The sequence below is a fragment of the Deinococcus depolymerans genome (assembly GCF_039522025.1).
Taxonomy (GTDB): Bacteria; Deinococcota; Deinococci; order Deinococcales; family Deinococcaceae; genus Deinococcus; species Deinococcus depolymerans.
Genome location: NZ_BAAADB010000029.1, coordinates 280,342 through 337,035 on the forward strand (window position 1 = coordinate 280,342; position 56,694 = coordinate 337,035).

Here is a 56,694-nt window from a genome sequence, read left to right on the forward strand (position 1 = left end):
CGGCGTGGGCCGCCACACCGCCAGCCTGACGCTGCTCTTCGACCTGCGCCGGCCCGCCATGCCGGTCGAGGGCAACCTGGACCGCCTCGCGCGGCGACTGGAATGGGTGCCCGGCGGCTGGACGGCCGCCCGCGTGGAACGCTGGTTCGACGCGGTCACGCCCCGCACCTGGGCCGCGCGCGCCGCCCTGCACGTCGCCGGGGTGCGGCACGGGCGGGAGGTCTGCACGGCCCGGCATCCCCGCTGCGACACCTGCGTCCTCTCGGACCTGTGCCCGTCGGCGGCGCTGCTCGGCCCCCGCTGACCGGGCGTCACGGCCCGCTATGCTCGGGACATGACCGCCCCTCACGATCTCTCTCACGAACTCTCGGTCGCCGCCGCCCTGGCCCGCGACGCCGGGGCGCTGCTGCTCGCGCACCTGCGCGCCGGATTCACCGTGGAACACAAGACGGGCGCCGACGATCCCGTCACCATCGCCGACCGCGAGGCCTCCACGCTGATCATGACGGCCCTGGCCGCCGCGTTCCCTGACGACGGCCTGCTCAGCGAGGAGGAAACCGACGACCGCGCCCGCCTGAACCACGACCGCGTGTGGATCGTGGACCCCATCGACGGCACCAAGGAGTACTCGACGGGCCTGCCCGACTACTGCGTCAGCATCGGCCTCGCCGTGGGCAGCGAGCCCGTTCTGGGCGTCGTGTACGCCCCGGAAACCGACGAGCTGTTCACGGGCGTGGTCGGACAGGGCGCGTTCCTGAACGGCCAGCCCACCCCGCCCCCCGGCAGCGGCCCGGACTGGCGGGTGGCCGTCTCGGACACTGAACACAGCCGCGAACTGCACGCCGTTCCCCTGAGCGGCATGAAACCCAGCGGCAGCATCGCCCTGAAACTCGCGCGGATCGCCGCCGGGCACGCCGACGTGACCTTCACCATGTCCCCCCGCAGCGAGTGGGACATCGCCGCCGGACACGCCCTGCTGCGCGCCGCCGGCGGCGACCTGACCCGCCGCGACGGCCGCGCCATCCACTACAACCAGCCGCGTCCGCACGTCGAGCAGGGCCTGATCGGCGGGCAACCCCGGGCGACCGCGTGGCTCAAGGACCAGCTCAGCGCCCTGCACCTGCCCACCGCGCACCTGGGCCTGCAGGCGCACGAGCCCGCCTGGACTGCCCTGGCACCCGCCGACCGCGCCGCACTCCAGGGACACCCGGGCGTGAACGTCCGCCACGCGGACGGCCAGCTGCTGGCCCTGCTGGTCGTGAACCCCGAGACCCGGCAGGTGCAGCGCGCCGAGGGCGACGCCTTCCACCTCGACCGCCTCACGCGGGACGTGACGCGCGCCCTGGGCACCGTCACCCTGGGCACCGTCCAGCCCTGACCGCATGACCGACCATCCCGCACACGTCACCCTCAAACCCCTGCTGGACTTCACGCCCGCCGAGTGGCGCACCCTGCACTCCTTCTTCCGCAGCCGCGAACTGGCCGACTGGAACGACGCCAAACCCATCCGCATGCCCGAATGGCTGTTCCGGCGCGTCATGCAGGACGAGGAACGCACCGGGGAACGCCACGGCTTCGGCGTCATGGACGAACAGGGCCGCCTGATCGGCAGCGCCGAACTGTACGACCTGCGCCCCCCACCCCCCCTGACCGCCACCGTCGCCACCCTCGGCGTGATGATCGGCCTGCCCGAACTGTGGGGACGCGGGTACGGCCGGCAGGCCGTGCAGGCACTGCTGCGCTGGGCCTTTCAGGAACGCGAGTTCCCGCTCAGCCGCATCCGCCTGACCACCTTCGGACACAACCGCCGCGCCCAGCGCGCCTTCCTGGGCGTCGGGTTCCGCGAGGTGGGCCGCAGCGAACGTCAGGGCCGCACGGACGTACACATGGAACTCACCCGGGGCGAATGGCAGGCCCGGCAGGACACCCCGCCCCACCCCACCCCGCCCGACCCGGGCGGGGAATAATGACGGGCATGCGCGTCCTGCTTCCCGACCTGCCCGAGTTCCGCGCCCTGAGCCACCACGACGAGGGGGGCGTGCCCGGCGTGACCTTCGACCACTACACCCGCACGCACGTCCCGGACGGCCCGGCCGACGGCATGGTCCTGTGGATGACCGGCCCGCAGATCCGCGCCCGCCTGCTCGCCACGCCCGGCCTGAAGTGGGTGCTGACCCTGACCGCCGGCATCGACCACGTACAGGGCGCCCTGCCGCCCGGCGTGGCACTGTTCAACGCCAGCCGCCTGCACGACCGCGCCGTGGCGGTCCACGCCCTGAGCGGCATGCTCGCCGCGGCGCGCGGCCTGCACCGCTTCCGGGACGCGCAGGGCCGCCGCCACTGGGACGCCCCGGCCCTGCCCGGCGATTCCGCCCTGACCACCCTGGACGGCGCGAACGTCGTCCTGTGGGGCTACGGACACATCGGCCGGAACCTCGAGGAACTTCTCGCCCCGCACGGCGCGCACGTGCGCGGCATCCGCAGCGCCACCCCCACGGACGAACGTGACGAACTGCTGCGTGCCGCCGACTGGGTGGTCCTGCTGCTGCCCAGCACCCCCGACACGCGCGGCGTCGTGAACGCCGACACCCTGGCCCTCCTGAAACCCGGCGCGTGGCTCGTGAACGTCGGACGCGGCAACCTGATCGTCACGGACGACCTCGTCACGGCCCTGCGCGACGGGTCGCTGGGCGGCGCGGTCCTGGACGTCACCGACCCGGAACCCCTCCCCGAGGGACACCCCCTGTGGACGCAGCCGAACGTGATCCTCACGCCCCACATCGCCAGCACCACCACCGACCTCGTCACGCGCGGCGCTCACCTCACCCGCGACTTCCTGATCGACCTGCAACAGGGCCACGAACCCGACGGACGCGTCACTGCCGGACGCACGTACTGACACGGACTCCGATTGAATGGGCTTCAAAGCCCGTTCAATCCGAGCGAAGCGAGTTGGAGCTGGGCGGGTTCCGGGCGTGGAGTTGGCAGATCAGTGGTGTTCCGATCTGTGAACGAAACAAACGGCAGTCCGTATGACACTGCTGCCCACGCCGGTCGCGGGAGGCACGCCCGTGCAGCGCGGCCCGGACCGACATGTGCGGCACCCGATCGACACGGCGCTGCGCCTGCTCTCGGGCGGCTGGTCGGTCGCACGGGGCGGCTCGGTGAGCGTCGTGGGCCCCTGCTGCTCGCGCACCTTCACCCCAGCCAGCGCAGGTGCCGCGTGACGTTCTGCACGTGGTCGCCCCAGTGGGCGTCGTGGGAGAAGCGCAGCCACGCCAGCGCGTCGGCCTCGTCCGTGTCGGCCAGCGCGAGGGCGGTGCCCAGGGCAAGGGCGAGGTCCGTCAGGTCGTCCAGCGCGTCGCCGATCTCGGCGGGAAGGTCGCAGTGGCCCAGGGCGCGCCCGGTGGCCGGGTCGTAGAAGCCGGGTTCCGGCCACGCCCTGGCAATGTGGGCGCGCAGGTCGCAGTACGCCTCGCGCGGTGGGGTGTCGGCGTCCGGCACGCCGAAGGGCAGCGCCTGCACCTCCCGCCGCAACCCATCCAGCAGGTCGGCCAGCGCGCCGGGCGTGAGGCCCTCCCGGTCCAGCAGGGCTGCCTGAACCCGGCGCACGTGCGCCAGCATCAGGACAGCAGCACCGCCGGGCGTTTCTTCGGCGGGGCTTTCGGTGCGGGCAGGGTGGGGACGTGGTCCTCGATCAGGCCGCCGCCCAGCAGGCGCGGTCCGGCGTACAGCACGGCGCTCTGGCCGGGGGCGACCGCGAACTGCGGGTCCTGGAAGGCCAGTTCGAAGCCGCTCTCGTCGGCGCGGATCACGCGGGCCTTGACGGGCGCGGTGCGGTAACGGACCTGCACTTCCAGTTCGTCGGGCAGGTCGGTCAGGTCGATCAGGTAGTTGGCACTCTGCGCCTTCAGGCCGGTCCACAGGCAGTCGTCGTAATCGCCGACCCAGACGGTGTTCGTGTCGGGCGCGAGGTGCACGACGTGCCGCACGCGGTGCGACTGGTACAGGCCCAGGCCCTTCTTCTGGCCCAGCGTGTAGAACTGCGTGCCCAGGTGTTCCCCGACGACCTCGCCGCTGCTGATCTCGCGGATGAAGCCCTGGCTCTGCGGGATGTGCTCGGCCACGAAGTCCTGCACCTTGCCGGGCACGAAGCAGATGTTCTGACTCTCGGGTTTCTGCGCCGTCAGCAGGCCGCGTTCCTCGGCGATCTGACGCACCTGCGGTTTCTCCAGCTCGCCCACCGGGAAGAGGATGTACGGCAGCGCGTCACGCGGCGTGCCCCACAGGAAGTACGTCTGGTCCTTGCGGGGATCGTCGCCCCGATGGAATTCCACCTCGCCCCGCGCGTTCTCCACGCGCTTCACGTAATGCCCGGTCGCGACGTAGCGGCAGCCGAGCATCTTCGCCTTCTTCACCAGTTCGTCGAACTTCACCTTGGTGTTGCAGTTCACGCAGGGGTTCGGTGTGCGCCCCTTGCTGTACTCGTCGATGAACGGTCCGACGATGTGCCGCTGGAACTGCTCGCGGTAGTCCAGCAGGTAGAACGGCACGCCCACCTGCTCGGCCACGCGCCGCGCCTCGTACGCCGCGTCGGGCGAGCAGCACGAGTCGAAGGTGTCCGTGCGCTTGTCGTCCGGCCAGAAGCGCATCATCGCGCCGACCACCTGATACCCCTGGTCCTTCAGCAGCGCCGCTGTGACGCTACTGTCCACGCCGCCGGACATGGCGCACAGCACCCGTTCCCCCGCAGCGGCGGCAGGGGCAGGGACGGTCGCGGAAGCAGGGGTCGGGGCACTCATACAGCCGCGCAGCTTAACAGACCCCCACCGGGGCGGCGGTGACGCGCGCGGCAATTGAGGGACGAGCAAGGCGACCGTCCGGCTACGCTGTGGGCATGCGACCTGCCCTCCCGCGCGTGCTGTTTCCACTCCTGCTGGCCTCGTCAGCACTGGCGGTGGACGTCATGTACGGCAACCCCCGCTTCGATTACTGGGTCAACGTCCCAGGGGACCTGGGAGCGCTGCGCCCGCCGGACAACGGGAACGGGCAGTCATGGGTCAGCGGGGACGGACTGGTGCGGGTGGCGGCCTGGGGCAGCTACGGGCCGGGGGTGTTCGACGCCCCCAGCGTCTCCGCGTGGGCCGCGTACACCGAGCGGCAGGAGGTCGCCTCGGGCAGTCGGGTCACGTACCGGCGGCTGCTGCCCGGCGCGTTCGTTCTGAGCGGGTATCAGCGGGACGGGCGGATCTTCTACCAGCGGGTGCTCGTGCGGGACGGGACCGAGGCGGCGGTGCGGGTCATGTACCCGGAGGCGCGGCGGGGCGTGTGGGACGCGCGAACCGCGCGGATCGCCGCGTCACTGCGCTGGGGGCTCTAGCGGTTCTGCTCGGGCTGCCAGCCGGGCGGGCGGGTCAGGTAGTGCAGGCGGTCGCGCCAGCTGCGGGCCTGGCGGACGTCGCGCCACAGGGCGGCGAACTCGTGGAAGGCGACCTGCACGGGCCGGTGCGTGTGGATGTTGTGCACGAGGCCGTAGCGGACGGGTTCCGTCTCGGGCTGGAAGGTGCGGTGCAGGCGGTCCCAGACGATCAGGATGCCCCCGTAGTTGCGGTCCAGGTACAGGTCGTTGCTGCCGTGGTGCGCGCGGTGGTGGCTGGGCGTGTTCAGCACGTACTCGATGGGGGCGGGCAGGCGGCCCACCCGTTCGGTGTGCACGAAGAACTGGTACAGGAGGTTCCACGACTGCGCGAGCAGCACCATCCACGGCGCGAAGCCCAGCAGGGGCAGGATCAGCCAGAACGGCAGGGCGGTCATGGGCACCCAGGTCTGCCGCAGCGCGGTGGAGAGGTTGTAGTGCTGACTGGAGTGATGCACGACGTGACTGGCCCAGAACAGCCGGACCTCATGGCTGACGCGGTGGTACCAGTAGTACGCGTAGTCGTCCGCGAGGAACAGCAGCACCCACGCCCACCACGCGTCCTGCGGCAGGCGCAGGGGCGTGAGGCTGTACAGCGCGGCGTAGATCGTCACGACCACGCCCTTCCAGAAGAGGTTGATGAGGACGTTCCCGACGCCCATGCTCAGGCTGGTGAGGGTGTCGCGCGTTCCGTACCCGGAGTGCTCGTGCGGCCCGTCGTGGTCGTGGCTGAGGTGACGGTACGCGGCCCACTCGATCAGCATGGACAGCAGAAAGACGGGAATCGCGGCGCGGATCAGGTCAACCACGGCGCGCCTCCCACAGGTGCAGGCTGTCCAGGCTGGTGCTGCGCGCCACCTGCCCCGCTGCGTCCGGTCCCAGGGGCAGCGCGGCGTGCAGCGCGCGGTAATGCTCGCGCGAGCGGTCCCGGCGATGGGCGTCGCTGAAGTAGATCGCCCCGGCGCGGGCGTACACCTCGGCGAACGCGCCCAGCAGCAGCGGGGCCAGCGCGTTCCCGCTGCCGTGCGCGGCGAGCGTCTGGAACGTCCAGTCGAACGCGGCGAAGGTGTGCGGCAGGCCCGGGTCGGCCGACTCGGCGGGCGGCGTCCCGAGGTGCGCCCGCAGCGCCTGCGGGTCGCGGGCGGCGGTCTGCGCGACCCAGTGGGGCAGCAGCGCGGCGCGCAGGTCCAGCAGGTCCGGCACCATGCGGCCCAGCTCGCCGTGCCGGGACAGGTGCGCCAGGACGCGCAGGCCGCCCTCGTGCGGGTGCAGGACGCGGGTGGGTTTCCCCTGCCGGATCTCCAGCAGGCCGTCGCGTGCCAGGCGTTGCAGCGCCTCGCGCAGGGTGGGCCGCGTGACGCCCAGGCTGGCCGCGAGTTCCCGTTCGGCGGGCAGGGTGCTGCCGGGCGGGTACGTGCCGTCCAGCAGGCGGGCGAGCAGGGTGTCCTCGGCGTGCAGCGCGGGCCGCAGCGGGGCGGGGGTGGGGCCGGTCATGGAAACCTCCTCGGCAGGGCTCAGTGGTCAGTGGTCTGACCAGTCTGGGCTGACCACCGCCCGCCCGTCAAGCCCGCCCCGCCCGCTACACTCCCCGGCATGAGTCTGAGCCCCGAGCAATTCCGGACCGCCGCGCAACAGTACGGCACCCCCCTGTACGTGTACGACGCCGCCGAACTCGACGCCGCCCTGGCCCGCGTCCGCGCCGCGTTCGGGGACGCCCGCGCGTACTACGCCATGAAAGCCAACCCCAACCTGACCCTCCTGCGCCACCTGCACGCCCGGGGCGTCGGCTTCGAATGCGTCAGCGCCGGGGAACTCGCCCGCGCCGCCCACATCGGTGCGGCGGGCGACCGCATCCTCGTGAACGGGCCCGCCAAGACGCCCGGCGAGTACGCCACCGGCGCCGAACTCGGCGCGACGTTCATCCTCGACCGCGAAGAGGAGGTGACGCTGCTGCCGCCCGCCTCCCGCGCCCTGGTGCGCGTGAACCCCGCCCTGAACGTCAGCACCCACGACCACCTCGCCACCGGCGCCGCCGGCAGCAAGTTCGGCGTCACCCTGGAGCAGGCCCCGCGCGTGCTGGACGCCCTGCGCGCCGCCGGGCACACCGCCCTGGGCCTGCACGTGCACATCGGCAGCGCCATCCGCGACGCGCACGACTTCACCGCCGCCTTCCACCGCCTCGGCGACCTGCGCGCCCACACCGGCCCGCTCGACGTCCTCGACGCCGGGGGCGGCTGGGGCCTGGGCGCCGACCTGCACGGCATCGCCCGCGAAGCCCGCGCCGCCGCCGCCACCTTCGGCGCGCACCTCTGGGTCGAACCCGGCCGGTACCTCGTCGCGCAGGCCGGCACCCTCCTGACCCGCGTGGTCGGCACCAAACGCACCGGCCGGAACTTCGTCCTCGTGGACGCGGGCATGACCGAACTCCTGCGCCCCATGCTGTACGGCGCCACCCACCCCGTCACGCCCCTCTGGGACCGCGGCGGGACCGACACCTGGGACCTCGCCGGCCCCGCCTGCGAGAGCGGCGACCTCCTCGCGCGCGACCTCACCCTGCCCGACCCGCAGCCCGGCGACCTCCTCGCCATCCACGAAGCCGGCGCGTACGGCGCCGCCATGAGCAGCAACTACCTCACCCGCCCCCGCCCCGCCGAGGTCCTGCACGACGCAGGCACCTGGACCGTCATCCGCCAGCGCGAAACCCCGCAGGACATCTGGCGCATGGAAGAGAATGTGTAAAAATCCGCGTTCTCATGGGCGTTTTTCATTCTGTGGAGGGCGCCGGCGCGCTAGCTTGACCGGGTGATCGCCAAGGACCTCGAACCGCAAACCCACACTGACCCCCTGCGCCGCGCCGGGTACGAGGCCGAACGCCAGATGGCCCACTACCTCAAACGCGCCTTCGCGGAGGAACTGGACATCATTGTCCTGAACAACCTGCGCGTTGAACGGAACGGTGAAATCGCTCAGGTCGATCACCTGCTCCTGCACCGGCACGGGATGATCGTCGTCGAGAGCAAATCCGTCACGGCAGAGATCAGCGTGAACGAACGAGGAGAGTGGGCGCGGCACTGGAAGGGGCAGACTCGGGGCGTGCGTTCCCCCGTTCTTCAGGCCCGGTTGCAGGGAGACTTGCTGCACACCCTGCTGAAAGACCACGCCGAGCAGTTACTGGGCAAATTCATGCTGGGCAAGGTCCAGAAAGGATTCGGGAGCATGCATGTCGACGTGATCGTCGCCATCTCGGACAGTGGTGTCATCAGGGGCGGCGCGCATGTCCCCTCCGAGGTGCTCAAGGCCGATCAGGTGCCAGACCGCGTCCGTGAATTGACCCGTTACTACCGCAAGGCGAACAGTGTGTTCTCCCTGAACTTCAAGGATTCCGGGTACGAGGCAACGACCGCTGAACTGGCGGGCATTGCGGCCTTCCTGCGTGGTCGCCATGTTCCGGCCCCGGGCGACGCTGCGCCTGCCTTACCTGAAGCGGCCCAGGTCACAGGGCCGCGATCCAGTGCAGGGCCCTCGCGCCCGGAACGCCCCAGCGCCGCCCCGGTCCGCACGTCGCAGGAGCGGCAGGCGCAGGCGCGGCCCCGGCCGGACGTGGCGTGCCGTGCGTGTGCGTCCGTGAACGTGACGGTGCAGTTCGGGAAGTACGGGTACTACCTGAAGTGCGGCGACTGCGGTGGGAACACGCCCGCCAAGCCGGTGTGCGGGGCGTGCGGGCAGCCGGGGAAGGTCAGCAAGCGCGGCCTGGAGTTCACCGCGACCTGCGCGGGCGGGCACACCTGGGCGTACTGGACGAACCCGGCCTGAACGCGGGAAGGAGGCGGGGGCTGGCCGCGCCCCGCCTCCCACTAATACGGACTCCGATTGAACGGCTGTATAAGCCATTCAACCGGAGTCCGTATTAGAAGCTGTCGCTGCCGCCCACGCGCACGGCCTGGTAGTAGGCGTACGCGGCGCTGTAGCAGGCGGGTTGTTTGTACCAGCTCTTGGCATTGCAGATGGCTTTCATGTTGGTGTAGAAGGCCTCGTCGGTGGTTTTGCGGTTGGCGTCGGTGCGTTCGTAGACTTTCAGGTTGCGGTACCCGAAGTCGTGGACGTTGCAGGCGGGCCGGAAGTCCTCGCGGTAGCCGAGGCCCAGGCCGTCGGGGGCGCTGCAGCCGTCGCGGGTCCAGTCCAGGCCCGGGTAGGGGAGACTGGTGCCGTTGTACGCGGCGTACTGGGTGTTGTAGTTGCCCACGGTGCCCCAGCCGGTGCGTTTCACGTAGGCGAGGCGGTCGCTGGTCAGGTCCAGACCGCCGATGGTGGGCGCGGCGGGCAGGGTCAGGATCCGGGGCGTCTCGCCGTACGCCTCGCGCAGCGCGGCGATCAGGCCGGGGTCGCCGGCGTAGCGGGCCAGGATGGCCTGACTGCCTGCGTCCTGCAGTTCGGGGCGGGCGGCGTAGTCGCCCGTCAGGTCACTGGCGGTGGGGGCGGCCGTCTGGGAGCAGGCGGCCAGGACGACGGGCAGCGCAAGGGTGAGGGCGGCGGCGGTTCGGCGCATGGGGTTCCTCCGGGAGTGGGGGCGTCGGGTTGTGGGGCGCCTCTCACTGTACCTGCTGATGTCAGGGCAGTGCCAGCCCACGGGCCGCTATCATGAGCGGCAATGACGGTTCCTCCTGTGTCTTCCCCCGCTGTGCCTGATACGACCCGCGCCCGCATTCAGCAGGAGGCGGCGCGGCTGTTCGTGCAGAGCGGGTACCACGGGGTCAGCATGCGCGAGGTGGCCGAGGCGGTCGGCGTGACCAAGCCGGCCCTGTACCACCATTACGCCGACAAGGAGGCGCTGTTCCTGGCGATGCTGGAGGGCACGCTGGCGGGACTGGCGCGGCTGGTGGCGGCCGCGAACGCGCAGGTGGGCATTCGCCTGCAACTGGATACGCTGGTGTACGAGCTGCTGGCCAGCGCGCCCGAGCAGCGGGTCGGGTTGCAGCTGGCGGGCGAGCTGCGGCACGTGAGTCCCGAGCGGCGCGGCGCGTTCGAGCGCGAGTACCGCCGGGTGTGGATCGGGGGTCTGTCGGAGCTGTTCGAGTCGGCCGCGGCCCGCGGTGAGCTGCGCGGCGACGTGCCCCCGGCGATGCTCGCGCGGGCGTTCTTGGCGCTCACGTACCCGCTGGTGACGGGCGCGCCGTCCAGTGATCCGCAGGGAACCGGACGGGCGCTGCTGGCTGTCTTCCTGGACGGCGCGACGCCCCGGCCCGGTTCCGACCCGATGAGGTAACCCCCTGTTGCATGAAGATTCCTGAGCGTCCTGCCACGCAGCGGCGCGGGCGTCCATTCAGGATGAACGTCGGTCGCACGGCACGGGCGCGGTGGCAGGAGGGTGGGGCGGTGTCGTGGGCGCGCGTGTCGGCGCCCGTTTTCTGCATTCAGGGAGTGATACGGACTCCGATTGAATGGGCTGCAAAGTCCATTCAATCAGAGTCCGTATGACCCGCCCTCCTCCGCTCCGCCCCTGCCTACCTGGTGGGGGCGTTTTCCGTGGCGCCGCTGGTCGGCGGGGCGGCCGTCCGGCCGGGCCAGTTGGCGAGGGCCGCGCCGCCCAGGATCACGCCGGCGGCCGCCCACACGGTCAGGGGCAGGCGTTCGTGCAGCAGCGCGGTACTGAGGATCAGGGCGATCACGGGCGCCAGGGTGTTCCACACGCTGGTGCGGGCCGCGCCGAGCACCTGCGCGCCGCGCGCCCACGCGAGGTACGCCACGACGTTCGCGCCCAGGCCGCTGAGCGCCACGCCCGCCCAGGCCAGCGGCGGCGTGCCGCTGAGCTGAACGTGCGGCGCGGCGTACAGCAGGTACGGCAGGCTGCCCAGCGTGAGGCTGAACGCCACGAACGGCAGCGCCCCCACCTGCGCGGACAGCGTGCGGTTGAACAGCGTGTACAGCGCCCAGGCGGTCGCGGCGGCCAGCAGCCACCCCATGCCGACGAGCGTGACGGGCGCACCGGGTTGCCGCGTGAGCAGCAGCAGGGTCAGCAGGCCCGTGAAGGCCAGCCCCACCCCGGCCGCCTGCCGGCGTGTGACCGCCTGGCCCAGCAGCAGGCCCAGCGGCAGGACCAGCACCGGCACCATGCCGTTCACGACCCCGGCCACGCCCGCCGGGGACAGGCGGATGCCGGTCAGGAACAATGTCTGGAACACACTGTTGCCCAGCAGGCCAACGCCGGCCACGGTCAGCCAGGTGCGCCGCGACCAGCGGGGCCACCCGCCGCTGCGCACGGCCAGCGTCACGAGGACCGTGCCGGCCAGCGCGAACCGTCCGGCGTTGATGCTCTCGGGATTCAGGTGTGACAGCAGCGCCTTGAGCAGAACGACGTTCCCGCCCCACAGGATCACCGTGACGATCACGCCGGCCAGCGCCAGGGTCGCGGCGCGTGAATCGGTGGAGGCAGGAGCAGGCACGCCCGCGAAGATACGCCATGCCCCCCGGTGGGTGGCCGAGTGACCGGGACGCCGTGCGTGCGTGGCGCGCATCCGGTAGGATGACCCGGCCTGAAGGAGATCAGAAACTGTGCCCGTCACCCGCCTGGAAATCTGCACCGAACACCTCACCATCGATCAGCGCGAGGACCTGCTGGACGCCGTCTGGACGGCGCTGCGCATCAGTCCCGGCATGGTCACTGCCGACGGGAACGTGGAACTGGTCCTCTCGCAGTGCGGTCCGGCCACCGCGCCGGATGACGCGCCGCTGGTCCGCGTGAACGACATCGAGTACCGCAACGTCACGCCCGAACGCCTCGTGACCCTCATGAAACGCTGGTCCCGCTGACCTGAACTGCCCGTTCAGGGTGCGCGCCCGGTCCGGCCGGTCAGGGCTTCGAGCGCGGCCTGCAGGGTCGTGTCGCGGCCCTCGCCGGTCAGGGCCTGCAGGTCCGTGGGGGCCAGCAGGTCCGGCTGCACCCGCTCGGGCAGGGGCGTGCCGTCCGGCCAGTAGGCGCGCAGCATGGTCACGGACAGCACCCCGCCGTCCGGGAGCGGCTGGAAGGTCACGCCGCTGTTGCCCACGCCGCGGGTCGCCTCGCCCACCGCGAGCGCCCCGGCCCGCTGCGCGTAGTACGTGAAGACCTCCGAGCAGGACGCGGTGTTCGGGCCGACCAGCACCGCGGCTGGCCCGGACCACACCGCCGCTTCCTGGGGGTGCGGGTCGAGCGGCCGGGCGGGGCGGCCGCCCGCCCCGGCGTACACGGCGCCGCCCGTCCGGGAACGGGCGCGGTACTCGACGGGTGCGAACACGCTGGCCGCCGCGACGCACTGCGTGAGGCTGCCACCCCCGTTGAAGCGCAGGTCCACCACGAGTGCGCGCGCGCCGGCCTGCGCGGCCTGCTGCACGCGTGCCAGGAACTGCTCGGCCGTGTCGGCCGGCAGGAACGACGCGACCGTGACCACGGCCGTCCGGCTGTCCGGGCCGGCCCAGGTCAGCGTCGGTTCGTCCCGCGCGGTCAGCGGTTCGCTGCTCAGCGTCAGCGGGTGTGGGGGCTGACCGGCGCGGCGCACCTCGACCTCGAACGGTTGACCGGCGCGTTCCAGGCGGGTGAACTCGGTCGGGCCGACCGGGGCGTTGTCCCCGTCGCGTCTGCCGGCCGGCTGGCCGTTCACGCTGGGCAGCAGGTCCAGGGGGCGCAGCCCGGCGCGCGCCGCCGGGCTGCCCGGCATGACCGACGCGACCAGCAGGCCCCCCTCGACCCGCACCACCCGCGCGCCCGTCCGCAGAACCGCGCGGTTCTCCTGCACCTCGCGCAGGCGCAGCGCACCCTCCGGATCGCGGACGTTCGTGTGTGCGTCCCCGACCTCCCGGAACAGGCTGGTCAGGACCTCGCGGGCAGTGTCGAAGGAGCAGGTGTCCGCTGCCGGCGCGCAGCGTTCCTCCAGGGTCCGCCCGTACTGTTCACTCAGGGTGCGCAGGTCGGCTGTGGACCACCCGTAGTAGTCCCGCAGGACCGAACTGGTCGCCGCGCGGTACAGGTCCGTGGCGGGGCTGGCCGACGCGCACGGAACGGTCAGCAGGGTCAGCAGCGCCGCGCGGCGCAGGCCGGAAAGAGACAGGAGGGGCACCCGTCCAGTAAAGCACCGGCCGCCCCGCGCAACGCGGCGCCGGGCACCTTGCGCCGCCGCGCCGCATTGAGCGTTCAGGTGTACCCCCACCCGGGGACCGCGGGGCATCCCCCGCCGGGCAGCCTCCCGCGGACCGGTGGGTTACAGGCGGGCGCTGGCCTTCATGTCGGTCAGGGTCAGGGTGTCACCGAACAGGCTGCGGCCCTCGGTGAAACGCAGCCCGAAGTACCCGTGCCCGCCCCGGGCGGCCGCGTCGAGCGCCGCGCCGCTCAGGGTGAACGCCACGCCCTGCCCGCGGTTCAGGGTCAGCGTGCCGATACTCTGTGCCTTCTCGCCGTCCGCGTCGCAGACGAACATGTGCGGGGCGACCACGGACGCCGCGTACTCCCGGCAGGTGGCCGGCAGGTTGCCCAGGTCCGGGCGGACGAACAGCTCGAGTTTCGAGAGCGTCCCGCCGGCGCCCGACAGGTACGTGGCGTTCCCGCGCACCGTCACCTGCTGCAGCACGGACGGCACGCGGTTGTCCTTCAGGGCGTCCTGGTCGAGGTACACGACCTTGCCGCCCAGGGCGCTGCTGTCCGGCAGTTCCTGACGGCTGTCCTGAATGTCCACGCTGGGCGTGGGAATCAGGCCGCACCCGGCCAGGAGGAAGGCGGCGGTCAGGGTCAGGGCAACGGAACGCATCATCTGACCGAGCGTAGCAGCCGCCGGGGCGGGCAGTTGCCCCGGCGGCCTCCTGCCGGGAGCGCGGGCCCTCTGGTACGCTGCGTCGGTGAAGAAGTTCCCGACCGTCACCCTTCAACCCCAGGCGGTGCGCCGCATCGCGGGCCGCTACCCCTTCGGGCACAGCGGCGACATCGCCCGCGCCGACGATGGCATCCAGCCGGGCGAGGTCGTGAATGTCCGCGCCGAGGGCAGCACCCGCCTGATCGCGCGCGGGTACTTCAACCCGCAGGGTGCCACGCCGCTGAGGTTGCTCACCTGGCAGGACGAGGACATCGACCTGAAGTTCTACCGCGCCCGTATCCGGGCCGCCCTGGCCCGCCGTGAGGGCCGCATTCACAACACCGACGCCATGCGTGTCCTGCACGCGGAAGCCGACGGGATGCCCGGCGTGATCGCCGACCAGTTCGGGTCGGTGCTGAGCGTGCAGCTGCGCAACGCCGGCGTGGAACGCCACCGTGACCTGATCGTGAAGGCCCTGAAGGACGAGACGCGCGCCGAGAGCGCCTACGAGCGCAGCGACACCGGCGAACGCCGCAGGGAGGGCCTGGACCTCGTGACCGGCACCCTCTGGGGCGACGTGCCGGAACGCGTGGAGTTCTCCGAGGACAACCTGAGGCTGCACTTCGCGCCCATGGACGCGCAGAAGACCGGGTTCTTCCTCGACCAGCGCGACAACCGCCGTCTGATGGCGTCGCTCGTCCGGCCCGGGGCGGGTTTCCTGGACGTGTACTCGTACACCGGCGGGTTCAGCCTGCACGCCGCGAAGGCCGGCGCGAAAGCCACCGCCATCGACAAGGACAACGTCGCCCTGGCCGCCCTGGAACAGGCTGCGCGGGGCAACGGCCTCCAGGTCGGCGTGCGCTGGGGCGACGCCCTGGAAGCCCTCGCCGCGCTGGAGAAGGACAGGCGGACCTTCTCGGCCATCGTGCTCGACCCGCCCACCCTCGCCAAGCGGCGCGACGACGTGCCGCGCGCCAAACGCATCTTCACCGAGGGTGCCGCCCGCGCCTTGCGGATGCTGGAAAGCGGCGGGCACCTGATGATCAGCACCTGCGCGCATTACATCCGCGTGGACGACCTGCTCGACGCTGCCCGCGTCGCCGCCGCCGAGGCGAACACCGACGCCGAGGTGCAGGGCGTCACCTACCAGCCGGCCGATCACCCGCACCTGCTGAGCGTGCCCGAGAGCCTGTACCTCAAGAGCGTCCTGCTGCGTAAAGCCTGATACGGACTCCGATTGAAGGGGCTGCAAAGACCATTCAATCCGAGCGGATGCGACTCGTAGAGCTGCTCCGCAGAGGAGGAGAGAAACGGATTCCGGACGTGGAGTTGGCAGATCGGTGGTGTTCCGATCTGTCAACGAAATAAACGGAATCCGTATGATACGGACTCGGATTGAAGGGGCTACAAGGACCCTTCAATCCGAGCGGACTCGCAGAGCTGCGAAGCAGAGCGAGTGGGAGCACAGGCGGGCTGCCGGGCGTGGTGCTGGCAGCGTTCGGTGATGTTCCGGGTTGTCGGCGAAACAGACGGCAGTCCGTATGAAGGAACGGGCAGGGCAGAAGGTGGCCGCGCGTACCCTGGCACGCGCGGTCGGCGGGCAGCATCGGGTATGGCTGCCCGCCGATTCCTGCTCCTGGCCGCCGCGCTGACCGGCGTGGCCCTCGCCCACTACGCCGCGCCGCTGCCCCTGAGTGCCGTCGCGCCCGCGAAGGCCCAGTTCGGGTTGCCGTTCGCGGGGCCGCCCGGCCCGGACACCTGGATGCTGGGGCAGGGCTACGGGAACACGACCGGCGCGTACCGGCAGCGGCGCAGCACGTACGGGAACCTGCAGGGCATCCACGCGGGCCTGGATTTCAGCGCGCCGTGCGGCACGCCGGTGCGGGCCATCGGGGACGGCGTGGTGGCCGAGGTGGACGGCCCGCACGGCAGCCCGCCGCACAACGTGGTCGTGGATCACGCGGGGAACCTGTCCAGTCTGTACGGGCACCTGCGGGTGCGGTCCAGCGTGCGGGTGGGGCAGCGGGTCACGCGCGGGCAGGTGATCGGTGAGAGCGGGGACTCGCAGGGCACCTGCGTGAGTGCCCCGCACCTGCACCTGGAGTTGCGGGACCGCTCGCACCAGCGCTTCCTGAACCCGCTGCCGTTCATCGCGGCGGACTGGAATTCGCTGGCGCTGGCCGGGAGTTTCGGGCGTGGGTACGAGTACGACCTGGAACGTCCCCGGCGCTGGCAGACGCCGGACTCGCAGCCCGACGCGCGGCGGGGCGGCCCGCTGCTGAACGAGTACCGCCGGCCCTGGCCCCCCGCGGCCGGAGGGGCGAGGTGAGGCGCGCCGCCCTGGCCCTCGCGGCCCTGCTGTCCGGTGCGGTGGAGGCCGCCACGCTGCTGTCCCGCGCGGTCCTGAGTGGCGAGTGCTGCCCCGGCGTGGTCTGGACGCCCGACTCGCGCGCCCTGCTGTTCCTGGATGGCCCCCCGGCACGCGGCTCGACCGGCATCTATCAGGTGGCCGCGACCGGCGGGGAGGTCACGCGGCGGTTTTCCGGCGTGGCGTTCTTCTCCCCGGCCCTGCGGTGGGCGGTGCGGCCCGGCGCGGGCGAGGCGACCACCCTGGAACGCCTGTCCGACGGGCGGCGGTTCACGCTGCCCACCTACGGCGCGGACGTCACCTGGACGCGCGGCGAGACGCGGCTGGCCTACGCGCGGAGCGACACGACCGGCAACTTCGACCGCCGCGTCACGCGGGTGTTCGTGGCCGACGTGTTCGGTGCGCCCCGGCTGGTGGCGACCCTGCCCGGCGGCAGCCTCCACGGCTGGCTGGACGACACGACCCTGCTCCTGAGCGGCAAGCCCAGCGCCGGGGCGCGGGACCGGGAGCTGTTCACCCTGGACACCCGCACGGGCGCGCGGCGGGTACTGCGCCGGGCGCTGGGCTTCCGCTCCGTGACGGTCAGCCCCGGCGGGCGGCAGGTCGCGTACACGGTCGCCTTCGACAGCGCCGCCCGCAACGGGTTGTGGGTGCAGGGCACCGCCGGCGGCAGCCCGCGCGAACTGAGCGTGTTCGGCTCGTACCGCTGGCGGGACGCCACGCGCCTGCTGCTGCTCCCGCTGGGTACGGGGGGCGGCCCGCATGAACTGCGGCAGTACGACGTGACCGCGAACGCCTGGAAGACCCTGGGCGACCTGGGCGATCAGGTGCGCCTGTCGGACTGGTCGGTCAGCCCCGACGGGCGCCTGCTGAACTACCTGGGGGCGCGCGACGGCAACGTGCGCGTCCTGACGCTGCCCTGAGGTTGACGGTGCTGGCGTTGCCGTAATGACCGCTGAAGGTGAGGGTGATAGCAGAATGCCGCCCTGACCTGCTAGACTGTCTCGTTTCCGAAGCGGAGGCGGCGCCTTACGCGTTCAACGTAACCCCCGGCGGCCCGGTCTACGTCTGACTCCTGCCGTTCAGGCCGCACTTTTCAGGGAGAATCCACCTTGCAGAACAATCTGATCGTGAAGGGCGCGAAGGCACACAACCTCAAGGACATCACGGTGGAACTGCCACGCGACCAGTTCGTGGTGATCACCGGCGTGTCCGGCAGCGGCAAGAGCACCCTGGCCTTCGACACCATCTACGCCGAGGGCCAGCGCCGCTACGTCGAGAGCCTCTCCGCGTACGCCCGCCAGTTCCTGGGCCTGATGGAGAAACCGGACGTCGAGAGCATCACCGGCCTGTCCCCGGCCATCTCCATCGACCAGAAGACCACCAGCCACAACCCCCGCTCCACGGTCGGGACCGTCACCGAGATCCACGACTACCTGCGCCTGCTCTACGCCCGCGTGGGCACCCCGTACTGCCCGGTGTGCGGCCGGAAGATCGAGAAGCAGAGCCCCAGCGAGATCACCGACCGCCTGCTGGCGGGCTTCCCCGACAAGCGCGCCATCCTGCTGGCCCCCGTCGTGCGCGGCCGCAAGGGCGAGTACCGCAAGCTGTTCGCCGACCTGCGCCGCGAGGGCTTCGCGCGCGTCCGCGTGGACGGCACGCTGTACGAACTGGAGGAAGCCGAGAAGCTGAAGCTCGAGAAGTTCGAGAAGCACGACGTGGACGTCGTCATCGACCGCGTGACCCTGCGCGAGGGCGACCGCAGCCGCATCGCCGAGAGCGTCGAACTGGGCCTGCGCCGCGGCGAGAGCCTGCTGCGCGTCCTCATGCCGGATGCCGGTGAGGACGGCGGCGCGCACGAGGAACTGTACTCCGAGAAGTTCGCCTGCCCCGAGCACGGCAGCGTCCTCGAGGAACTCGAACCCCGCTCGTTCTCCTTCAACTCGCCGTACGGCGCCTGCGGGGACTGCGCGGGCCTGGGCAGCAAGCAGGAGTTCAGCCCGGACCAGATCATCGACGACAAACTCTCCATCGCCGAGGGCGCGATCCTCCCCTGGAGCAAGAAGGGCACGGGCGGCGGCATCTACTACTGGGACAAGTTGCAGGCGCTGGCCGAGCACCTGGAGTTCAGCGTGAAGACCCCCTGGCGTGACCTGCCCAAAGCCGCGCAGGACGCCATCCTGAAGGGGCCGGGCGCGCCGTTCGAGGTCGTGTACCGCCGCGCGGGCAAGGAAACCATGCGCTTCATGACCGAGTTCGAGGGCGTCATCCCGAACCTGGAACGCCGCTACGCCGACACGGAAAGCGACTTCATGCGCGAGAAGCTCGAGGAACTCATGGAACTCCGGCCGTGCCCCACCTGCGGCGGCACGCGCTACAAACCCGAGATCCTCGCGGTGCGCGTGGGCGGCCTGAACATCAGTCAGGCGAGCGGCATGAGCGTGCTGGACGCCGACACCTTCTTCCACGCACTCCAGAACGGGACCCTCGACCACGCGGCGATCGACCCGTTCCTGAAGGGCCACACGGGCGGCACGGCGAAAGCGCACGGCCCCCGCCACTACGAGTACGTCCTGAACGACTTCGGGTCGGCGGTCGCCGCGCCTATCCTGAAGGCCATCCGCACCCGCCTGAAGTTCCTGGTGGACGTGGGCCTGGACTACCTGAGCCTGGACCGCACCGCGAACACCCTGTCGGGCGGGGAGGCGCAGCGCATCCGGCTGGCCACGCAGGTCGGCAGTGGCCTGACCGGCGTGCTGTACGTCCTGGACGAGCCGTCTATCGGCCTGCACCCCAAGGACAACCACCGCCTGATCGGCACGCTCAAGCACCTGCGCGACCTGGGCAACACCCTGATCGTCGTCGAGCACGACGAGGACACCATGATGGACGCCGACTACCTCGTGGACATGGGTCCCGGTGCGGGCGTCCACGGCGGGCAGGTCGTCGCCGTCGGCACGCCGGAACAGGTGAAGAAGGACAGGAACAGCCTCACCGGCAAGTACCTGCGCGGCGAACTGAAGATCGAGGTGCCCTCCCACCGCCGCCGGGGTAACGGGAAGCAGCTGAAGGTCATCGGGGCGCGCGAACACAACCTCCAGAACGTGTCCATCGAGATCCCGCTGGGCACCATGACGGTCGTCACCGGCCCCAGTGGCAGCGGCAAGAGCACCCTGATCCACGACATCCTGCACGCCACCCTGGCCCGCGAACTGAACGGCGCCAAGACCACCCCCGGCAAGTACGACCGGATCGAGGGCATGGAACACCTGGACAAGGTCATCGAGATCGACCAGAGCCCCATCGGGCGCACGCCCCGCTCCAACCCCGCCACGTACACCGGCGTGTTCACCGAGATCCGCGACCTGTTCACCCGCACGCCCGAGGCGAGGCGGCGCGGGTATCAGGCCGGGCGTTTCTCCTTCAACGTGAAGGGCGGCCGCTGCGAGCACTGCAAGGGCGACGGCGTCATGAAGATCGAGATGAACTTCCTGCCCGACATCTACGTGCCGTGCGAGGTCTGCAAGGGCGCGCGCTACAACCGCGAGACGCTGGAAGTCAAATACAACGGCAAGACCATCGCCGACGTGCTGGACCTGACCGTCGAGGACGCCCAGCGCTTCTTCGAGGCGATTCCCGCCATCGAACGCAAGATGACCCTGCTGTGCGACGTCGGCCTGGGCTACATGAAGATCGGGCAGCCCAGCACCACCCTGTCCGGCGGGGAGGCGCAGCGCATCAAACTCGCCACCGAACTGAGCAAACGCGCCACCGGCAAGACCATCTACATCCTCGACGAACCCACCACGGGGTTGCACTTCGAGGACGTCCGCAAACTCATGGAAGTCCTGCAACGCCTCGTGGAGGGCGGCAACACCCTGGTCATCATCGAGCACAGCCTGGACGTCATGAAGACCGCCGACCACATCATCGACCTGGGCCCCGAGGGCGGCGTGCGCGGCGGCACGGTCGTCGGCACCGGCACCCCCGAGGAGATGGCCGCGCACCCGAGCAGCCACACCGGCGAGTACCTGCGCCGCGTGCCCGGCATCGTGGCGGCCCAGCCCAGGACCGCCCAGCCCAGGACCGCCGCGGCAGACGAGCCCGTGCAAACGCCGAAGAAGCCCGCGCGCACCCCGAAGAAGGCGGGCGCCGGGCAGCCGGAACCTGTCGGCGCGGCCCCCGCCCGCCAGAGTCGTGCTAAGAAAGGAGGCGCATGACCCAGCCGCCCGACGCCCCCCTGCCCGCCCCGGCCCGCGCCTCCCGCACCCGGCCCGGCGAGGCGCCACCCCCGCCCACCCCAGCCGCGCGCCCCGGCATGGCCCTGCTGAGAGTGGTGGCGGGCGCCGCCTGCCTGCTGATCCTGGCGTACTTCCAGTGGACGCCGGGCGAGTGGCCGGTGCGGGTCCTGACCTGGGTGCTGCTGACGCTGCTCGCCGACGAGTTCGGCGGCTGGTTCGGGTACGCCGGGCTGCTGCTGGGCGGCCTGGGATACCTCAGTCCGGTGCCGCCACCGGCGGAGTGGCTGATCATCCTGCCGCTGCTGGGCGGCACGCTGATGGGCACCCTGCTGCTCAAGCACTCCGGCGGGCTGTTCGTGCTGCCCTTCGCGGGCCTGCTGTTCGCGGGGGTCCTGATCGGCGTGGGCCGAGTCGCCACGAAAATCGATCCGCAGATGACCCTGCCCGGCAACCCGGAATTCCTGCGAAACGCCCTCATCGGGATGCTGCTCGCGCTGGGCGTCAGCGCCGTGCGGCAACTCACGGGCCTGATCCTGCGCGCCCGCCGCCACTCGCAGCGTGCCGGGGCCACGCCCGCCTGACCGTTCCCGCCGCTCCAGGCACGCCGCTCCCCTGACCCGGAGCGGCGTGCCTGTCGTCTGGCGCCCAGGCGACCCCGTCACCGGACCGTCATGACCGGAGGTCCCTCATGGCCGCGCGTTACACTTCGGGGCAGATGAACAGCAACTCCAACCGCACCATTCTCGTGATCGGCACGCTGATCGCCGTGGCCCTGATCGCCCTCGCCCTGGTCGCCGTGCGCGGCAAACCCGCCGCCGGAGCCGGCCTGAACGGGAACTTCAACCTGACTGGCCAGCCCTTTGCCGGCAAGGCCGACGCGCCGGTCAGCGTGGTCGTCGTCGAGGACTTCAAGTGCCCCGTGTGCAAGACCTTCGAGGACACCATCGCCCCCGAACTGAAGACCAAATACATCGACACCGGCAAGGCCAAACTGTACTCGCTGGTGTGGCCGTTCCTGGCCGAGAACGCCCGCCTGCCCACCGACGACAGCAAGCTCGCCGCGCAGGCCGCCAAGTGCGTGTACGACCAGGGCGGCAACGACGCCTTCGGCAGTTTCAAGAGCATCCTGTTCCGCGCGCAGGGTGACGAGAGCACCGTCTGGGCCACCAAGACCCGCCTCAAGGACCTCGCCGGGAACGTCGAGGGCCTCGACCAGGGCAGGTTCGCCACCTGCCTGGACACCGACGCCACCGCCGCCCGCGTGGACGCCGACGAGAAACAGGTCACGGACGCCCGCGTGAACCACACGCCCACCGTGTTCGTGAACGGCAAGGAAGTCCTGAACGGCAGCGGCCAGAGCAGCTACCTGCTCGCCGACGTCAGCGCCGCCATCGACGCTGCCAGCAAGTAAGCCATGAGCCGCGACAACCGCCTGTACGCCGCGTGGGTGATCGCCCTGATCGCCACGCTGGGCAGCCTGTACTTCAGCAACGTCCTGGGTTTCAAGCCCTGCGTGCTGTGCTGGTACCAGCGCATCTGCATGTACCCGCTGGCCGTCATCCTGGGCATCGGCGCGCTGCGTGGCGACCTGAACGCCCGCGTGTACGCCCTGCCGCTCGCCGCCGTCGGCGTGGTCATCGCCCTGATCCAGAACCTCGAGGACTGGGGCGTGATTCCCGTCCTGAAAGCCTGCACCGCGGACGCCACCACCGTCGCCTGCGACGTCCCCTGGCCCGTGTGGGGCAGCGGCGCCCTCGCCGGACTGAACACCGTCATCACCATCCCGGTCCTGAGCATGACCGCGTTCACGCTCATCATCGGCCTGCTGAGCTGGGGCCGGAACCGCACGCTCTGATACGGATTCCGATTGAATGGCTTACAGAGCCGTTCAGTCCGGTCGGCTCCGAGCCGGAGCCCGCAGGATTCCGGGCGTGGGGTTGGCAGTCCCTTTCCGGGGTGTCGACGACGGCCGTCCGTCCGACGAAGGTGCGCGGGCAGCGGGGCGCGGCGTGTTCACCCCACGCTCCCGCTGCCCGCCGCTACACCGGGCGGCCCGCCATCATGAACGACGCGGTCATCCCGCCGTCGACCGGCACGATCGCGCCTGTCATGAACGCGGCCTCCTCGCTGCCGAGGAAGTACACGACCTGCGCGACCTCGCGCGGGGTGCCCAGCCGGCGCAGGGCGTGCAGGTCCTCGTAATCCCGGCGGGTCTGCCCGGGGTCGGTACTGTCCTCGATGCTCTGCAGGACCGCCTCGGTGCTGATTGCGCCCGGTGCCACCGCGTTCACGCGCAGGCCGTGCGGCGCGAGGTCCAGCGCCATCGCGCGGGTCAGGTTCACCAGCCCGCCCTTGCTCGCGTTGTACGCGGCGTTTCCCTGCTCGGCGAACAGGCCCTGCACGCTCGCCACGTTCACGACCGCCGCGCCGCGCGGCAGCAGGTCCACCAGCGCCCGCGTCAGCAGCAGCGGGGCGGTCAGGTTCACGTTCAGCGTCCGCGCCCAGCCGCGCTCGCTCACGTCCAGCACGCTCCCGTGCGCACCCTGGTACGCGGCGTTGTTCACCAGTACCTGCACGCCGCCCATCTCCCGCGCGGCCCGCACGATCCGTTCCCGACCGGCTGCGGTGCTCACGTCCGCCTTGACTCGCTGCTGCCCCCGCAGCACCGGAGGGGGGTTCAGGTCGGCACTCAGGACCCGCCACCCCCGTTCCGCGTACAGTTCCGCGATCGCCCGCCCGATCCCGCGGGCCGCGCCCGTCACCACCACACCACTCGTGTCCGTCATGCTCCCAGTGTCACGGACGCCCGCCCGGATGACACGGAGGCATAAGGCACGCTCAAGTGGGGTGTGCGAAGTGGACAGTGGAAGGGGTCAAAGAGGGAAGGCCCGCCGACCGCGTCGCGGTCGGCGGGCCTCTCAGACGGACTCCGATTGAATGGGCTGTAAGGCCCGTTCAATCCGAGCGGATGCGCCTCGGAGAGCTGCTCCGCAGAGAAGGAGAGAAGCGGGTTCCGGACGTGGAGCCGACAGACCGGTGGGGTTCCGATCTGTCAGCGGAACAGACGGCAGTCCGTGTCAGGTGGAGGTGAGGGGGGCGTGGCGGAGGTCGGCAGCCGACCCACTCCCGGCCCACGGCCCCCTCATTTCCGGCTGGCTTCGATCAGGGCGGGGACGATCTCGTTCACGTCGCCGACGATGCCGTAGTCCGCGACCTTGAAGATCGGGGCTTCGGCGTCCTTGTTGATGGCGATGATGTTCTTGCTCTTGCCCATGCCGCTCAGGTGCTGCACGGCGCCGCTGACGCCGAGCGCGATGTACGCCTTGGGCTGCACGGTCTTGCCGGTCTGCCCGACCTGTTCGGCGTAGGGGCGCCAGCCGGCGTCCACGACGGCGCGCGTGGCCCCGACGCCCGCGCCGATGCTGTCGGCGAGCCCCTCGACGTACTTCGCGAAGTTCTCGGGGCTGCCGACGCCGCGGCCACCGGTGACGATGACGTCCGCTTCGGTCAACGCGACGCGGCTGCTCTTCTCGACGCTCTTGCCGGTCACCTGGACGCGCGGGGCGGGCAGGGTCAGGTCGACGTCGTACTGCTCACCGGCCGCGCCAGCGGGCGCGGCGGGCGCGAAGGAGCCGGGTTTGACGGTCACGACGACCAGTCCGTCCGCCTCGACCGTTTCGGTCACGCGGGCCAGGTACGTGTAGCGCTGCGCCTGCAGGGCCGCGCCGTTGCTGCTGAGTCTGGTGGCGTCTTCCAGGTACGCGGCGTCGAGTTTGACGGCCACGCGCGGGGCGTACTCGCGGCCGGAGCGGCTGCCGCCGATGATGACGGTGTGCGCCTCGCCTTCCTGCGCGATCTGCGTGGTGGCGGCGGCCCAGACCTCGGCGTTGTAGGTGGCCAGCTGGGGCAGGTCGGCGACGAGTACCTGGTCGGCGACGGCGGCGGCCTCGGTGGCGACGGCAGCGACGTTCTGGCCCAGCACGAGCAGGGTGATGGGGCCCTCGCGGCCGGACTCGCGGGCGGCGGTGACCATTTCCAGGGTGGCTTTCGCCAGTTTCCCGGCGGTGTGTTCAGCGACGATCAGAATCATGCGATCACCTTGGCTTCGTTGCGAAGCAGTTCCAGCAGTTGTTGGGCGGCGGCCTGGGCGTCCTTGCCGTCGATCATCTTGTTCAGGCGGGCGCGGGTCTGGATCTCGGCGTTCACGGTGCGGACCCTGCCCTGCAGCTGGTAGGTGGCGGGGTCGTCCTTGCGGAGTTCCTTCTTCTTGGCTTTCATGATGTTCGGCAGGGTGGGGTAGCGGGGTTCGTTCAGGCCCTGCTGGGTGGTGACGACGGCCGGCAGCGTCGCGCTGAAGCTCTCGTTGCCGTCGTCCACGTCGTGGCGGCCGGTGAGGGTGTCGCCGTCGAGTTTCAGTTCGTTCGTCCAGGTGAGCTGGGGCCAGCCGAGGCGTTCGGCGCTGGCGGCGCCGAGGGCCTGGGAGTCCCAGTCGGCTTCCTGGCCGCCGACGAGGATCAGCGTGACGTTCTCGGCCTGCGCGACCTGCGCGACGGCGCGGCTGAGGGTGACCGCGTCGAACTTCTCGTCGGTCTCGATGTGAATGGCGCGGTCGACGCCCATGGCGAGGGAGGTGCGCAGGGCGTCTTCGACCTTCTTGGGGCCGATGGCCAGCGCGATGATCTGCTCGACGGGCGCGCCGCTCTCGCGCAGGCGCAGGGCTTCTTCCACGCCGTACTCGTCCATGCCGTCGATGACCAGGGTGGCGCCGTCGAGGTCGACGCTCTGGCCGCTGATCTTGACGCGCGCTTCGGCGTCGGGAACTTGTCTTACGAGGGTCAGGATGTTCATGGGGCCTCCAGTGGAATGGGGTTGCGGGTCAGGGTGTCCGGGGTGGGTCGGTTCAGGTCGGTGACCTGGGGGCAGACGCGCCCAGCATGACAAATTGTACTTGGTTCAAGTTTAGCAGAGGTCACCGGCACAGGGAAGACCCACCCGCCGCCCACGCCACCGGCCCAGCCTAGCGCCACCCACCCGTCCACCCGGACCGAAAGGCTCACAAATCCACCGGCCCTCCGCAACCGGCCGCCCCGATCACAGGAGCGGGGAACCCCCACCAGCTCCCGGCAGAGCCCGACCCCACCTGATACGGACTGCCGTCTGTTCCGTTGACAGATCGGAGCACCACCGATCTGTCAACTCCACGTCCGGAACCCGGTTTTCTCCCACTCGCTTCGCTCGGATTGAACGGCTTTCTAAGCCCTTCGATCCGAGTCCGTATCAGGCCGCGCCCTGACCGGTCACGGCCAGCTGGCCCTCCCGCCCGACCGGGACCGGCCCGGCTCCCGGTGCGCCTTTAGCTCCCGTTCAGCCCTTCTCCCGCGACCCTTCACGTTCGCATCCACCTTAAAGTTCCCGTCAACTGTCTCAAGGAACCCTCTCATGGTCACGCCCGAACCTGTCCTCATGAAGAAGCTCATTCCCCTGACCCTCCTCGCCCTCACTGCCACCACTGCCGGCGCCCAGAGCCTCAACGGCGTTCAGCTCGGCCTGACCGGCGGTTACGCCAGCGGCCTCAGCGGCGAGATCTTCGTCCTCACCCCCAACGTCGTCGGCCCGGTCGGCGTGAAGGTCGGCGTGGCCACCACCCGCGCCGCCGACGCCATCAACGACGACAGCGACATCGGCAGCGGCAAGTTCTCCGCCGCCAAGGCCAACGGCGCCACCGAGTCCGGCATGCACACCGTCACCTCCATGGACGCCACCTACAGCCTGGGCGAGGTGGCCCCCGGCGTGAACGCCACCCTGTACGGCGGCGGCCGCTACGGCGCCTTCAACGCCACCGAGAGCTACGGCAACAGCGGCTCCGTGACGTACAGCACCAACTCCTTCGGGGTCGGTGCCGGCGCCATGGTCAACTACGCCCTGACCGGCAACCTGGGCCTCGTCGGCGACCTGGGCGTCGACCACTTCTTCAAGAACACCATCAACACGACCACCAGCACCGGCGGCAGCGACTCCTTCACCACGACGGACGCCGGCTACCAGGCCATCGACAACCGCTTCGTCCGTCCCGGCACCAACTTCAAGGCCCGTGTCGGCGTGACCTACAACTTCTGATCCGGACTCCGGTTGAAAGAGGTTGCACCTCTCTCAACCCGGGCAGGGCGGGCAGCAGGGCCAGGGAAGCTCGGGAGCGTCCCTTTCGCTCCCCGGTGAACCTGAGAACCGCTGTCAGGCCCTCACGCAGCCCCGCACGCAGCTCTGAACGCGCCGGTCCCCAGACAGGGGGCCGGCGTCCTCCATTCCGGGCCGTCAGGCGCGGCGTCAGGGGGCGGGGGCGTCCGCGCGGCCCAGGTGCTGGCGCAGCACCTCGAACGCCGCCACGGTACGGGGGAACCCCAGGTACGGAACGCACATCAGCAGGGCGCCGCGCACCTCGGCCTCGGTGGCCCCGGCGTTCATCGCCCCGCGGATGTGGGTGCGCAGTTCGGGCGGGCTGCCCAGGGACACCAGCAGCGCACAGGCGATCAGCTCCTTGCTTTTCAGGTCCAGGCCGGGCCGGTCATACACCGTGTCGTACGCGAAGTCGCGGATGTACGCGCCCAGGTCGGTGTCCAGCCGGTCCAGGCGCTGCTGGATGCGTTCCTGCTGCGCACCGAAGATCACGTCGCGGGCGGGGGTGGGGTCGGGGTCGGTCATGGCCGCAGGGTAAGGCCTGACCGCCCGGGTCCGCGCGGGCGGCCGCGGGCCCGGGCAGACCTGGCAAGAATCCCGTCATGACCGGGCCGCTACAGTGACGGCAGGTGAAGCCGGAACCAGCCGCAGCCCGGCCAGATCGTAAGGTTTCACCTGCCTGGGTGAGGGGGGGGGCGATACTCTACACTCAGGCTGTCCAGTAGGCGTTCAGAAACCCGGTCCCCGTTCTGCCGTGGCAGCCAGGTTGTACCTGTTTTACTTCGTTCGTTTCAGCGCCTCGTGATCTTCCGTTCGACCCGGTAACGTGACTGTCGCGCTTTCCGCCCCTGGGGGTCACCCATGAACAGATACGATGACCGCGCCCGCCTCGTGTTCCACTATGCCCGCGAGGAAGGCAACCGTCTGGGCCACGCGATGGTCGGCCCCGAACACCTGCTGCTGGGCCTGATGCGCGAGGGCGGCACCGCCGCCAGCATTCTCGGCGAGTTCGGCGCGTCCCTGGACGGCCTGCGCCGCCGCGTCGAGGAGATCATCGGCCGCGGCGAGGGCAACCGCCTGAACGACGCGCCCAGCATCACCCCCCGCGCCCGGCGCGTCATGGAGCTGGCGTCCAGTGAGGCCCGCGCCCTGGGCGCCCAGGTGACCTCTACAGAGCACATCCTGCTGGGCATCATCCGCGAGGGTGACGGCGTCGCCTTCCGCATCCTGCAGGAACTCACCAAGGACGTGGACACCATCCGCTGGCGCATCCTGGCGCAGGGCGAGAGCAGCGGCGGCAAGCCCGCCAAGCCCGTCGCCACGCCCTTCCTGGACGAGTACGGCCGCGACCTGACCAAGTGGGCCCGCGAGGGCAAACTCGACCCCGTCATCGGCCGCAGCGAGGAGATCCGCCGCGTCACGCAGATCCTCACGCGCCGCACGAAGAACAACCCCGTCCTGATCGGCGACCCCGGCGTCGGCAAGACCGCCATCGTGGAGGGCCTGGCGCTCGCCATCCACGAGAAGCGCACGCCTCCCAACCTGCACAACGTGCGCCTCGTCAGCCTGGACCTGAGCGGCGTCGTGGCCGGCACCAAGTACCGCGGCGAGTTCGAGGAACGCCTGCGCCAGATCATCGAGGAGCTGCGCAACGCCAAGGTCATGGCCTTCATCGACGAGCTGCACACCCTGGTCGGGGCGGGCGGCGCCGAGGGCACGCTGGACGCCGCGAACATCCTCAAACCCGCCCTGTCGCGCGGGGAGATCCAGGTGATCGGCGCGACCACCACCGGCGAGTACCACCGCTACATCGAGAAGGACGCCGCCCTGGAACGCCGCTTCCAGCCGGTCATCGTGCTGGAACCCAGCCCCGCCGAGACGCTGCAGATCCTGCGCGGCCTGAAACCCAAGTACGAGGAACACCACGGCGTGCAGATCCCGGAAGCTGCGCTGGAACTCGCCGTGCGCATCGGTGAACGGTCCCTGCCGGGCCGGAACTTCCCGGACAAGGCCATCGACCTGATCGACGAGGCCGCCAGCCGCGTGCGCCTGAACATGAGTGTCGGCCTGCCCGTCGCGGAGACCGAGGACGGCGAACCGTACGTGACCCGCGAGGACATCGAGAGCGTCATCAACTCCATGGGCGGCATCTACAGCGAGGAGACGGCCGCGCAGCTCGGTGACCTCGAAGGCAACCTGCAGGATCAGGTGTACGGCCAGCCCGACGCGATCCGCGCGCTCAGCTCCGCGCTGCGCCGCGCCCGCGTGGGCCTGGGCGGCCGCACCCGCGTCGCCGCGAGCTTCCTGTTCGTCGGGCCCAGCGGGGTCGGCAAGACCCACCTCGCCAAGGCCCTGGCCCGCAGCCTGTTCGGCAGTGAACGCAGCCTGATCCGCATGGACATGAGCGAATTCCAGGAGAGCCACTCGGTCAGCAAACTGATCGGCTCGCCCCCCGGGTACGTGGGCTACGAGCAGGGCGGCCGCCTGACCGAGGCCGTGCGCCGCCAGCCGTTCAGCGTGATCCTGCTCGACGAGATCGAGAAGGCCCACCCGGACGTGTACAACACCTTCCTGCAGGTCCTCGACGACGGCCGCCTGACCGACGGACTGGGCCGCACCGTGGATTTCCGGCGCACGATCATCATCATGACCAGCAACACCGGCTTCAACGTGACGCCCACCGTGGGCTTCAGCCCGGTCACGCCGGACAGCAACGCCCCGCTGCGCAACATCTTCACCCCGGAATTCCTGGACCGCCTCGACGAGGTCATCCGCTTCAAGAGCCTCGGTGAGGAGGAACTCGTGCGGGTCGCGCAGCAGCTGATGGGCGAGATGCGCGAGGAACTCGCCAGCCGCGAACTGAACGTCACCTTCGACCCCGCCATCGCCGCGTGGCTGGTCACGAAACTCAAGGCCCGCAGTCCCAAGCACGCCGTCGGCAGCAGCCGGCAACTGCGCACCCTGGTCCGCGAGGAGATCGAGGACCCCCTGGCCCTGGAACTCACCAGCAACCACGGCGAGGACGTGCGCGTCGTGCTGGGCGAGGGCGGCATCCAGTTCGAGAAGGGCGAGGAGGCCGCCTCCCGCCAGATCCTGGCGTAAGCCCCCGGACCACTGGCCCCCGCCGCGCTCCACGCGCCGGCGGGGGCTTTGGCTGCGGCAACCCGCAGCGGCCCGCCCGAGCAGGAAAGAGAGAGGAAGCTCGTAAAGCCCGCCCTGCCTGCCGCCCTGGCCCTGACCGTCTGCGCGGACGCCACCAGTGATCAGACGGACTCCGATTGAATGGCTTGCAAAGCCGTTCAATCCGAGCGAAGCGAGAAGGAGCAAACCGGGTTCCGGACGTGGAGCTGGCAATCCGGTGAAGTTCCGGATGGTCGGCGAAACCAACGGCAGTCCGTACCAGACCCTCCGCGCGTACCGGGCCGTGACCCTGCGCAGGCCAGCGCGGTGCGGGCGTGTCAATCCGGCGTCCGGGAACCATCCGCCCGCCGCCTGTCCAGTACCATGACGGTCATGACGAAAAGCATTTCCGATTTCCAGGACGAACACGGCCGCATCACCGGGTGGCCCAGCGACCGCCGCCGCGCGCACCAGCTCGCCATTCTCGACTACCTGACCGGGCTGTTCGAGCCGGGCGTGTCGTACGACCAGGGGCAGGTCGAGCAGATCCTGGCGGACCACAGCACCCTGGAAGACCCCAGCCTGCTGCTGACCGAACTGGTCGACAGCGATTACCTGGCGACCGAGGGCGGCGCGTACTGGCGTGCCGACGGCCGCCCCGGCGCGCGTGGCTAGAGCCCGCACGAACTACGTCTGCAGCAGTTGCGGGTACACCAGCGCCAAACCGCTGGGCCGCTGCCCGAACTGCCAGGCGTGGAATTCCTTCGAGGAGGAAGTCCCGGCCGCCGCGACCTCCTCACGCGGCGGGGCGTACGGGGGCGTGGTGGGCGGGAAGCTCACGGCGCTGTCCACCGTGGGCCGCCGCGAGGAACCGCGCACGTCCAGCGGCATCCCGGAACTGGACCGCGTGCTGGGCGGCGGGCTGGTTGCCGGGGGCGTCACGCTGATCGGCGGGGAACCCGGCATCGGCAAGAGCACGCTGCTGCTGCAGGTCGCGGACCGCGTGGCGAGACTGGGCGGCACGGTGCTGTACGTGGCCGGTGAGGAATCGCTGGAGCAGATCCGCCTGCGCGCCGACCGGCTGGGCGTGGCGCTGGACGGGGGCGCGGACATTCAACTGACCCGCGACACCCGCGCCGAGCACGTGGCCGCGCTGATGAACGAGCATAAACCCGCGCTGTGCATCGTGGATTCCATCCAGACCGTGACCGTCGAGGGCGAGGGTGCGCCGGGCGGCGTGGCGCAGGTCCGCGACGGCACCGCCCTGCTGACCCGCGCCGCCAAGGAAACCGGTACGGCCACCGTCCTGGTCGGGCACGTGACCAAGGACGGCACGGTCGCCGGGCCGAAAGTCATGGAGCACATCGTGGACACCACCGTGTTCCTCGAGACGGTCGGGTCGTTCCGGCTGCTGCGCTCGGTCAAGAACCGCTTCGGGCAGGCCGGTGAACTGGGCGTGTTCGAGATGCGCGGCGAGGGCCTGATCGCCGTCGAGAACCCCAGCGCGGCGTTCCTGGCCGAGCGGCCCCTGGACGTGCCGGGCAGCGTCGTGGCCGCCACCATCGACGGGCAGCGGCCCATGCTGCTCGAAGTGCAGGCGCTGGCCAGCAAGACCCCGTACCCGAACGCCCGCCGGGTCGTGGTGGGTCTCGACCCGCGCCGCGTGGACGTGGTGCTGGCCGTGCTGGAACGCCGCCTGGACCTGACGCTGGGCGGCCTGGACGTGTACGTGAACCTCGCCGGCGGCCTGAAGGTCCCCGATCCGGGCCTGGACCTCGCCATTGCCCTGGCGATCTACTCGGCCGTGGTGGGCCGCGCCCTGCCCGGCAACGTCGCCGTGTTCGGCGAGGTGGGACTGGTGGGCGAGGTGCGCTCCACGACCGGCTCGATCCGCCGCGCCGAGGAAGCCCGCCGCGCCGGGTACACCCGCCTGATCGTTCCGCCCGGCCTGGACGGCCACCCGGACGGAGTGAAGAGCGTCGAGGAGGCCGTCGCGCAGGTCTGGCAGGGCCGCGCGGCAGGCAGTCCGGGGGCAGGCAGCCGGAAACCCCGCGCGGGGTAGGCGCGTACTGGACGGCATGAACACTGCCGTTCCGGTCGCCCCTGCCGCCTCGCCCGTCTGGTTCCGGGCGCTGACCTGGGTGGCCCCGTTGATGCTGATCGTGACCGCCTGGGTTCCGGACGACGGGGCCAGCAAGCCCCTGCCGGTGGCGGGGAGCGTGTTCCTCACGCTGCTGGGCGTGGGACTGGGGGCGTTCTTCGCGCAGGTTCCGCGCCGACTGGCATACACCCTGACCGACACGGGCCTGCGCGTCAGCCGCTTTTCCGGAACGTTCGAGTGGCTGTACCGTGATCTGCGCCTGCGCCGCATGGACGGAGACCTGGGCCTGAAGGTGGGCGGGGTGGGTCTTCCCGGCTACTACACCGGGAACTACACCTTCACGGGGGCCGGGTACCGCAGCGTGCAGGCCATCGCCTCCAACACGCGCGGCGGCCTGATCGTCGAGCGGGGCGGCACGCCGTACTACCTGACGCCCGCCGACCCCGACGCCTTCGCGCAGGGGCTCGCTGCGCGGGGCGTGCCCGTGCTGGACTGACCCAGGCGCTGTTCTGCGTGCAGGTCACATGAACGGGGGTCGCAACTGCCGGGGGACGGTGGGTGCGACCCTCGGGGCATGACGAGCGGTGCCGCCGATCACGACCACGCAGAGCACAACCACAACCACGGGCACGAGCACAGCGAGCAGGGGCACGGAGGGCATGAGCACAACCACGGCGCGAACGCCCGGCAGCTGACCCTCGCCCTGCTGCTCACCGGCGGGTTCCTGATCGTGGAGGTCGCGTACGCGTTCATCTCCGGCAGTCTGGCCCTGCTGAGCGACGCGGGGCACATGCTGACCGACGCGGCGGCGCTGGGCCTGTCCCTGCTGGCCCTGCGGGTGGGGGCGCGGCCCGCCGACGCGCGGCGCACCTTCGGGTACCGCCGGGCGGAGGTCCTGGCCGCCGCCGTGAATGCCGGGGCGCTGTTCGCCGTGGGCATCTACGTGCTCGTGGAGGCCGCGCGCCGCTTCGCGCAGCCGGTCGAGGTGCAGGCCACCCCGATGCTGATCGTGGCGGTACTGGGATTGACCGTGAACCTGATCAGCGCCCGCATCCTGGCCGGAGGGCAGGGCGAGAGCCTGAACATGCGCTCGGCGTACCTGGAGGTCCTGGGAGACCTGCTGGGCAGCGTGGCTGTCATCCTCGGTGCGTTGCTGATCCGCTTCACCGGCTGGACGTGGGTGGACCCGCTGCTGGGCGCGGGCATCGGCCTGTGGGTGCTGCCCCGCACCTGGGCGCTGCTGCGCGCCAGCGTGAACGTCCTGCTGGAGGGCGTGCCGCGCGGCCTGGACCTGGACGCCCTGCGCGCCGAGCTGCGCACCCTGCCCGGCGTGGACGACGTTCACGACCTGCACGTCTGGAGCGTGACGGGCGGCGTGAACAACCTGACGGCGCATCTGGTCGCCCCGACGGCAGGCGACACCCTCCTGCGTGAGGTGGAGGAGGTCGCCGCCCGATTCGGGATCGCGCACAGCACCGTGCAGATCGAGGGTCCGGACGCGCATGCGGGAGGCGGGGCGGCGCTGCATCCCTGAGCGGGTGGGGGAGAGCGGCAGAACGTCGAAGGGTCAAAGGGTCTGATACGGGACTAAAGTGATTCCACATCACTCGGAGTCGCCCGGTGGCCCCCTCACCCTTCCGTCGCTTCGCGCCTCCCTCCCTCTCCCACAGGGGGAGAGGGGACAACGGAACGCGATCACGATGCAAGCAAGTCAATTTAATCCCGTATGAGGGTCTGAGAAAAATGCTTTGTGTTGCGCTGTTCTCAGACTCTTCGACCTTTCGACCCTTCGACACGCGGTCGCATGCCTGGGCGACCCTGACGGGAGATCAGCTCTCTATATGCCTTGACAGGAATATTCCGTCGGTAGCATAATCTGCATACAACAGAACGCACCAGAAGGAGGTCACGCGCCGCTTGAACCACCACACCTTCACCGCCCTGGCCGACCCGCACCGTTTCCAGATCGTCGAACTGCTGCGCGAACGGCCCCACAGCGTCGGCGAGATCGCCGACCGGCTCGGCCTGCGCCAGCCGCAGACATCCAAGCACCTGCGCGTCCTCACGGACGCCGGACTGGTCCACATGGAACCGCAGGCCAACCGCCGCATCGCCCACCTGAGCCCCACGCCGTTCCGGGACCTCGACGACTGGCTGACCCGCTACCGCCCCCTCTGGGAGGAACGGCTGGACCGGCTCGACGACTACCTGCGTACCCTCCCGCCCGAAGAGCCCGCACCCGACCCAGACGAACCCGGAGGTTCCCCATGACGCACGCCACCCTCGACCACCGCATCGAAGACGCCCGCACCCTCGTGCTGGAACGCACCTTCGCCGCCACGCCCGACCGGGTGTTCGCGGCGTTCACGCAGGCCGAGCACCTGAAGCACTGGTGGGGACCGCGCGGCTGGACCCTGACGCACTGCACGGTGGACCTGCGCCCCGGCGGCCGCTGGCACTACTGCATGACCTGCACCGACCCCGCGCAGGGCGACTTCCACGGCATGAACAGCTGGGGCCTGGGCGTGTACGAGCAGATCGAGGCGCCCACCCGCCTGACCTACACCGACCACTTCAGCGACGAGCACGGCGCCGTGAACGACCAGATGCCCGCCACGCTGGCCGACCTGACCTTCGAGGCCGTGCCCGGCGGCACGCGCGTCACCAGCCGCTCCACGTACGTCCGCCCGGAAGACCTCCAGGCCGTCATGGACATGGGGATGCTGCAGGGCATCAGCGAGACGTGGGACCGCCTCGCCGAACACCTCGCCTGACCTGAACGGGCAGCGGCTCCCACCTTCATCAGGGGAACCGCTGCCCGTTCTATTTCCGCTTCAGTTCAGCGCGCCGGTCTGGAACGTGAAGTTCTTGCCGTCGTAGTCGACGGTCAGGCTGCTGCTGTCGGGCACGTTGCCCTGGAGGATCTCGCGGGCCAGCGGCGTCTCGATCTCGCGGCTGATGGCTCGCTTGAGGGGGCGGGCGCCGAAGGCCGGGTCGTACCCGATCTGCGCCAGTCGGTCCTTCGCGGCGCCCGTCAGGTGCAGGCTCACGCGGCGTTCGGCGAGGCGACGGATCAGGCCGCGCATCTGGATGTCCACGATGCGGTGCAGGTCGGCGGCGGTCAGTGCGTCGAACACGATGATGTCGTCCACGCGGTTCAGGAACTCCGGGCGGAAGTGGCCCTGCAACTCGCCCATCACGGCGTCGCGGATCTCGTCGGCGCTGTCGCCGCGGTGCTGCATCTCCAGGATCAAAGGGCTGCCGATGTTGCTCGTCAGGATGATCAGCGTGTTACGGAAGTCCACCGTGCGGCCCTGCCCGTCGGTCAGGCGGCCATCGTCGAGCACCTGCAGCAGCACGTTGAACACGTCCGGGTGGGCCTTCTCGATCTCGTCGAACAGCAGCACGGCGTAGGGGCGGCGGCGCACGGCCTCGGTCAGCTGGCCGCCCTCCTCGAAGCCCACGTAGCCGGGAGGCGCGCCGATCAGGCGGGCGACGGTGTGTTTCTCCATGTACTCGCTCATGTCGATGCGGACCATGGCGTCCTGACTGTCGAACAGGAACTCCGCGAGGGCCTTCGCCAGCTCGGTCTTGCCCACGCCGGTCGGCCCCAGGAACATGAAGCTGCCCAGCGGGCGGTTCGGGTCGCTCAGCCCGGCGCGGCTGCGGCGGATGGCGTCCGCGACGCTCACGATGGCGCGGTCCTGCCCGATCACGCGGCCATGCAGCTGCTCTTCCAGCTTCAGCAGCTTCTCGCGTTCGCCCTCCATCAGCTTGTTCACGGGAATGCCGGTCCAGCGGCTGACCACGGAGGCGATGTCCTCCTCGGTCACCTGGGTGTGCGCGAACTCGGCGCCCTTGAGCTTGCGCTCCAGCTCCTGCACCTCTTTTTCCAGCTGCGGCAGGGTGCCGTACTCCAGTTCGGCGGCGCGTTGCAGGTCGTAGTCGCGGCGGGCCTTCTCTATGTCGGTGCGCACCTGATCGAGCGACTCGCGTTTCTCGCGCAGCGCGGCCACCTCGTGCCGTTCGGCCTCCCAGCGGGCGCGGACGTCGGCCAGCTCGTCGGTGATGCCCTTCAGGGCACCCTCGATGTCCAGCAGGCGGTTCTGGCTGTCCTGATCCTTCTCGCGCTTTAATGCCTCGCGTTCGATTTCCAGCTGGAGCTTGCGGCGTTCGAGCTGGTCGATGCGTTCGGGGCTGCTCTCCAGCGCCATGCGCAGCCGGGCGGCGGACTCGTCGATCAGGTCGATGGCCTTGTCCGGCAGCTGCCGGTCCGTGATGTAGCGGTGCGACAGCTGCGCGGCGGCCACCAGTGCCGGGTCGGTGATCTCCACGTTGTGGTGCACCTGATAGCGCTCCTTGATGCCGCGCAGGATGCTGATCGTGTCCTCGACGCTGGGTTCGTCCACGAACACCGGCTGGAAACGGCGTTCCAGGGCGGGGTCCTTCTCGATCTCGCGGTACTCGCTTAAAGTCGTGGCGCCGATCAGGTGCAGTTCACCGCGCGCCAGGGCGGGTTTGAGCATGTTGCCCGCGTCGGGGCTGCCCTCGGTCTTGCCCGCCCCGACGATGGTGTGGATCTCGTCCACGAACAGGATGACCTCGCCCGCCGAGGCGATCACCTCGTCGATGACGCCCTTGAGGCGTTCCTCGAACTCCCCGCGGAACTTCGCGCCCGCCAGCAGGCTGCCCATCTCCAGGCTGACGATGCGTTTGTTCTTCAGCCCGTCCGGCACGTCGCCCTTCACGATGCGGATGGCGAGCCCCTCGGCGATGGCGGTCTTGCCCACGCCGGGTTCGCCGATCAGGACGGGGTTGTTCTTGGTGCGGCGCAGGAGGATCTGCATGGCGCGGCGGATCTCCTCGTCGCGGCCGATCACGGGATCGAACTTGCCGTCGCGGGCGCGCTGGGTGAGGTCGGTGCCGTACTTGGCGAGGGCGTCGAACTGCTGTTCACTGGTCTTGGTCGTCACGGTCTTTCCTTTGCGCTGCTCGTTCACGGCGCGGTTCAGGTCGGTCTCGGTGGGCAGGCCCCGGCCGCGGTACTCGCCGCGCAGGGCGAGCAGCAGGGCGTCGGCGGCCACGAAGGAGTCGCCGAGCTGGCCGGCCAGGGTGTCGGCCTTCTGGAAAGCGCGGCTCAGGGCCGGGTCGAGGTACAGGTTGTCCCCGCCGCCCTGCACGCGCGGGAGTTTCGCCAGTTCGGTGTCCAGCGCGGCGCGGATCTGGTTCAGGTCGCCGCCTGCCAGGGTCAGGGCGCGCCCGGCGGTGTCGTTGTCGGTCAGGGTGCGCAGGACGTGGGTGGGCGTCAGGTTCTGGTGTCCGCTCTGCTGCGCGAGCTGCTGCGCCTGCTGCACGGCCTGGGTGGTGGCCTCGGTGAAACGGTCGGGATTCAAGTCGGGAACCTCCGGGGGTGGACGGGTGAGGGCTGAATCAACTGCCTCCATTCTGAAACTTGAGTCAGGTCATGTCAAGTTTATTGCGGATGATTAACGATAGACGGGCTGACCACTGCCCCACCGCCGCGCCTGTTTCAGATCAGGATCCTGATGCCGGTCCCCAGCTCCCGCTGACGAGTTCCATCATGCCGGTGCCGGTGGCGGGCTCGGCGCCCCAGGTGCCCGACACCTCGACCGGCCCCTCCCAATAAGCGATGCGGGTGCTGCGACTCAGGAGTTCCTGCTCACGCCGCACCGCCCGCACGCTCAGATCGAACCCGTCCGACACCAGCCGCCAGCCCAGCGTGTAGCGCCGACCGGTGGGACTGGTCCACACCTCACCCGGCTCGGCCCGCAGACCCCGCACGGCCCGCACGTGCCCGTCCGGTTCGACCACACTCCCGATCAGCTGCGCCACCGTGCCGTCCAGTCGCCGCACCCGGTACACCATCAGATCCCGGCCATCCTCCAGCTGCACGCTGAACCAGTCCCACAGCGCCGTCTGCCCCGGAATCTGGTTGCCCCACTGGTGATCCAGCCACGCCTGACCCTGCACGGCCCGTCCGTTCACGGACCCTGACAGGGCCAGTCGCGTGATTCCCTGGTAGAACAGCACCCCGGTGTCTGCACTGCCGCTGTACCCCGGCGGGTGCAGCACCGGCCCCTTCACGGGCGTCAGCGTCAGGTCCAGCGGCCCGGCCCTCAGGCTCAGCGGCGCACCCGGCCCCGTCCCCGCCTGCGTGAGCGTCCATGTGCCCTGCCGCAGCCGCAGCGGGGGAGAGGACACCTCACCCGACCCGGCGGGCTGCTCCAGGAACGTCAGCTGTCCCGTGCGCAGGTCCGTGACCGCCACGTGCGAGATCATCAGTGGAACGGGCACGCGGGCGTCCTGCACCCGGAACTGCGCCCAGTGCAGCGCCAGCCCCTCGCCCGGCAGGTACGCACTCACGTACCACCACTCCATCGGATTCGCGTGCGCCCCGTACTCGGTGGCAGAGGGCAACTGCGCCGTGTTCACGACCGACTGCACCGGCACGCACCCGCTCAGCAGCAGGGCCGCCATCACCGGAATCAGGTTCAGTCGCATTGACCCCCAGTCTAAGCGACCCACCGTTCACCTGATGCCGCGGATGGCGGATGGCGGATGGCCGGGAACACTGTTCCCAACTCCCACTGCCTCCCGCACGCCGCCTGCGCACAAGCGAACCGACCCCCCGGTCTCCCGGAGGGTCGGCCCAGTCGTCTGGGGGTATACGGACGGCCGTCTGTTTCGTTCACACCCCGCCAACCCACCGGCCACGCTGCGAGTCGCATCTGCTCGGACTGGACGGTGCTGGCAACCCCGTCAGTCCAGGGCCGTACTACTTGTCAACTACTCGTCGCCGAGGTACGCCTTGCGGACGCTCTCGTCGCTCGCGATGTCGGCAGCGTTGCCCGACAGCTTGATCTCACCGGTCTGCAGCACGTACGCGCGGTGCGCGATCTGCAGGGCCATGTTCGCGTTCTGCTCCACGAGCAACACGGTCGTGCCGCGCTCCTGGTTCAGCTTCACGATGATGTCGAAGATGGCTTCCACGAACAGCGGGGACAGGCCCATGCTGGGCTCGTCGAGCAGCAGCAGGCGCGGCGCGACCATGAGGGCGCGGGCAATGGCGAGCATCTGCTGCTCCCCGCCGGACATGGTGCCGCCCAGCTGGTGCTCGCGTTCCTTCAGGCGCGGGAAGAACCCGAAACCCTCCTGGATGCGGCCCTCGATCAGCGCGCGGTCGGTGACGGTGTACGCGCCCACGTCGAGGTTCTCGCGGACGGTCATGTCCTTGAAGATCCGGCGGCCCTCGGGCACGTGACTGATCCCTCTTTGCATGATGTGGTGCGCGGGAATCCCGGAGATGGCCTGACCCTCGAAGGTCACACTTCCCGTGCGGGGTTTCATCATGCCGCTGATGGTGCGCAGCGTGGTGGTCTTCCCGGCGCCGTTCCCGCCGATCAGGGCGACGATCTCGCCCTCGTTGACGGTCATGCTGACACCCTTCAGGGCGTGAATGTGGTCGTAGTACGTGTGAACGTTGTCGAGTTCGAGCATGGGTGTGGACTTAGACATGGGGACGCTCTTCCTTCCCGTAATCGCCGGCGGCGGCGCCGCGGCCCAGGTACGCTTCCATCACGCGGGGGTCGTTGCGGACCTGATGCGGCAGGCCCTCGGCGATCTTGCTGCCATAGTCCAGCACGGTGATGTGCTCGGACAGCGTCATGACGAGGCGCATGTCGTGCTCGATCAGGCAGACGGTCACGCCCAGTTCGTCACGCACGCGGCGGATCAGGGCCTTCAGGTCCTCGGTCTCGCGGGGGTTCATGCCGGCGGCCGGTTCGTCCAGCAGGATCAGTTTCGGGGTGGTGGCCAGTGCGCGCGCGATCTCCAGTTTGCGCTGGTCCCCGTACGGCAGGTTCGTGGCGAGTTCGTTGCGCCACTTGCCCAGCCCCACGAAGTCCAGCATGATCCGCGCGGCGTCCCTGGCTTCCTGCTCGGACTGGTGGAATTTCCGGGTGTGCAGCACGGCGTCCACGAACCCGCTTTTCAGGCGGGCGTGACGCCCGACCATGATGTTCTCCTCGCTGGTCATGGTGGAGAACAGGCGGATGTTCTGGAAGGTCCGGGCGATGCCGGCCTGGGTGACCTGATCGGGGCGCAGGCCCACCAGTTCACGCCCGGCAAGGCGGATGGTGCCGCGCGTCGGCTGGTAGATGCCGGTGATCATGTTGAAGAAGGTGGTTTTCCCCGCGCCGTTCGGGCCGATCACGCTGACGATGCTGCGGTCGGGGATGTTCATGGTCACGTCGTTCACGGCGGTCAGGCCGCCGAAGACCTTCGTGACGCCCTGCACTTCCAGAATGTTGCCGCTGCCGGTCATTTGCGGCCTCCTGCGGGGTCCTCGTGCTTGGTGGGGGCCACGCCGGGCGAGTACACTTCCGCGCCCGTGTTGCCCAGCGCGCCGGCGTTGCCGTCCACGCTGTCGTCTTCCTGATTGTCGTCGTGGTGCAGTTCGAGCGTGCGGCGTTTGTTGGGCAGCAGACCCTCGGGGCGCAGCAGCATCATGGTCACCAGGATGATCCCGAAGATCAGGCGTTGCAGCTGACCGGGGTTCACCTGCTGCGGGATGCCCAGGTTGGCGGTCGCCTCGCCCAGGCCCGGCAGGATGCGCAGGTTCAGCAGGGTCACGACGGCCGCGCCGAGAATCACGCCGGGGAAGGAGCCCATGCCACCCAGGATGACCATGCTCAGCACGCCGATACTCTGGAACAGGTTGAAGGACTCGGGGCTGATGAAGGTCTGCTTGGCGGCGAAGATCATGCCCATCACGCCCGCGAAGCTCGCGCCGGTCGCGAAGGCGATCAGTTTGGTCTGCACCAGCGGCACGCCCATGGCCTGCGCGGCGACCTCGTCGTCACGGATGGCGATCCAGGCGCGGCCGATGCGGCTACGGTCCAGGCGGACGTTCACCAGCAGGATCACGCCCACGACGATCAGCACCAGCACGTACAGGAACAGCAGGTAGTGCTGGTCCTCCGTGAAGCCCAGCGCCCCGGCCAGCGAGTTGAACCACGGCACCGACGCGCTCCGGATGGGCGTGATGCCCTGCGAACCGGCGGTGTACAGGTCGAGGTTGTTGGCCAGCACGCGGATCACTTCACCCAGTCCCAGCGTGATGATGGCGAGGTAGTCGCCTTTCAGGCGAAGCACGGGCAGGCCGATCAGCACGCCGACGATCGCGGCGGCCAGGATGCTCAGGGCCAGGAACAGCCAGAAGAAGCCAGGGTCGATGCCGTTGGCCAGCCCGGCCGCCTGACCGGACATCAGGACGACCGTCGCGCGCGCCGCGAGGGTCAGGCCCGCCACCAGGCCGAAGGCAGCCAGGCGGAAACTCCAGGTGCTTGTGGCGGTGGGGGCGGTGCGGGCGGTCAGGCGGTTGATGTACACCATGCTGGCCGCCGTGACGACTGTCAGGAACAGGCCGATGGCGAGGGTGCCGGCGTTCGTGGCGCCCGGGTTCTCGCCGTAGTACTTGAGAACCTCGGAGAAGCGGGGGCTGGCGAAGATGCCCCAGGTGTACGCGCCGACCGCGAAGAACGCCACGTAGCCCAGGTCCAGCAGGCCCGCGAGGCCCACCACGATGTTCAGGCCCAGGGCCAGCGCCGCGAAGATCATGATCTGGATGCTCAGGTCCAGCAGGCTGGTGTCTTCACGGCCAGCCCAGGGAAGCACCAGCAGCAGGCTGCCCGCGCCGACCAGGGCGCGCGCCCAGGGCGCGGCGTTCCACAGGTACGCGAACAGGACGTTCGCGAGGAACAGCGACACGAAGAACGCTTCGGTGATGGGGTTTTTCAGGAACTGCCCGGCGGTGCCCATGCCCTCGAGGAGCGGACCGTTGTGCGAGACCAGCAGCACGCCGCTGGTGATCAGGAAGAAGGCGAGCAGCAGGAGGGTCCGGTCGGGTTTGGCCGAGCGCGGCGTCTTGCTGAACATGGAGGGCAGGCTCATACTTTCTCCACGTTGCTCTTGCCGAGCAGGCCGGTGGGTTTGAAGATCAGGATCAGGACCAGCACGATGAACGCCCCGATGCGCTGGTAGCTGGCGTCGATGGCGCCCAGGTTCTCACTGCCGACCACCTGCCCGAGGATGTTGGTCACGCCGATCAGGTTCTGGATGACGCCCAGGGTCAGGCCGCCCAGGACCGCGCCGGGGATGCTGCCGATCCCGCCGAGCACGGCAGCCGTGAAGGCGATGATGCCCGGGTCGAAGCCGCTGTAGGCGTTGACGGTGCCGAACTTCATGCCGAACAGCACGCCGCTGATGCCGCCCAGCGCCCCGCCGATCAGGAAGGTGGCGCTGATCATGCGGTTGCTGTCGATGCCCATCAGGCCGGCCGTCACGCGGTCCTGCGCGACGGCGCGGATTGCCTTGCCGAGGCGGGTGCGGTTCACGAGGTAGTTCAGGATGCCCAGGCTGAGCAGCGCCACGACGACCAGAATCACGTCCTTGAGCTGAAGGTCCACGCCCACGCCACGCAGGAAGTTCCCGAGGGGCGCGCAGCTGCTGGTGGCCGCGCAGAACTTGTCGGCGAACCCGGCAGGCAGGGTGTAGGTCAGGTCGAAGCGGCCCTGGAGTCCCTCGATGACGCGCAGGACGTCCTGCAGGATCAGCGAGACGCCGATGGCGGTGATCAGCGGCACGAGTTTGGGGGCGTTGCGCAGCGGCCGGTACGCGAGGCGCTCGATCAACACGTTCAGCAGGCCCGAGATGGTCATGGCGGCCAGCAGCGCGATGACCAGCTTCAGGTAGCCGTTCATGTCGACGCCTTTGAGCAGGCGGAAGACTTCGAATCCGACCACGGCCCCGGTGACGAACACCTCGGAGTGGGCGAAGTTGATGAGCTGCAGAACGCCGTACACCATGGTGTACCCCAGCGCGATGATGGCGTAGACGAACCCGAGGACGAGTCCGCCGACGATCACGTTGACCAGGAAGGGCAGGAGGGTGGCGAGATCCAAGTAAATTCAACTCCTTTCTGGGAGTGTGGACGCCCGGTCAGTTAGACGGCCAGGGCGTACCACTGAAATGCAACAGTCCGGGCGGAGTGAACGCCTTGCCTTCACTCCCCTGACGCCGTGACCTGCGCGCCCGGCACCGACGGTCACCTGAAATGGTACTCCGGTCACGCACTCGCGCGCCCGTGTGCCCGGCCAGCCGGAAAACAATCGGGGCCGAGCACGCGGCCCGGCCCCAGGATGGTGCGGGGAGGTCTGTTGCAGGGCAGGCGCGTCTATACACGCTCCTGCCCAGGTTGGCGCTTAAGGCTTGGGCGCCTTGACGGGCAGGCTGGTGCTCAGCTTGAACTTGCCGTCCGTGACGTTCATCACGTACAGCGTGCCGGCTTTGCGGTCACCCACCGAGTTGAAGGCCACGTTGCCCGACAGCAGGCCGGTGAAGCTGCCCTTGCGGATGGCGCTCTCCACCTGCGCGCGGCTGGGCAGCTTGTTGCTGTTGCCGCGCACGGCGTTCAGCACGCCCTGCAGCACGACCTTGGCGGCGTCGTAACCGAAGGCCCCGAAGCCCTGGGCGTCGTCGTTGAAGGTCTTCTTGTAGCTGGCGGCGAACACCTTCGCGGCGGGCAGCGCGTCGATGGGCGCGGCGACGGTCGTGAAGTAGATGTTGTTCGCGTTGGCCGCGCCGACGATCACGGGCAGTTCGCCGCTGTCGAGGCCGTCGCCGCCGACCACGGGGGTCGCGACGCCGCTTTCACGCAGCTGCTTGATGAACACGCCCACCTGGTTGTAGATGCCGCCGAAGTAGATGGCGTCGGGCTTCTGCAGCTTGATCTTGGCGATGATGCTGGAGAAGTCGCTCTTCTCCTCGGTGCCCTCGTTCGCGCTGACGGTCACGGCCTTGGCTTTCAGGGCCTTCTCGACTTCCTTGGCCAGACCCTCGCCGTAGGCGGTCTTGTCGTTCAGGATGTAGACCTTCTTGGCCTTCAGGTTGCCGCTGATGAAGTTCGCGCCGGCGGGACCCTGGGAGTCGTCGCGGGCCACGATGCGGTTCATGTTGCTCAGGCCGCGATCGGTGACGCCGTTGGCGGTGTTGGCGGGCGAGACCATGGCGACCTTGCTGGGCTGCAGCGCGGCGCTGGCGGGGATGGCCACGCCGGAGTTCAGGGTGCCCACGACGGCCAGGATCTGGCGGTCGGCGGCGATCTTACGGGCGGCAGCGGTGCCGGTGGCGGGGTCGGCCTGGTCGTCGTAGGGCACGAGCACGAGGTCGAAGCCGAGTTTCTTGAACTGGGCCTTGTACTCGTTGACGGCCAGCTGGGTGCCGTTGCGGATCTGGGTGCCCAGGTCGCTCTGGCCGCCGGACAGTGGGCTGAGGCTGGCGATCTTGATGGTGGTCTGGGCGGACGCGCTGCCGAGGGCGAGGGCTGCCAGGACGGTAAGGCTCAGGGCGGTTTTCTTCATGGGGCCTCCAGATATAGGTACACGTCGGGTCTGTTAACCCGGGTGCGGTGTGGTGATGCCGAGATTCTATGGAGCGCTTTAGGTCATGTCAATGCGCCGCTCATGAGTGCGCTTGAAATGATTCTGGCAACACCACCTTGATACCATTCTGAAATTGCCGCGAACCTCCTGCATCCAGCAATCAGGTTGCTCTGACTGGCGCTGGTGAATCCGGAACGAGTGATTCCATGCACGCGGGCGCAAGAAGCGCCTTTCCGCCCCCGCGCGTCGGCCCCCGGTGAATGAAGGCGCCGGTCAAATGCAGACCAGCGGACGCAGACCGGGGCCGGTCCCGCCGGTGGAACCCCGGTGCCGGGCAGCGCAGGATCAGATCAGGTCGAGGTAACGGTCGAGTTCCCACTGGTGGACGGCCGCGCTGTACTCGCGCCACTCGGCGCGTTTGGCCGCCACGAAGTGATCCATGACGTGCTCGCCGAGCGCACGTCGCATCACCTCGTCCTTCTCGAGTTCCTCGACGGCCTCGCGCAGGTCGCTGGGCAGTTCGCGTACGCGGTGGTGACGTTTCTCGCGGACCGTCATCTTGAAGATGTTGCGCTGAATGGCCGGCGCGGGCTCCATCCGGCCCTCCAGGCCGTCCAGCCCGGCGGCGAGCATCACGGCCAGCGCCAGGTACGGGTTGCAGCTCGGGTCGGGCATGCGCACCTCGGCGCGCGTGGAGTTCCCGCGCTTGGCGGGAATGCGGATCAGGGCCGAGCGGTTGCTGGTACTCCAGGCCACGTTCACGGGCGCCTCGAAGCCCGGCACCAGCCGTTTGTAGCTGTTCACCAGCGGATTGGTGATGGCCGTCATGCCGCCCGCGTGGTCCAGCAGGCCCGCGATGAACTGTTCGGCCGTGCGGGACAGTCCGTACTCGCCGGCCGGGTCCGCGAAGGCGTTCACGCCGTCACGGAACAGGCTCAGGTGGCAGTGCATGCCGCTGCCGTTCACGCCGGGGATCGGCTTGGGCAGGAATGACGCCAGCAGCCCGTACTCCAGCGCGACCCGCTTGACCACGAACTTGAACGTCGCGATGCGGTCCGCGGTTTCCAGGGCCGGGGCGTACCGGAAGTCGATCTCGTGCTGGCCCGGCGCGACCTCGTGGTGGGCGGCCTCGATCTCGAAGCCCATCTCGACGAGCTTGTTGGTGATCTCGCGGCGGATGCGTTCACCCTTGTCGATGGGGGCCAGGTCGAAGTACCCGGCCTTGTCGTGCGTGACGGTGCTGCCCAGTCCGGCCGGTGTGCGCTCGAACAGGAAGAATTCCGGTTCCGTACCGACGAACATCTCGAAGCCCAGCGCCTGCGCCCGCGCGATCTGCCGCTTGAGCACCTGCCGGGGATCGCCCTCGAAGGGGGTGCCGTCGGGCAGGGCCACGTCGCAGATCAGCCGGGCGACCTTGCCGCGCTCGCCCTCCTCGCGGGAGAACTGCGGATAGATCAGGAACGTGCCCAGGTCCGGGCGCAGCAGCATGTCGGACTCCTCGACGCGCGTGAAGCCCTCCACGGCGCTGCCGTCGAATGTCACGTCGCCGTTCAGGGCCTTCTGGAACTGCGATTTGGGCACCTCGACGTTCTTGGTGGTGCCCAGGATGTCGGTGAACTGCAGGCGCAGGAACTTGACTTCCGCCTCGTGCAGGCGGGCCAGGATGCTCTCGCGGGTGGGGCCGCCCGGCTGGGTGGGTCGGGCCGGCACTTCAGGAGAGGCCGGCGTGGCGGTGGAACGGCTGGAACGGGTGGGCATCTGAAACGAACCTCCGGCGGAAACGGCTGAGAGTGCACAAAAGTGAAAAGAGGAAACGGAACGGAAGCGCGGGCGGCAGGTCAGGGCGCCGCGCGGGCAGCGGGGCCGGGGTCCGCCGCGCCTTCCTGTCCGGGCGCTTGGCCCGCCCGGTGGTCCGGCACACCCCATCCGGTCGTCCCGAAATGGTACGACCTTCCTGGCGGTCCGTCACGCCGGCCGGCTGCCACCCTCCCCGGGGCACACCCCAGGCCCCGGTGCAACTTGTTCCGTTCAATACGCCCGGACGTTCATTCCGGGAATGACAAGCTGCACTTCCGGCGGGGGGTGTGTCCCGGAAAGTCGGCTGCTGACGTCATCTTGTGCAGGAGAATGCGTTGACCCCGCGAAAGCAGACTCCTATACTCGCGGGCAGTGAGCGGGTCACACGGACCGGCGCGGCGTGAGATCACGGGATGCCCCACGCCACGCACCACGGTCCAGGCCCGCGACAGGGAGCGACATGAACCAGGACTTCGACGTCAACTCGGCCGCACGCAACTGGCGCGTGGACACCACCCCCTCCGCCTCCCCGCTGGAGGTCGTGAACGACCTGTTCGCCAGCGACGTGCTGACCCTCGAACAGCTCAAGGCCCGCCTCAGCAAGAGCGCCTACAAGAGCCTGCAGGCCACCGTGGAACGCGGCGCGCAGCTGGACGCCAGCATCGCCGACACCGTCGCCCTGGCCATGAAGACCTGGGCCATGGAGAAGGGCGCCACGCACTACACCCACTGGTTCCAGCCGCTGACCGGCTCCACCGCCGAGAAGCACGACTCGTTCCTGAACCCCGCCGGTGACGGCGTGGCCATCATGTCCTTCTCCGGCAAGGAACTCATCCAGGCCGAACCCGACGCCAGCTCCTTCCCGTCCGGCGGCCTGCGCGCCACCTTCGAGGCGCGCGGCTACACCGCCTGGGACCCCTCCTCCCCGGCGTTCATCATCCGGCACGCCAACGGCGCGACCCTGTGCATCCCCAGCGTGTTCGCCTCCTGGACCGGCGAGGCCCTCGACCTGAAAACCCCGCTGCTGCGCTCCATCGAGGCCCTGAACAGCGCCGTGACGCCCGCCCTGGAACTGTTCGGCGCCAGCGCCGGCACCCGCGTGGGCAGCAGCCTGGGCGCCGAGCAGGAGTACTTCCTGATCGCCGAGGAGTACTACTACCGCCGCCCCGACCTGGTCATGACCGGCCGCACCCTGTTCGGCGCCAAACCCCCGCGCGGCCAGGAACTCGAGGACCACTACTTCGGCGCCATTCCCGACCGGGTCCTGAGCTTCATGACCGACGCCGAGATGCAGCTGTACGCGCTGGGCATCCCGGTCAAGACCCGCCACAACGAGGTCGCGCCCGGCCAGTTCGAGATCGCCCCGATCTTCGAGCACTCCAACATCGCCGCCGACCACCAGCAGCTGATCATGCAGGTCCTGCGCACCACCGCCCGCAAGTACGGCCTGGTCTGCCTGATGCACGAGAAACCCTTCGCGGGCGTGAACGGCAGCGGCAAGCACTGCAACTGGAGCATGGCCACCAACGCCGGCGAGAACCTGCTGGAACCCGGCGACACCCCCCACGAGAACATGCAGTTCCTGTTCTTCTGCACTGCCGTCCTGAAAGCCGTCGACACCCACCAGGACCTGCTGCGCGCCTGCGTCGCCAGCGCCAGCAACGACCACCGCCTCGGCGCGAACGAGGCCCCGCCCGCCATCATCTCCATCTTCCTGGGCAGCGAACTGACCGACATCTTCGACCGCATCGTCAGCGGCCAGGGCGGCAGCGGCAAGTCCGCCGGCCTGATGGGCCTGGGCAGCTCCGTCCTGCCCGAGATTCCCGTGCACGCCGGGGACCGCAACCGCACCAGCCCGTTCGCCTTCACCGGCAACAAGTTCGAGTTCCGCGCCGTGGGCTCCTCGCAGAGCATCAGCTTCCCGATCACGGTCCTGAACGCCATTGTCGCCGAGAGCGTCTCTGAACTGACGGCCGAACTGAAGGCGCAGCTGGACGCCGGGCAGAGCCTCGACGAGGCCGTCACCGCGCTCGTCAAACGCACCTACCAGCAGTACCAGCGCATCGTCTTCAACGGCGACGGCTACAGCGACGCCTGGCACCAGGAAGCAGAGCAGGTGCGCGGCCTGCTGAACCTGCGCACCACCCTCGACGCCATCGAGCACCTGAACAGCCCGAAGAACACCGCCCTGTTCAGCAAACTGGGCATCCTGAACGAACGCGAACTCGCGGCCCGTCAGGAAATCATGTACGACATCTACTTCAAGACGGTGAACATCGAGGGTGAAACCACCGAGTACATGGCCCAGACGCAGATCCTGCCCGCCGCGCTGAACTACCTCGCGGACCTCGGCAAGGTCGGCGGCAACCGCGCCGCACAGGCCGTCACCGCCGAGGTCAGCGCCGCCGCCGACGCCCTGTACGACGCCATCCAGGCCCTGCGCGTCCAGAACGAAGCGCTGGGCGGCGACGAGGTCCACGAGAAGGCCCACCACATGCGGGACCACGTCCTGCCCGCCATGAGCGAGGTCCGTACCGCCGCCGACCGCCTCGAGAAGGTCGTCAGCAGCAAACTCTGGCCGCTGCCCACCTACCGCCAGATGCTCTTCGTCAAGTAATACGGACTCCGATTGAATGGGCTGCAAAGCCCGCTGGGTCCGAGCGAAGCGAGTGGGAGCTGGGCGGGTTCCGGACGTGGAGCCGACAATCCGGTGAAGTTCCGGGTTGTCAGCGAAACAAACGGAATCCGTCTAAGGCCCGTCAGGGGAGGGAGTCGGCCGGAGGGAGTGAGGCCCGGCCCCCTCCGCCCCGGCCACACCACCCGACGCACCCCGGTGACCCGCCCTGCTTCCACGCAGGCGGGTCACTCTCTTCCGTCCACTTCACATACGGACTGCCGTCTGTTCCGTTCACAATCCGCCGCCCCACCGATCTGTCAGCGCCACGCCCGCCAGTGCGCGTCCCGCTCCTCCTTTGCGGGGCCGCTTCAAGGGTCGTATCCGCTCGGGTTGAACGGGGTTGGCACCCCACTCAACCGGAGTGCGCAGCACTCCCTCCTGCCCCCGTCACGCGGAGTAAACTGCGGGCGTGTTGAATCTGCTTCGCCGCCCCGCCGTGACCCCCGCCGAACTGGACGAGGGACTGCGGGCGCTGGGACTGGACGGGTCGCAGCACGTGATCGTGCACGCGAGCCTGAAGTCCTTCGGCACGCTGGACGGGGGCGCCCGGACGGTCGTGGAGAGCCTGTCGCGGCGCACGGCCACCCTGGTCGCCCCGGCCTTCACGTACTCGACGCTGCTGTCACGGCCGACCTCGACCACGCACGCCCGTTTCCACCGGGACAGCCGGGTCAGCCGCGATATCGGGCGGGTCCCGCAGGAACTCGTGGACCGCGCCGAGGCCCTGCGGTCCTTTCACCCGACCCTGAGTTTCGTGGCCCTGGGCCAGGAGGCGGCGCGCATCACCGAGGCGCAGTCGCTGGGCAGCCCGTACCAGCCGGTCGGGGCGCTGTACGACCTGAACGGGTACGCGCTGCTGATGGGCGTGGATTTCGGCAGCAACACCAGCGTGCACTACGGCGAGCACCTCGCGGGCATGCCGCTCCTGACGCGCTACGTGCCGCTGGACGGACAGGTGCTGCCCACCGCCTTCCCGAACTGCTCGGCGGATTTCGATCATCTGGCCCCGGAGGTCCATGCGGGGCTGCGCAGCGTGCAGGTGGGGTCCTCCACGCTGCGCCTGTACCGCGTGCGGGACCTGGTGGACGCCACGGTGCGCCTGCTGGGCCGCGACCCGGAGGCGCTGCTGTGCACCTACCGGGGGTGCCGCTGCCAGGAGGTGCGGGCGCTGGTGCGCGCCCAGGGCCTGACACCGCGCCCGCACCAGGGTCTGATCAGCTGAAGGTGCATCCCCACGGGCCCGGTCAGCTGAGGTGCATCCACACAGGCCCGGTCAGCTGAGGCGTTTCTCGCTGGAATGACCGGGCCGCACGCGCAGGTCCGGGCGGACGTGGTGCGCGGCGTGGTTGGCGGCCACGGCCGCCTGCGCCAGCCCCACCGAGATCAGCTTGAAGTCCTGCCCGGACGCCGCCACGTCGCCCGCCACGAACACGCCGCTCAGGGCGGTCCGGCCGCCCACGCCGTCCGGCACGTACTCGCCCTGCCAGCCGAGCGGCCAGCCCTGCACGGGCGTCAGGTCCGGCAGGTAGCCGTTCAGGATCAGCACCGTGTCGGCCGGCACGTCGCGCGGCTGACCGTCCACGGTGAGGGCCGCGCCGGTCGGCGTGACGTTCAGCAGCACGGCGGGAGCGAGGACGTCCAGCCGGCCGGTGTGCCCCGCCTCCGCCAGGGCGTCCAGGTCGGCGGGACTGCCCCGGAACCCGGCGCGGCGGTGCGTGAGGGTCACCTGCGCGCCCGCCTGCGCGAGTTCCAGCGCGGCGCGCGTGGCCTGCGGCACGCCGCCCACGATCAGCACGCGGCGGCCCGCGAGTGCAGCCGGGTCGGGCACGTCGGTCCGCACGTCCGGGTGCGTGCCGGGCACGCGGGCCTCGCGCGGCCGCAGGGCGCCCAGACCTGCCGCCAGGATCACGGCGCCCGCCCGGTAGGTCCGTGGGCCGTGAGGTCCGAGCGTGCCGACGCGCCACTCCTCACCGTCCGCTTCCAGCGTGCGGGCCAGGGTGTTCAGGTGCAGCTGTGCGGGCAGGCCGTCCAGTTGCCGGACCAGTCCGGCGATCACGTCTGCGGCGGGCGCGGCGGGCAGGCCCGGCACGTCGTACACGCGCCGGTCCGGGTAGAGGGCGGTCAGCTGCCCGCCGGGTTCGTGCCGGGCGTCCAGCACGGTCACGTTCAGGCCGCGCCACGCGGCGTAGAACGCGGCGTGCAGTCCGGCGGGCCCGGCGCCGACGATCAGCACGTCGGCGTCACGGTCAGGGGGAAGGGGGGCGTTCATGCGGCGAGTATGCCAGAACGCCCTGCCCGGCCCCTCCCGCGCGGGCCGCTCAGGCCTGGCGGTGGCCGAGCATCATCTCGCGGTGCACGACCTTGCGGCGGGGGCGGCCCTCGGCCTGCCCGGTCGCGAGTTCGTGCGCGTCGAGGGTCTGCCAGTCCGCGAAGGAGTACACCTGCACGCCCCGACCGGCCAGCAGGGCGTCCACGGACGCACGGGTGGGGTGGGCCGCGCCGGGCAGGTGGCCGCCGTTCACGTCGGCCAGCAGGTGCGCGACGGTGTCGGTGGCGTCCTTGCGGTTGGTGCCGACCACGCCGCTCGGGCCGCGTTTGATCCACCCGGCGGTGTACTCGCCCACGCGGCCTTCCACGCGGCCTTCCTCGTTGGGGATCACGCCGCGCCGCTCGTCGAAGGGCACGCCGGGCAGCGCCACGCCCCGGTACCCGACCGAGCGCAGCACCATCTGCACGGGCAGCACCTCGTACTCGCCGGTGCCGACGGCGTTGCCGTTCTCGTCCAGGCGGTTGCGTTCCACCTTCAGGCCGCCCACGCGCCCGGTGCCGTCGTCAATGATCTCGGTGGGGGAGACCAGGAAGCGCAGGTGCACGCGGCGGGGTTTGCCCTGCGGGGTGCGGGCGGCGAAGTCGCGCAGCACCTCGATGTTCTTCTTCTTCACGTTGTCGGTGACGGCGGCCTCCTCGGCCTCGGTCAGGGCGATCTCGGCGGGGTCCACGACAGGTTCGGATTCGTGCAGTTCGCCGAATTCACGCAGTTCCTTGGTCGTGAAGGCTGCCTGCGCCGGGCCGCGCCGTCCCAGGATCCACACGTCCTTCACGTGGCTGTGTTCCAGGGCGTCCAGGGCGTGCGCGGCGATGTCGCTGCTGCGCAGTTCCTCCGTGGTCTTGGCGAGGATGCGGCTCACGTCGAGCGCCACGTTTCCCACGCCGACCACGGCGACCCCGCCGGCGTTGAGGACCATCTCGCGGGCGGCGGCGTCCGGGTGGCCGTTGTACCACGCGACGAACTCGGTGGCGCTCATGGAGCCGGTCAGGTCCTCGCCGGGAATGCCCAGGCGGCGGTCACTGCTGGCGCCGACCGTGTACAGGATGGCGTCGTAGTGGGTCACGGCGTCCTCGTGCGTCAGGTCCGTGCCGAATTCCACGTTGCCCAGGAAGCGCACGCGCGGGTCGCCGAGGGTCTTCTCGAAGCCGCGCGTGACGCTCTTGATGGTCAGGTGGTCCGGGGCCACGCCGTAGCGCACCAGGCCGTAGGGGGTGGGCAGGCGGTCGAAGACGTCGATGTCGACGTTCAGGTCGCTTTTCAGCAGGGCCTCGGTGGCGAAGATGCCGCTGGGGCCGCTGCCGATCACGGCGACGCGCAGGGGTCGGTCGGGGGTGACTGTCAGGCTCATGCGGTTGAGTCTAAAGGTCAACTGCTTGGGGGGGAATGGCAACGCGGCCCGCTGTCCAGCCCGGATGGTGTCACGTGGACGGAAACACGGCCGGGAAGCCATGCGAACACGCTGCCCGGCGTGAGGACCGGGCAGCGCTGGATGGAACGGGAGTGGTGGGCGGTGGCTCAGGCGGCGGCGATGGTCTGAAGGGCCGACTCGTTCTTCAGGGTGATCTTGCCGTACCCGGCGCTGATGACGCCCTCGCGGGACAGTTCGCCGACGACCTTGGTGACGGTCTCGCGCACACTGCCGACGGCGGCGGCCAGTTCGTCGTGCGTGGCGTAGATCATGGTCTCGCCGCTGTCGAGCTGGGTGGCCAGGGCGGTGTCCTTGAGTTCCAGGAGTTCCCCGGCGATGCGGGCGCGCAGCCGCTTGCCGACGAGGCGGTAGATGCTCTCGTAGGCGCGTTCCAGCGTGCGCACGAGGTGGGTGGTGACCACGAGGTTGTCCTCGGCGCTCATGAGGGCGGGGTTGATCACGTCGATGCTGGAGTCGGTGACGGCCTCGGCGAAGTAGGCGCGGTTCACGCCGGCCAGGGCTTCCTCGCCGAAGTACTCGCCGGGTTTGACGTACCGCAGGGTCAGGCCGTTGCCGTCGTCGTCCATGGTGTGGACGCGCACGAGGCCGGTCGAGACGCGGTAGAGCATGTCGCTCTTGCCGGGGTAGAGGATGACGGCGCCGGGGCGGTAGGTGACGGTGTCCACGAAGGTCCGGGGGGTGCTGGTGTGGCTGGTGATCATTGTGTGCGCCTCCTTGGGCGGTGTGAGAGGGGGGAAACGGGGTGTCGGGGGCTTATTCCCGACCTGCTCACAGTGTAACCCAATATCACTTTTTTGTAAACACTTTTGTTTCTTTAATCAGCATTGAGATTACAGATCACCCGGTCAGACCCGCCCCTCCCGAGCCCCGGCAGCACGGCGTTCCCACGCACCGTCGCGGCCCGACCAGCCTCACCCGGCGCTCACCGCCCCCGGCCGGACAGCACACCGGACTCCCGGAACGGCAGTGGGCGGCGAGGCCCTCACCACGCCGCCCACCCTGCCCGGAGGCCGGGGTTCAGCCGATCAGAGTTCGTCCTCGCGGCGGATCGGGAAGGCGCTGATCACGCTGTCCTTGTCGGACACGTTGATCACCTTCACGCCCTGCGCGTTGCGGCCCGTCACGCGGACCTCCTCCACGCGGGTACGGATCACGGTGCCCTTCTCGGTCAGGACCATCAGTTCCTCGTCCCCGGCCACGCGGGCCAGGGTGACCAGCTTGCCGGTCTTCTCGGTCACGTCCAGCGTGATCACGCCCATCCCGCCGCGTCCCTTGGCGGGGTACTCCCCGACCGGGGTGCGTTTGCCCAGTCCGCACTCGCTGACGGCCAGCAGCTCGCTCTCCTCGTCCCCGCCGGGCACCAGTGCCATGCTGACCACGGCGTCCTGCTCACCCTCGCGCAGGCGGATGCCGATCACGCCCTGCGTGGCGCGTCCGGTGTCACGCACCTCACTCGACTCGAAGCGCATGGCCTTGCCGTTGCGGGTGGCCAGGACCACGTGATCGCCGTCCTGCACGATCCCCACACTGATCAGCTCGTCGCCCTGCTGCAGGTTGATGGCGATCAGGCCCGCCGAGGTGATGTTGCCGTAGTCGGTGATCAGGGTCTTCTTCACCACGCCGTTCCGGGTCGCGAAGATGAAGCAGCCCGGCTCCTCGAAGCCCCCCACGCTCAGGACCGACGCGATGTTCTCGTCGTCACGCAGGCCCGGCAGCAGGTTGCGGATGTGGGTGCCCTTGGCGTCCCGGCCCGCCTCCGGCAGGTCGTAGATCTTCTCGTGGAACACGCGGCCCTTGTCGGTGAAGAACAGCAGGAAGTCGTGCGTGCTGCCGACGAACACGCGGGTGTTCACGTCCTCGTCACGCAGCTTGCCGCCCGACGAACCGCGCCCGCCCCGGCCCTGGGCGCGGTAGGCGTCGAGCTTGGTGCGCTTGAGGTACCCGGCGCGGGTCATGGTGATGACCATGTCCTCGACGGCGATCAGGTCCTCCTTGCTGATGTCCTCCTCGAGCAGCGTGATGGTGCTGCGGCGCTCGTCGCCGTAGTTGTCGCGCACGGCGCGGATTTCCTTCTTGATCTCCTTCCAGAGCAGGCCCTCGTCGCCCAGGATGGAGCGCAGGAACGCGATGGTCTTCTGCAGCTCGTCGTACTCGGCCATCAGCTTCTCGCGCTCCAGGCCCACCAGGCGCTGCAGGCGCATGTCCAGGATCGCCTGGGACTGCTCCTCGCTCAGGCCGAAGCGGACCATCAGCGAGTCGCGCGCCTCGGTGCCGGTGTTGCTGGACCGGATCAGGTTGATGACCTCGTCGATGTGGTCGAGCGCCTTGATCAGTCCCTCGAGGATGTGGGCGCGGGCCTCGGCCTTCTTCAGTTCGTACTGCGTGCGGCGCGTGACGACGTCCTTGCGGTGCGCCAGGAAGTAGCGCATGGTGTCCACCAGCGGCAGCACGCGCGGTTCGCCGTTCACGATGCTGAGGTTGATGACCGTGAAGGTGCCCTGCAGCTGCGTGTACTTGTACAGCTGGTTCAGGACCAGCGTGGGAATCGCGCCGCGCTTGAGTTCCACCACGATCCGCACCGGGTCCTTGCGGTCGGACTCGTCGCGCAGGGCCGAGATGTCGGGGATCTTCCCGGCCTTGTACATGGCGCTGATCGTCTGGATCAGGTTGGTCTTGTTCACCTGATACGGGATCTCGCTGATGATGATCTGGTTGCGGCCGTTCTTCTCCTCGATGCGGGCCTTGCCGCGCACCTTCAGCCCGGCGTGGCCGGTGGCGTAGGCGTCACGGATGCCCTGCTTGCTGATGCGCCCGCCGGTCGGGAAGTCCGGGCCGGTCACGTGCTGCATCATGTCGTCCAGGCCGATGTGCGGGTCGTCGATCAGGGCCAGCAGGCCATTGCAGATCTCGGTGAGGTTGTGCGGCGGGATGTTCGTCGCCATGCCCACCGCGATGCCGGAGGCGCCGTTGATCAGCAGGTTCGGCACGGCCGAGGGCAGCACGCTGGGTTCGACGGTGGTCTCGTCGTAGTTGGGTTTCAGGTCGACGGTCTCTTTTTCCAGGTCGGCCAGGACTTCCTCGGCGACCTTGGTCATGCGGGCCTCGGTGTAGCGCATCGCGGCGGGCGGGTCGCCGTCGATGGAGCCGAAGTTCCCCTGCGGGTGGACCATCGGGTAGCGCATGTTCCACCACTGGCCCAGGCGGACCATGGCGTCGTAGATGGACGAGTCGCCGTGCGGGTGGTACTTCTTCATGACCTCGCCGACCACGGACGCCGACTTGGCGTGTTTCTGGTTGGCGTACAGGCCCTCGAGCATCATGGCGTACATGATCCGGCGCTGCACGGGCTTGAGGCCGTCGCGCACGTCGGGCAGCGCGCGGTCCACGATCACGTTCATGGCGTAGTTGATGAAGTTGGTCTTGACTTCGCTGGTGATGTCAACGGGGTGAATTCCGGTCATGGTGCTCCAGTCGTGCGGGTCCGGGCGTGGCAGGTGCCGCGCCGCAGGAGTGAGATGGGGAGGTCCCGGCGCAGGGCCAGGGATGGAACGATTCTAGCACGATTATGTTCAGGGCGTAATAGAACCGAGTCCTTCTATGCTCCCCATTGTACCCGAAAACACCCCCGGACACCGCGACCCCCACCACCACCGGAACCCGCCCAGCACCAGCAAAATCAGCCCTCCATGACAGTCCGGACCCCACCCGCCCCGGACGGCGCACTCAACCACCGCCCCCGTCTGCCCGGCCTGACCCCCGGCCCAC

The 56,694-nt window shown here is 69.6% G+C and carries 51 protein-coding genes (1 of these 51 only partly in view); 27 read left to right on the plus strand and 24 right to left on the minus strand.

From position 1 onward, the window contains the following. The 5 genes from ABDZ66_RS13925 to ABDZ66_RS13945 all read left to right on the plus strand — a co-directional run. Positions 1–304 carry the 3' end of an endonuclease III domain-containing protein gene (locus ABDZ66_RS13925; protein WP_343760045.1) on the plus strand. Its footprint begins 413 nt before the window's first position, so only the last 304 of its 717 coding nucleotides appear in the window; its start codon lies beyond the left edge, outside the window; it ends in the stop codon at positions 302–304. A 30-nt stretch (positions 305–334) separates the two neighbouring features. Continuing rightward, a complete protein-coding gene (locus ABDZ66_RS13930) occupies positions 335–1,378 on the plus strand; it encodes a 3'(2'),5'-bisphosphate nucleotidase CysQ (RefSeq protein ID WP_343760047.1) in 1,044 nt (347 codons plus the stop codon). A 4-nt stretch (positions 1,379–1,382) separates the two neighbouring features. Then, positions 1,383–1,967, plus strand: coding sequence for a GNAT family N-acetyltransferase (locus tag ABDZ66_RS13935; RefSeq protein ID WP_343760049.1), 585 nt, complete (start codon positions 1,383–1,385; stop codon positions 1,965–1,967). A gap of 8 nt (positions 1,968–1,975) precedes the next feature. Then, positions 1,976–2,899 (plus strand): NAD(P)-dependent oxidoreductase, encoded by a 924-nt coding sequence (locus ABDZ66_RS13940; RefSeq protein WP_343760053.1) that lies wholly within the window; start codon positions 1,976–1,978, stop codon positions 2,897–2,899. A 133-nt stretch (positions 2,900–3,032) separates the two neighbouring features. Further along, positions 3,033–3,227: a hypothetical protein gene (locus tag ABDZ66_RS13945; RefSeq protein ID WP_343760055.1), complete on the plus strand. Its 195-nt coding sequence runs from the start codon at positions 3,033–3,035 to the stop codon at positions 3,225–3,227. On the opposite strand, the gene ABDZ66_RS13950 is transcribed toward ABDZ66_RS13945, so the two are convergent. After that, positions 3,199–3,612 (minus strand): DUF5063 domain-containing protein, encoded by a 414-nt coding sequence (locus ABDZ66_RS13950; RefSeq protein WP_343760057.1) that lies wholly within the window; start codon positions 3,610–3,612, stop codon positions 3,199–3,201. The genes ABDZ66_RS13945 and ABDZ66_RS13950 overlap by 29 nt on opposite strands. Positions 3,613–3,623: 11 nt before the next feature. Beyond that, positions 3,624–4,802, minus strand: coding sequence for a tRNA 2-thiouridine(34) synthase MnmA (gene mnmA, locus ABDZ66_RS13955; protein ID WP_343760059.1), 1,179 nt, complete (start codon positions 4,800–4,802; stop codon positions 3,624–3,626). 95 nt (positions 4,803–4,897) lie between these two features. Between mnmA and ABDZ66_RS13960 the strand changes: the two genes are divergently transcribed. Beyond that, positions 4,898–5,380, plus strand: a complete 483-nt coding sequence (locus tag ABDZ66_RS13960; protein ID WP_343760061.1) for a hypothetical protein — start codon at positions 4,898–4,900, stop codon at positions 5,378–5,380. Here the strand turns inward: ABDZ66_RS13960 and ABDZ66_RS13965 are convergent. Together ABDZ66_RS13965 and ABDZ66_RS13970 are read right to left on the minus strand one after the other, a co-directional pair. After that, positions 5,377–6,225: a sterol desaturase family protein gene (locus ABDZ66_RS13965; protein ID WP_343760062.1), complete on the minus strand. Its 849-nt coding sequence runs from the start codon at positions 6,223–6,225 to the stop codon at positions 5,377–5,379. The genes ABDZ66_RS13960 and ABDZ66_RS13965 overlap by 4 nt on opposite strands. Next, positions 6,218–6,910: a GntR family transcriptional regulator gene (locus tag ABDZ66_RS13970; protein WP_343760064.1), complete on the minus strand. Its 693-nt coding sequence runs from the start codon at positions 6,908–6,910 to the stop codon at positions 6,218–6,220. The genes ABDZ66_RS13965 and ABDZ66_RS13970 overlap by 8 nt, the downstream gene beginning before the upstream one ends. Positions 6,911–7,009: 99 nt before the next feature. Here ABDZ66_RS13970 and lysA point away from each other — a divergent pair, with 99 nt between their 5' ends. Together lysA and ABDZ66_RS13980 are read left to right on the plus strand one after the other, a co-directional pair. After that, complete coding sequence (lysA, locus tag ABDZ66_RS13975; protein ID WP_343760066.1) at positions 7,010–8,155, plus strand: diaminopimelate decarboxylase; 1,146 nt, start codon at positions 7,010–7,012, stop codon at positions 8,153–8,155. Positions 8,156–8,218: 63 nt separating this feature from the next. Then, the gene (locus ABDZ66_RS13980) at positions 8,219–9,229 is read left to right on the plus strand and encodes a nuclease-related domain-containing protein (RefSeq protein WP_343760068.1); all 1,011 of its coding nucleotides are present in this window, start codon (positions 8,219–8,221) and stop codon (positions 9,227–9,229) included. Positions 9,230–9,323: 94 nt separating this feature from the next. Here ABDZ66_RS13980 and ABDZ66_RS13985 read toward each other — a convergent pair whose 3' ends face one another. Continuing rightward, a complete protein-coding gene (locus ABDZ66_RS13985; RefSeq protein ID WP_343760070.1) occupies positions 9,324–9,962 on the minus strand; it encodes a phospholipase A2 in 639 nt (212 codons plus the stop codon). Between the two features lie 102 nt (positions 9,963–10,064). Between ABDZ66_RS13985 and ABDZ66_RS13990 the strand changes: the two genes are divergently transcribed. Continuing rightward, on the plus strand, positions 10,065–10,679 hold the full coding sequence (locus ABDZ66_RS13990; RefSeq protein ID WP_343760072.1) for a TetR/AcrR family transcriptional regulator: 615 nt from the start codon (positions 10,065–10,067) through the stop codon (positions 10,677–10,679). Positions 10,680–10,917: 238 nt separating this feature from the next. Here the strand turns inward: ABDZ66_RS13990 and ABDZ66_RS13995 are convergent, their stop codons facing one another. Continuing rightward, positions 10,918–11,856, minus strand: a complete 939-nt coding sequence (locus ABDZ66_RS13995; RefSeq protein WP_343760074.1) for a DMT family transporter — start codon at positions 11,854–11,856, stop codon at positions 10,918–10,920. Between the two features lie 109 nt (positions 11,857–11,965). On the opposite strand from ABDZ66_RS13995, the gene ABDZ66_RS14000 reads away from it, so the two are divergent. Beyond that, entirely contained in the window at positions 11,966–12,223 is a 258-nt protein-coding gene (locus ABDZ66_RS14000) for an NAD(P)H-dependent oxidoreductase subunit E (protein WP_343760076.1), read from the plus strand. 14 nt (positions 12,224–12,237) lie between these two features. On the opposite strand, the gene ABDZ66_RS14005 is transcribed toward ABDZ66_RS14000, so the two are convergent. Both ABDZ66_RS14005 and ABDZ66_RS14010 read right to left on the minus strand, forming a co-directional pair. Continuing rightward, positions 12,238–13,506 carry a S41 family peptidase gene (locus tag ABDZ66_RS14005; protein ID WP_343760078.1) on the minus strand — a complete coding sequence of 423 codons (1,269 nt, stop codon included), beginning with the start codon at positions 13,504–13,506 and terminating at the stop codon, positions 12,238–12,240. A gap of 141 nt (positions 13,507–13,647) precedes the next feature. Further along, entirely contained in the window at positions 13,648–14,193 is a 546-nt protein-coding gene (locus ABDZ66_RS14010; RefSeq protein ID WP_343760082.1) for a hypothetical protein, read from the minus strand. An 85-nt stretch (positions 14,194–14,278) separates the two neighbouring features. On the opposite strand from ABDZ66_RS14010, the gene ABDZ66_RS14015 reads away from it, so the two are divergent. The 7 genes from ABDZ66_RS14015 to ABDZ66_RS14045 all read left to right on the plus strand — a co-directional run bounded on the left by ABDZ66_RS14015 (position 14,279) and on the right by ABDZ66_RS14045 (position 22,696). Continuing rightward, positions 14,279–15,457, plus strand: coding sequence for a class I SAM-dependent rRNA methyltransferase (locus ABDZ66_RS14015; RefSeq protein WP_343760084.1), 1,179 nt, complete (start codon positions 14,279–14,281; stop codon positions 15,455–15,457). Between the two features lie 387 nt (positions 15,458–15,844). After that, on the plus strand, positions 15,845–16,561 hold the full coding sequence (locus ABDZ66_RS14020; RefSeq protein ID WP_343760086.1) for a M23 family metallopeptidase: 717 nt from the start codon (positions 15,845–15,847) through the stop codon (positions 16,559–16,561). Beyond that, a complete protein-coding gene (locus ABDZ66_RS14025; protein WP_343760088.1) occupies positions 16,558–17,523 on the plus strand; it encodes a hypothetical protein in 966 nt (321 codons plus the stop codon). Before ABDZ66_RS14020 ends, ABDZ66_RS14025 begins: the two co-directional genes overlap by 4 nt. Before the next feature lie 189 nt (positions 17,524–17,712). Beyond that, the gene (gene uvrA / locus ABDZ66_RS14030) at positions 17,713–20,820 is read left to right on the plus strand and encodes an excinuclease ABC subunit UvrA (RefSeq protein WP_343760090.1); all 3,108 of its coding nucleotides are present in this window, start codon (positions 17,713–17,715) and stop codon (positions 20,818–20,820) included. Next, a complete protein-coding gene (locus tag ABDZ66_RS14035; protein WP_343760092.1) occupies positions 20,817–21,422 on the plus strand; it encodes a hypothetical protein in 606 nt (201 codons plus the stop codon). Before uvrA ends, ABDZ66_RS14035 begins: the two co-directional genes overlap by 4 nt. A gap of 134 nt (positions 21,423–21,556) precedes the next feature. Next, positions 21,557–22,252: a DsbA family protein gene (locus tag ABDZ66_RS14040; protein ID WP_343760094.1), complete on the plus strand. Its 696-nt coding sequence runs from the start codon at positions 21,557–21,559 to the stop codon at positions 22,250–22,252. A gap of 3 nt (positions 22,253–22,255) precedes the next feature. Continuing rightward, positions 22,256–22,696: a disulfide bond formation protein B gene (locus ABDZ66_RS14045; RefSeq protein WP_343760096.1), complete on the plus strand. Its 441-nt coding sequence runs from the start codon at positions 22,256–22,258 to the stop codon at positions 22,694–22,696. A 184-nt stretch (positions 22,697–22,880) separates the two neighbouring features. Here ABDZ66_RS14045 and ABDZ66_RS14050 read toward each other — a convergent pair whose 3' ends face one another. The 3 genes from ABDZ66_RS14050 to ABDZ66_RS14060 form a co-directional block, all read right to left on the minus strand. Next, a complete protein-coding gene (locus ABDZ66_RS14050) occupies positions 22,881–23,627 on the minus strand; it encodes an SDR family NAD(P)-dependent oxidoreductase (RefSeq protein WP_343760098.1) in 747 nt (248 codons plus the stop codon). A 356-nt stretch (positions 23,628–23,983) separates the two neighbouring features. Further along, positions 23,984–24,931 (minus strand): electron transfer flavoprotein subunit alpha/FixB family protein, encoded by a 948-nt coding sequence (locus tag ABDZ66_RS14055; RefSeq protein WP_343760099.1) that lies wholly within the window; start codon positions 24,929–24,931, stop codon positions 23,984–23,986. Then, positions 24,928–25,689 carry an electron transfer flavoprotein subunit beta/FixA family protein gene (locus ABDZ66_RS14060; protein ID WP_343760101.1) on the minus strand — a complete coding sequence of 254 codons (762 nt, stop codon included), beginning with the start codon at positions 25,687–25,689 and terminating at the stop codon, positions 24,928–24,930. The genes ABDZ66_RS14055 and ABDZ66_RS14060 overlap by 4 nt, the downstream gene beginning before the upstream one ends. Before the next feature lie 615 nt (positions 25,690–26,304). Between ABDZ66_RS14060 and ABDZ66_RS14065 the strand changes: the two genes are divergently transcribed. After that, the gene (locus tag ABDZ66_RS14065) at positions 26,305–26,958 is read left to right on the plus strand and encodes a hypothetical protein (RefSeq protein WP_343760103.1); all 654 of its coding nucleotides are present in this window, start codon (positions 26,305–26,307) and stop codon (positions 26,956–26,958) included. A 207-nt stretch (positions 26,959–27,165) separates the two neighbouring features. On the opposite strand, the gene ABDZ66_RS14070 is transcribed toward ABDZ66_RS14065, so the two are convergent. Beyond that, a complete protein-coding gene (locus ABDZ66_RS14070; protein ID WP_343760105.1) occupies positions 27,166–27,540 on the minus strand; it encodes a carboxymuconolactone decarboxylase family protein in 375 nt (124 codons plus the stop codon). Between the two features lie 336 nt (positions 27,541–27,876). Here ABDZ66_RS14070 and ABDZ66_RS14075 point away from each other — a divergent pair, with 336 nt between their 5' ends. The 7 genes from ABDZ66_RS14075 (at position 27,877) to ABDZ66_RS14105 (ending at position 35,010) form a co-directional block, all read left to right on the plus strand. Then, the gene (locus ABDZ66_RS14075; protein WP_343760107.1) at positions 27,877–30,117 is read left to right on the plus strand and encodes an ATP-dependent Clp protease ATP-binding subunit; all 2,241 of its coding nucleotides are present in this window, start codon (positions 27,877–27,879) and stop codon (positions 30,115–30,117) included. 411 nt (positions 30,118–30,528) lie between these two features. After that, the gene (locus ABDZ66_RS14080; protein ID WP_343760109.1) at positions 30,529–30,810 is read left to right on the plus strand and encodes a DUF2087 domain-containing protein; all 282 of its coding nucleotides are present in this window, start codon (positions 30,529–30,531) and stop codon (positions 30,808–30,810) included. Next, the gene (radA, locus tag ABDZ66_RS14085) at positions 30,803–32,197 is read left to right on the plus strand and encodes a DNA repair protein RadA (protein WP_343760111.1); all 1,395 of its coding nucleotides are present in this window, start codon (positions 30,803–30,805) and stop codon (positions 32,195–32,197) included. The genes ABDZ66_RS14080 and radA overlap by 8 nt, the downstream gene beginning before the upstream one ends. 16 nt (positions 32,198–32,213) lie before the next feature. After that, positions 32,214–32,732: a PH domain-containing protein gene (locus ABDZ66_RS14090; RefSeq protein WP_343760113.1), complete on the plus strand. Its 519-nt coding sequence runs from the start codon at positions 32,214–32,216 to the stop codon at positions 32,730–32,732. 78 nt (positions 32,733–32,810) lie between these two features. Continuing rightward, entirely contained in the window at positions 32,811–33,770 is a 960-nt protein-coding gene (locus ABDZ66_RS14095) for a cation diffusion facilitator family transporter (protein ID WP_343760115.1), read from the plus strand. A 383-nt stretch (positions 33,771–34,153) separates the two neighbouring features. Then, positions 34,154–34,507, plus strand: coding sequence for an ArsR/SmtB family transcription factor (locus tag ABDZ66_RS14100; protein WP_343760117.1), 354 nt, complete (start codon positions 34,154–34,156; stop codon positions 34,505–34,507). After that, positions 34,504–35,010, plus strand: a complete 507-nt coding sequence (locus ABDZ66_RS14105; RefSeq protein ID WP_343760119.1) for an SRPBCC family protein — start codon at positions 34,504–34,506, stop codon at positions 35,008–35,010. Before ABDZ66_RS14100 ends, ABDZ66_RS14105 begins: the two co-directional genes overlap by 4 nt. Positions 35,011–35,070: 60 nt before the next feature. On the opposite strand, the gene clpB is transcribed toward ABDZ66_RS14105, so the two are convergent. The 8 genes from clpB to glnA all read right to left on the minus strand — a co-directional run bounded on the left by clpB (position 35,071) and on the right by glnA (position 46,455). Then, the gene (gene clpB / locus ABDZ66_RS14110; RefSeq protein WP_343760121.1) at positions 35,071–37,629 is read right to left on the minus strand and encodes an ATP-dependent chaperone ClpB; all 2,559 of its coding nucleotides are present in this window, start codon (positions 37,627–37,629) and stop codon (positions 35,071–35,073) included. Between the two features lie 142 nt (positions 37,630–37,771). Next, a complete protein-coding gene (locus ABDZ66_RS14115; protein WP_343760123.1) occupies positions 37,772–38,758 on the minus strand; it encodes a lipocalin family protein in 987 nt (328 codons plus the stop codon). A 285-nt stretch (positions 38,759–39,043) separates the two neighbouring features. Next, positions 39,044–39,772 carry an ABC transporter ATP-binding protein gene (locus ABDZ66_RS14120; RefSeq protein ID WP_343760125.1) on the minus strand — a complete coding sequence of 243 codons (729 nt, stop codon included), beginning with the start codon at positions 39,770–39,772 and terminating at the stop codon, positions 39,044–39,046. Further along, positions 39,765–40,580, minus strand: a complete 816-nt coding sequence (locus ABDZ66_RS14125) for an ABC transporter ATP-binding protein (RefSeq protein ID WP_343760127.1) — start codon at positions 40,578–40,580, stop codon at positions 39,765–39,767. The genes ABDZ66_RS14120 and ABDZ66_RS14125 overlap by 8 nt, the downstream gene beginning before the upstream one ends. Beyond that, positions 40,577–42,208: a branched-chain amino acid ABC transporter permease gene (locus tag ABDZ66_RS14130; RefSeq protein ID WP_343760129.1), complete on the minus strand. Its 1,632-nt coding sequence runs from the start codon at positions 42,206–42,208 to the stop codon at positions 40,577–40,579. The genes ABDZ66_RS14125 and ABDZ66_RS14130 overlap by 4 nt, the downstream gene beginning before the upstream one ends. Then, entirely contained in the window at positions 42,205–43,218 is a 1,014-nt protein-coding gene (locus tag ABDZ66_RS14135; RefSeq protein WP_343760131.1) for a branched-chain amino acid ABC transporter permease, read from the minus strand. Before ABDZ66_RS14135 ends, ABDZ66_RS14130 begins: the two co-directional genes overlap by 4 nt. A 300-nt stretch (positions 43,219–43,518) precedes the next feature. Beyond that, positions 43,519–44,676: a branched-chain amino acid ABC transporter substrate-binding protein gene (locus tag ABDZ66_RS14140; protein ID WP_343760133.1), complete on the minus strand. Its 1,158-nt coding sequence runs from the start codon at positions 44,674–44,676 to the stop codon at positions 43,519–43,521. 366 nt (positions 44,677–45,042) lie between these two features. Next, positions 45,043–46,455, minus strand: a complete 1,413-nt coding sequence (gene glnA / locus ABDZ66_RS14145) for a type I glutamate--ammonia ligase (RefSeq protein ID WP_343760135.1) — start codon at positions 46,453–46,455, stop codon at positions 45,043–45,045. Between the two features lie 499 nt (positions 46,456–46,954). Here glnA and ABDZ66_RS14150 point away from each other — a divergent pair, with 499 nt between their 5' ends. Continuing rightward, positions 46,955–49,111: a glutamine synthetase III family protein gene (locus ABDZ66_RS14150; RefSeq protein WP_343760138.1), complete on the plus strand. Its 2,157-nt coding sequence runs from the start codon at positions 46,955–46,957 to the stop codon at positions 49,109–49,111. 469 nt (positions 49,112–49,580) lie between these two features. Next, positions 49,581–50,393: an AAC(3) family N-acetyltransferase gene (locus ABDZ66_RS14155; protein ID WP_343760140.1), complete on the plus strand. Its 813-nt coding sequence runs from the start codon at positions 49,581–49,583 to the stop codon at positions 50,391–50,393. Between the two features lie 51 nt (positions 50,394–50,444). Here ABDZ66_RS14155 and ABDZ66_RS14160 read toward each other — a convergent pair whose 3' ends face one another. The 4 genes from ABDZ66_RS14160 to gyrA all read right to left on the minus strand — a co-directional run bounded on the left by ABDZ66_RS14160 (position 50,445) and on the right by gyrA (position 56,390). Further along, on the minus strand, positions 50,445–51,440 hold the full coding sequence (locus ABDZ66_RS14160; protein WP_343760142.1) for an NAD(P)/FAD-dependent oxidoreductase: 996 nt from the start codon (positions 51,438–51,440) through the stop codon (positions 50,445–50,447). A 49-nt stretch (positions 51,441–51,489) separates the two neighbouring features. Beyond that, the gene (locus ABDZ66_RS14165; RefSeq protein WP_343760145.1) at positions 51,490–52,848 is read right to left on the minus strand and encodes an FAD-dependent oxidoreductase; all 1,359 of its coding nucleotides are present in this window, start codon (positions 52,846–52,848) and stop codon (positions 51,490–51,492) included. 167 nt (positions 52,849–53,015) lie between these two features. After that, on the minus strand, positions 53,016–53,630 hold the full coding sequence (locus ABDZ66_RS14170; RefSeq protein ID WP_343760147.1) for a helix-turn-helix domain-containing protein: 615 nt from the start codon (positions 53,628–53,630) through the stop codon (positions 53,016–53,018). 324 nt (positions 53,631–53,954) lie between these two features. After that, entirely contained in the window at positions 53,955–56,390 is a 2,436-nt protein-coding gene (gene gyrA / locus ABDZ66_RS14175; protein WP_343760149.1) for a DNA gyrase subunit A, read from the minus strand. Positions 56,391–56,694: the final 304 nt, after the last annotated feature.

Coding starts and splice junctions, on each gene's coding strand:
- ABDZ66_RS13930 (WP_343760047.1), top strand. CDS start 335: ATGACCGCCCCTCACGATCTCTCTCACGAACTCTCGGTCGCCGCCGCC.
- ABDZ66_RS13935 (WP_343760049.1), top strand. CDS start 1,383: ATGACCGACCATCCCGCACACGTCACCCTCAAACCCCTGCTGGACTTC.
- ABDZ66_RS13940 (WP_343760053.1), top strand. CDS start 1,976: ATGCGCGTCCTGCTTCCCGACCTGCCCGAGTTCCGCGCCCTGAGCCAC.
- ABDZ66_RS13945 (WP_343760055.1), top strand. CDS start 3,033: ATGACACTGCTGCCCACGCCGGTCGCGGGAGGCACGCCCGTGCAGCGC.
- mnmA (WP_343760059.1), bottom strand. CDS start 4,802: ATGAGTGCCCCGACCCCTGCTTCCGCGACCGTCCCTGCCCCTGCCGCC.
- ABDZ66_RS13960 (WP_343760061.1), top strand. CDS start 4,898: ATGCGACCTGCCCTCCCGCGCGTGCTGTTTCCACTCCTGCTGGCCTCG.
- ABDZ66_RS13970 (WP_343760064.1), bottom strand. CDS start 6,910: ATGACCGGCCCCACCCCCGCCCCGCTGCGGCCCGCGCTGCACGCCGAG.
- lysA (WP_343760066.1), top strand. CDS start 7,010: ATGAGTCTGAGCCCCGAGCAATTCCGGACCGCCGCGCAACAGTACGGC.
- ABDZ66_RS13985 (WP_343760070.1), bottom strand. CDS start 9,962: ATGCGCCGAACCGCCGCCGCCCTCACCCTTGCGCTGCCCGTCGTCCTG.
- ABDZ66_RS13990 (WP_343760072.1), top strand. CDS start 10,065: ATGACGGTTCCTCCTGTGTCTTCCCCCGCTGTGCCTGATACGACCCGC.
- ABDZ66_RS14010 (WP_343760082.1), bottom strand. CDS start 14,193: ATGATGCGTTCCGTTGCCCTGACCCTGACCGCCGCCTTCCTCCTGGCC.
- ABDZ66_RS14020 (WP_343760086.1), top strand. CDS start 15,845: ATGGCTGCCCGCCGATTCCTGCTCCTGGCCGCCGCGCTGACCGGCGTG.
- ABDZ66_RS14035 (WP_343760092.1), top strand. CDS start 20,817: ATGACCCAGCCGCCCGACGCCCCCCTGCCCGCCCCGGCCCGCGCCTCC.
- ABDZ66_RS14040 (WP_343760094.1), top strand. CDS start 21,557: ATGAACAGCAACTCCAACCGCACCATTCTCGTGATCGGCACGCTGATC.
- ABDZ66_RS14045 (WP_343760096.1), top strand. CDS start 22,256: ATGAGCCGCGACAACCGCCTGTACGCCGCGTGGGTGATCGCCCTGATC.
- ABDZ66_RS14050 (WP_343760098.1), bottom strand. CDS start 23,627: ATGACGGACACGAGTGGTGTGGTGGTGACGGGCGCGGCCCGCGGGATC.
- ABDZ66_RS14055 (WP_343760099.1), bottom strand. CDS start 24,931: ATGATTCTGATCGTCGCTGAACACACCGCCGGGAAACTGGCGAAAGCC.
- ABDZ66_RS14060 (WP_343760101.1), bottom strand. CDS start 25,689: ATGAACATCCTGACCCTCGTAAGACAAGTTCCCGACGCCGAAGCGCGC.
- ABDZ66_RS14065 (WP_343760103.1), top strand. CDS start 26,305: ATGAAGAAGCTCATTCCCCTGACCCTCCTCGCCCTCACTGCCACCACT.
- ABDZ66_RS14070 (WP_343760105.1), bottom strand. CDS start 27,540: ATGACCGACCCCGACCCCACCCCCGCCCGCGACGTGATCTTCGGTGCG.
- ABDZ66_RS14075 (WP_343760107.1), top strand. CDS start 27,877: ATGAACAGATACGATGACCGCGCCCGCCTCGTGTTCCACTATGCCCGC.
- ABDZ66_RS14080 (WP_343760109.1), top strand. CDS start 30,529: ATGACGAAAAGCATTTCCGATTTCCAGGACGAACACGGCCGCATCACC.
- ABDZ66_RS14090 (WP_343760113.1), top strand. CDS start 32,214: ATGAACACTGCCGTTCCGGTCGCCCCTGCCGCCTCGCCCGTCTGGTTC.
- ABDZ66_RS14095 (WP_343760115.1), top strand. CDS start 32,811: ATGACGAGCGGTGCCGCCGATCACGACCACGCAGAGCACAACCACAAC.
- ABDZ66_RS14105 (WP_343760119.1), top strand. CDS start 34,504: ATGACGCACGCCACCCTCGACCACCGCATCGAAGACGCCCGCACCCTC.
- ABDZ66_RS14115 (WP_343760123.1), bottom strand. CDS start 38,758: ATGCGACTGAACCTGATTCCGGTGATGGCGGCCCTGCTGCTGAGCGGG.
- ABDZ66_RS14120 (WP_343760125.1), bottom strand. CDS start 39,772: ATGTCTAAGTCCACACCCATGCTCGAACTCGACAACGTTCACACGTAC.
- ABDZ66_RS14125 (WP_343760127.1), bottom strand. CDS start 40,580: ATGACCGGCAGCGGCAACATTCTGGAAGTGCAGGGCGTCACGAAGGTC.
- ABDZ66_RS14130 (WP_343760129.1), bottom strand. CDS start 42,208: ATGAGCCTGCCCTCCATGTTCAGCAAGACGCCGCGCTCGGCCAAACCC.
- ABDZ66_RS14140 (WP_343760133.1), bottom strand. CDS start 44,676: ATGAAGAAAACCGCCCTGAGCCTTACCGTCCTGGCAGCCCTCGCCCTC.
- glnA (WP_343760135.1), bottom strand. CDS start 46,455: ATGCCCACCCGTTCCAGCCGTTCCACCGCCACGCCGGCCTCTCCTGAA.
- ABDZ66_RS14150 (WP_343760138.1), top strand. CDS start 46,955: ATGAACCAGGACTTCGACGTCAACTCGGCCGCACGCAACTGGCGCGTG.
- ABDZ66_RS14160 (WP_343760142.1), bottom strand. CDS start 51,440: ATGAACGCCCCCCTTCCCCCTGACCGTGACGCCGACGTGCTGATCGTC.
- ABDZ66_RS14165 (WP_343760145.1), bottom strand. CDS start 52,848: ATGAGCCTGACAGTCACCCCCGACCGACCCCTGCGCGTCGCCGTGATC.
- ABDZ66_RS14170 (WP_343760147.1), bottom strand. CDS start 53,630: ATGATCACCAGCCACACCAGCACCCCCCGGACCTTCGTGGACACCGTC.
- gyrA (WP_343760149.1), bottom strand. CDS start 56,390: ATGACCGGAATTCACCCCGTTGACATCACCAGCGAAGTCAAGACCAAC.